We start from the raw sequence: 57671 nt of genomic DNA, 5'->3' as shown, positions 1-57671 counted from the left end.
ATCGCGTCGTTGTAGTCGGCCTTGGCATTGATTTCAGCCATCAGCTCGGCATGCTGGGTATTGGCGTAAGAGAGCAGAGCGGCTTCGAAGTCGACGATCTTGTTCAGCTCGACATCGGAGAGATAGCCTTTCTCGGCGGCGAACAGCACCAGAGACTGGTGAGCCACGCTCAGCGGAGAGTACTGCTTCTGCTTCATCAGCTCGGTCACTTTCACACCGTGATCCAGCTGCTTGCGAGTCGCATCGTCCAGATCGGAAGAGAACTGGGCGAATGCCGCCAGTTCGCGATACTGGGCCAGTGCGGTACGGATACCACCGGACAGCTTCTTGACGATCTTGGTCTGGGCAGCACCACCTACACGGGATACGGAGATACCCGGGTCAACCGCCGGACGAATACCGGAGTTGAACAGCTGTGAAGTCAGGAAGATCTGACCATCGGTGATGGAGATCACGTTGGTCGGAACGAACGCAGAAACGTCACCCGCCTGGGTTTCGATGATTGGCAGCGCGGTCAGAGAACCGGTCTGGCCTTTCACGGCACCATTGGTGAACTTCTCTACGTACTCGGCGTTAACGCGAGCAGCACGCTCCAGCAGACGGGAGTGCAGATAGAAAACGTCACCCGGGTAAGCTTCACGTCCGGGCGGACGGCGCAGCAGCAGGGAGATCTGGCGATAAGCTACGGCCTGTTTGGACAGGTCATCATAGATGATCAGCGCGTCTTCACCGCGGTCACGGAAGTACTCACCCATGGAGCAACCGGCATACGGAGCCAGGTACTGCAGGGCAGCCGCTTCGGAGGCAGAGGCAACGACCACGATGGTGTTAGCCAGGGCACCGTGCTCTTCCAGCTTGCGCACCACGTTGGCGATGGTGGAGGCCTTCTGGCCAATCGCAACGTAGACACACTTAATGCCGGAATCTTTCTGGTTGATGATGGTGTCGATCGCGATGGCGGTCTTACCAACCTGACGGTCACCGATGATCAGCTCACGCTGGCCACGACCAATCGGGATCATGGCATCGATGGCTTTCAGACCGGTCTGGACCGGCTGGTCAACAGACTTACGCTCGATAACGCCCGGTGCGATCACTTCGATCGGCGAGAAGCCGTCGTTGTCGATCGGACCTTTACCGTCGATCGGCTGACCCAGGGTGTTCAACACCCGGCCCAACAGACCACGACCTACCGGCACTTCCAGAATGCGGCCAGTACCTTTTACTTTCATTCCTTCTGACAGACCGTCATAGGAACCCATAATCACCGCACCGACGGAGTCACGCTCCAGGTTCAATGCCAGAGCGTAGCGGTTGCCCGGCAGCTCGATCATCTCACCCTGCATGGCATCAGCCAGGCCGTGAATACGAATGATACCGTCGCTCACAGAGACGATAGTACCTTCGTTACGCGCTTCGCTTTTTACATCAAACTGCGCAATGCGCTGCTTGATCAGCTCGGCGATTTCAGTGGAATTCAGTTGCATGCTCTAATACCCCAATCAAGATTGCAGCGCGTCAGCCATGCGATCCAGCTTACCGCGGACTGTGCCGTCGATTACCAGATCACCGGCCTTGATGAGCACCCCGGCCATCAAGGACGCATCGATGCTGCAATTCAGCTTCACTTTGCGCGCGAGACGTTGTTCCAGAGAAGCCTGAATATTGGCTTTCTGCTGGTCGGTCAGTTCGATCGCCGAAATCACGTCAGCCTGAACCTCTTTATCCAGTTCAGCTTTGAACGCTACAAATTCAGCAACGACCGCCGGCAGCACACCCAAGCGACCATTCTCGGCCATCACCCGGATCAGGTTCTGGCCATGCTCGTCGAGTTGCTCACCACAGATACCGACAAATAGATTTGCAAGCTCTTCGGCAGCCACAGAGCCGTTTACCAGGTTGTGCATGGTCTCGTTTTCCGCTACTTGCGCAGCGAAACCGAGCATACCCAGCCACTGGTCAACCGCCTTGTGCTCAACGGCAAACTCGAAAGCAGCCTTGGCGTAGGGGCGAGCGATTGTAGTCAGTTCAGACATAGCCCCGTTCCCGTTACAGTTCTGCTACCAGTTTGTCGACGATGTCGCTGTTGGCAGCCTGGTCGATTTGACGCGCCAGGATCTTCTCTGCACCAGCAATGGCAAGAGCAGCAACCTGCTTACGCAGTTCTTCTTTGGCACGATGACGTTCAGCTTCGATCTCGGCACGGCCCTGAGCCAGGATTTTTTCCCGCTCGGATTGGGCACCAGCGGCAGCTTCATCAATGATCTGGGCTTTACGTTTGTTAGCCTGTTCAATGATTTCAGCAGCCTGCAGCTTGGCTTCTTTCAGCTGATCGGTGGCGTTGGCCTTGGCCAAATCCAGATCTTTCTTGGCACGTTCGGCAGAAGAGAGACCGTCAGCAATAGCTTTCTGACGGGCTTCGATGGCAGCAATCAGCGGCGGCCATACGTACTTCATGCAAAACACTACGAAGAAGAAAAAAGCAATTGCTTGGCCGAGGAGGGTGGCATTGATATTCACAGCCGATGTCCTCTTAAGTTAGTTAATGGGTTATGCCTGGAGAGTCGTAACGACTTAGCCAGCAACCGCAAACATCACGTACAGACCCAGACCAACGGCGATCATCGGGATCGCATCCACCAGACCCATTACGATGAAGAACTGGGTACGCAGAACAGGGATCAGATCCGGTTGACGAGCAGCACCTTCCAGGAACTTGCCACCCAGGATACCGATACCGATGGAAGCGCCGATAGCAGCCAGACCCATCATCATTGCAGCAGCGATGTACAGCAGGTCCATGTTCAAGTTTTCCATGAGGATCTCCAGTTATTTAGATGTAATTGATTGTATAAAAAGGATTATTTGAGTTTCATCAATTATGGTCTTCCTGCGCCATCGACAGATAGACGATGGTCAGAACCATGAAAATGAATGCCTGCAAAGTGATGATCAGGATGTGGAAAATTGCCCAAGGCACGGACAGGATCCACTGTGACCACCAGGGTAACAAACCCGCAATCAGGATAAAGATCAGTTCGCCAGCATACATGTTGCCGAACAGTCGAAGACCCAGAGAAACAGGTTTGGAAATCAGCGTAACAGTTTCCAGGATGAGGTTAACCGGGATGGCCGCCGGGTGGTTGAAAGGCTGAAGCGTCAGCTCCTTCACAAACCCGCCGATACCCTTGACCTTGATGCTGTAGTACAGGATCAAGAAGAACACGCCCAAAGCCATGGACATGGTGATGTTAACGTCAGCAGAGGGAACCACACGCAGATAGGGAATACCCATCAATTGTGCAGCGTGAGGGATAAAGTCAACGGGGATCAGATCCATGAAGTTCATCAGGAAGATCCACACAAACACGGTCAACCCCAAAGGTGCGATGACCTTGTTGCGACCGTGAAAGATGTCTTTGACGTTACCATTCACAAACTCGACCAGCATCTCCACAAAGCACTGCAGCTTACCCGGCACACCGCTGGTAGCGTTAACGGCTACTTTGCGGAACAACAGGATAAACAGGGCGCCTAGCACGACGGAAAATATCATTGAGTCGATATTGACCGTCCAGAACCCGGACCCGACTTGAAGGTGGGTCAGGTGGTGGGAGATATATCCCTGAGGAGTCAGGACTTCTCCGGTTGCAGACATGAGTTTTCCTAATAGTGGTTGTTAAGCGTGAATGAAACCATCCACTGTACAACGAGGGCGAGGATATAAGTGGCGAAAAACGAGACGGTAACGACCTCGACTCCCGCACCGGACAGCAGGGCAAACAGACCTGCGGTCGAAATGAGCTTAATCCCAGCCCCACCATAAAAGTCCCGCAAAACCAGGCCCACACTCTCGGTTGTCACCTTGCGGCGCAGCACCCAGACAGTAAACAAGGCTTGAGGAACCCAGTACATCCCCCCTCCGTAGAGGGCGGAATAACCGGCGCTGGCACCAGTCAGGTAAAACCAGACGGCACTCATCGCCAGGATCAGGATGAGCTGACAAACGAGCATAACCAAGGCCAGTGTCAAACCTTCCAAGGCTAATTTCTGCTTCACCAACCTACCCCTGAACATTACAGAACTGTAAAAAATCGGGATCCGAAGACCCCATGTTAACAGCTCTTAAAGCCGGTCAAATTATACCCTTGAGGGCAGCTATTGCAATATGACAAAAATCCTTAATTTTTGCGGCTTTCAGCGGCAAATCAAGGTTATGGCCATATCAAAAGGAATGGATGTTTTATTACTACAAAAAGCGTAAAAATCACGATTCCGACACGCCAAAATAGCCCAATATACGGTCCAAATCGGACAAATTCTCGTAACTTATTACTAACTTCCCGCTATCCCGCTTGCCAGGCTGAAGTTGCACCTGATTGCCAATTTTTTCTGCCAGTTGGCGCTCCAGGTAACCGATCTGCGGATCACGGGCAGGTTCGACCCTGGCTTTTGCCGGTTCCAGCGCTTTTTGCACCAGCTTCTCGGTATCGCGCACGGTCAACCCCTTCTGGGCAACCAGCTTGGCCAGTTCGGACTGGGCCTGGCCGCTCAGGGCCAGCAGGGCACGGGCATGACCCATGTCGAGGTCACCATGCTCGACGAAACGCTTCACGTCGTCGTTGAGCTGGTTGAGGCGCAGCAGGTTGGTCACCGTGGTGCGGGACTTGCCCACCGCCTCGGCCACCTGCTGGTGGGTGAGTTCGAATTCGGTCAGCAGTCTTTGTAAAGCGACCGCCTCTTCGATGGCATTGAGGTCTTCCCGCTGAATATTTTCAATCAGCGCGATGGCGACGGCGGCCTCGTCGGGCACATCCTTGACGATGCAGGGCACCACCTCGAGACGGGCCAGCTGGGACGCGCGCCAGCGCCGTTCACCGGCAATGATTTCGAATGATTGTTCGCCGAGAGGGCGTACCACGATGGGCTGGATCACCCCCTGAGCGCGGATGGAGTTTGCCAACTCTTCCAGTGCGTCCTGGGACATGTCCTTGCGGGGCTGGTACTTGCCGGACTGCAACCACTCCACCGGCAGCTTGCGCAGCTCGCCCTGATTGGTAGGGGCCATGGCCTCTTCAGTACGTTGATCGCTCATCACCTGTTTCTGGCGGGCAGCCGTGCTGGTACTGAGCAGGGCATCCAGCCCCTTGCCCAGTCCACGTTTTTTCGGAGTCATATGCTCTCTCGGTCTGCGATGGTCGCCTGACGCTCCTGCTCCTGGCGGCGCAGCATTTCGCCAGCCAGTGCCAGGTAGGCCTTGGCGCCCACCGATGATTTGTCATAGTGCATGGCCGGGGCACCGAAACTCGGCGCCTCCGCCAGTCTAACGTTGCGGGGAATGATGGTGCGGTAGACTTTGTCGCCGAAGTGCTGTTTTAGCTGATCGGACACATCATTGGCCAGCCGGTTGCGGTGATCGAACATGGTGCGCAGCACCCCTTCGATCTTGAGCTCCGGATTGACCACGGCGGCCAGCTTGCTGATGGTATCGACCAGGGCGGTAAGCCCCTCCAGCGCGTAATATTCGCACTGCATGGGCACCAGCACGGAGTCGGCGGCAGCCATGGCGTTTACGGTCAGCATGTTGAGAGAGGGCGGGCAGTCGATGAAGACGTAGTCGTATTTGTCCCGCACCGAGGCCAGCGCATTGCGCAGGCGGATTTCGCGGGCGAAAAATTCCATCAGACGGATTTCGGCCGCGGTCACGTCGGCGTTGGCGGCGATCAGGTGATAGCCCCCGGTAGTTTCGGGGATGATCACTTCGCTGATGGGGGCATCCTCGATCAGCAGCTCATAGGCGGTGCGCTCGACGTCATACTTGTCGACACCGCTGCCCATGGTGGCATTGCCCTGCGGATCCAGATCGATCACCAGCACCTTGCGCCGGGTGGCAGCCAGGGAGGCGGCCAGATTCACACAGGTGGTGGTTTTACCCACTCCACCCTTCTGGTTGGCTATGGCGATGACTTTTCCCACACGATCCCCTAAATGAAACTGCGACCCTATTCGGGCTGGATATGTTTGAATTCCAGCAGATGACGTTCGCCTTCCAGCTCCGGCACCCGCAACTCATGACAGGCTACCAGACGGATATTGGCAGGCAACTGGACCAGCTCCTGCTCGGGATATTGTCCCTTGAGCGCCAGGAAGCAGCCCTGTTCTGACGGCAGGTGGTGACACCAGCTCAGCATGTCCTCCAGCGAGGCAAATGCCCGACTCAGTACACCATCAAATCCCACTTCGGGTTGATACTCTTCAACCCGGGATTTGACCGGCGTCACATTGGTCAGACCCAGCTCCTGGATCACCTGACGGATGAAGTTGATCCGCTTGCCCAAGCTATCGAGCAGGACGAACTGCTTGTCCGGATTGATGATCGCCAGCGGCAATCCCGGCAAGCCGGGACCGGTCCCCACGTCGATGAAGCGCTCACCGTGCAAGTGGGGGCTTACCACCAGGCTATCGAGGATATGCTTGACCAGCATGGCGTCCGGATCTCGCACCGAGGTGAGATTGTAAGCCTTGTTCCACTTGTGCAGCAACTCGACCAACTGCACCAGTTGGCTCTTTTGGGTATCGGTGATAACAATTTCGGCCTGCTTGAGCAGGCCGTTCAATCTTTCCAACATGGGATTCCTCAGGCGGTTTTACGCAGCAGGCCGTGTTTTTTCAGGTGAACCAGCAGGATGGAGATGGCCGCCGGGGTGATGCCGGAGATGCGGGAAGCCTGACCAATGGTCTGCGGCTTGGCATCGTTCAGCTTGGCTTTCACCTCGTTGGAGAGGCCGTTCACCTCGCGATAGTCCAGATCCAGCGGCAGCAGGGTGTTTTCGTTGCGCAGCTGCTTTTCCACCTCATCGTGCTGACGCTCGATGTAACCGGCGTACTTGATCTGGATCTCAACCTGTTCGGCCGCGGCAGGATCGGTCACGGAAGGGCCGACCCCTTCGATGGCCATCAGCGCATCGTAGGTCACCTCGGGGCGACGCAGCAGCTCTTCCAGACTCTGTTCGCGGGTCAGCGGGGTGTTGACCAGGGCGTTGACCGCCTCCAGTGACGGGTGTTGCGGGTGGATCCAGGTTGAACGCATGCGCTGACGCTCCAGCTCGACCTGTTCCATCTTGGCGTTGAATTTGCCCCAGCGCTCGTCATCCACCAGACCCAGCTCGCGACCGATGGCGGTCAGACGGATATCGGCATTGTCTTCCCGCAGCAGCAGGCGATATTCGGCGCGGCTGGTGAACATGCGGTAAGGCTCGCGGGTCCCCAGAGTGGAGAGATCGTCCATCATCACGCCCATGTAGGCCTGATCCCGACGAGGATTCCAGGGATCCTTGTCCTGGGCACGCAGGGCCGCGTTCAGACCCGCCATCAGGCCTTGTGCCGCCGCCTCTTCGTAACCGGTCGTCCCGTTGATCTGGCCGGCGAAGAACAGGTTTGGAATGCACTTGCTCTCCATGTTGGCCTTGAGATCCCGCGGATCGAAGAAATCATATTCGATGGCATAGCCGGGGCGGGTGATGTGGGCGTTCTCGAAGCCGCGTACAGAACGGACGATCTGCACCTGCACGTCAAACGGCAGGCTGGTGGAGATCCCGTTCGGATAGAGTTCGTGGGTGGTCAGGCCTTCCGGCTCGACGAAGATCTGGTGCGCCGTCTTGTCGGCGAAACGGGTGATCTTGTCTTCGATCGACGGGCAGTAGCGCGGGCCGATCCCCTCGATCACCCCGGCGTACATGGGGCTGCGATCCAGATTATTGCGGATCACCTCGTGGGTACGCTCGTTGGTATGGGTGACGTAGCAGGGCACCTGACGGGGATGCTGGCTGGCATCGCCGATAAACGAGAAGACCGGACGCGGATCGTCGCCGTGCTGGGCCTGCATCACAGAGAAATCGACGCTGCGGGCATCGATGCGCGGCGGCGTACCGGTCTTGAGACGATCGATGCGCAGCGGCAGTTCTCGCAGGCGCTGGGCCAAGGCGATCGACGGAGGATCCCCGGCGCGGCCGCCCTTGTAGTTTTCCATCCCGATATGGATCAAACCGTTCAGGAAGGTACCGACCGTCAGCACCACAGTCTTGCCGCTGATGCGGATCCCGCTCTGGGTGACCACACCGGCAACACGATCCCCGTCCATGATCAGATCGTCACAGGCCTGCTGGAAGATCTTCAGGTTCGGGTAGTTCTCCAGCATCTGGCGAACGACGGCCTTGTAGAGCAGGCGATCCGCCTGGGCACGAGTGGCACGCACTGCCGGGCCCTTGGAGGAGTTGAGGGTGCGGAACTGGATCCCGCCAAGATCGATGGCACGCGCCATGATCCCGCCGAGTGCGTCAACTTCCCTGACCAGGTGTCCCTTGCCGATCCCGCCGATCGCCGGATTACAGGACATGTGTCCCAGCGTATCGATATTGTGGGTCAGCAACAGGGTGTTCATGCCCATACGGGCTGCCGCTGTTGCTGCTTCGGTTCCGGCATGACCGCCACCGACGACGATCACATCAAATTGTTCATGGTATTGCATTGGGATCACCTTGATCTGCACGCCTGAAGATCTTTATTTGCCTGGGCTAAAGGGCGGAACATTCTATCTGTTTCGCGTCCTGAGGGGAACGTCTACTTAACGTTCAGTATGAAGGGAGGATCCACTAATTAGATCTTAAGGATCTTTAGATCGATCTTTTACTGGATCTCTTATTAGGATCCGCCCTTTCTGTTGATAAGCACTTTTTGATCATAAAGATCATTAATTTAAGGACGATCCTAGCTTGTGGAAAAGCTTGGATCCTGGCCCGGTGAACGAGGGGATAACCAGGGCTTTTATACACAGAGGTCTATCGGTCTGGATCTAATACATGGATAACTATAGGTTTTGCAGAGCTTTACACCGTAGTTATGCACATTACCCCTGGGCGTTGTGGGTAACCTTGTAGAACAACTCCCCCGGATCAATCTGTTAATAACATGGTGGATAGTTGATCTGGGGATAAGTGGGGAGATCAAGCTTTTTTTCAGGATCTCCCGCACGCTGATCAGGCGATCATCGTCATCCAGTCGCGGATCCACACTTCGGCGGCATCTTCGGGGATCTCGTGTTGGGTCACATCGATGTCGAGCCGTTCGCCGATCCGGCTGGCACCGCACTCGGCCAGCAGCCGATCCAGCGTCTTGCCGCCCTGGCAAAAGGTGTCATAACTGCTGTCGCCAAGAGCGATCACGCCATATTTCAATGAATTAAGATCCGGATGCTGCTCGGCAAGATCCTTGGCGAAGGGTTGCAGGTTGTCGGGCACATCACCGGCACCGTGGGTCGAGGTGACCACCAGCAGGATGGATCCCGCATCATCCAGCACCTCTGCCAGCTTGGCCGGGTTGTGGATCCGGGTCTGGTGGCCAGCCTGTTCCAGCAGGTTGGCGACGTGGTCTGCGACATATTCGGCGGCGCCCAGCATGGAGCCGACGACGAGATTAAGTTTGGCCATGGAATGGATCCTGATTTCAGACAAAGAAAAGGAAAGCCGGATTCTACCGCCAAAGGGTGTGGATAAATATGGATAAAGCTTGGGGATAATGGATCCAGTCAGATAATGCCGTTGGATCCATCCCGTCGATCTTTTTTCTGCTTCTTTGTATTCCTCTCCATTTTCTTCTCCGCGAATGGCTCTCCTGATGACTCCCATCCCCCGTAAAATCCTGCCAACGACGCAGTTAGATAACAATACAGATGCAAATGATTAGCAATTATTGAATCGATTCGATCACGGCTCCTGTAGTAGGATTGCGCTGCTTTATTCGCCCATGGAACAGGGTGATGTCGTTACAAACGACCAAAAATAACAATTAAAACAACATAACTCATTGATAAACGAGACTTTAATATGATTGCGCAAAAATACACTTCAGGACCCGGCAAGAAGGGCACCTTCGGCGTGCTTTCACTCTCCGGTTTGCTCGTCTCCCTGCCGCTGATGGCCGAACAGGCCGCCGCAGAGCTGCCCAAAGCCAGCGAAACCATGGTGGTGACCGGTACTGCCATGAAGGTGGAAGTGCCGATGGCCGAGACGCCTCGCGCCGTCTCCGTGGTTAATCGCGAGGAGCTGGATCAGCACGCCGTGTTGCAGCTGGATGAGGCGCTTCGCTATCGTTCCGGCGTATTGACCGGCCTCTATGGTTCCGATAACAACACCGACTGGTTCAAGGTACGTGGCTTCGATGCTGCTTCCTATCTCGATGGAAGCATCCAGTTTGGCTCTGGTTACTATCTTTGGACGCCGGAACCGTTCGGCCTGGAGAGTGTGGAAGTGCTGAAGGGGCCCGCTTCAATGCTCTATGGCGTAGCGCCTCCGGGCGGGGTGATCAATGCCATCAGCAAGCGACCGACCGCCACGCCGCAAGGGCAGGTGGATCTGCAACTGGGCAGCCGGGATCATCGTCAGGTCGGGGTGGATGTCTCAGACGCGCTCTCCGACAGCAGCCGCTACCGGATGGTGGCTCTCTATAAAGAGCGTGATGGGGTGCTTACCGGTACTTACAACGATCGGGTTTATCTGGCGCCGAGCGTCACCTTCGATCTTTCGGATCGTACCAGCCTGACCCTGCTGGCCAGTTTCCTGCACGACGAAGGGGTCCCGACCAACGGCTTCTTCCCGGTCTATGGCACCCTGAATACTTCAGGTGGCCAGATTGATCCCTCCACCAACCTGAGTCAGCCGGATTACGATCGCAACCGCAACACCCAGATCTCCACCGGTTACGAGCTGGCCCACCAGCTCAACCAGAGCTGGGAGTTCAAGCAGAACGTCCGCTTCAACTACAACGATCTGCTGCTGCGCCAGACTTATATCTTCCCGACCTATGAAGGCACGACGGCCTACCGCGGTCTGGTTTACCGCGATGGCAATACCAAGAGTGCCACCATGGATAACCAGATGGTGGGCTACTGGAACACCGACAGCACCGAGCAGACCCTGTTGCTGGGGGTGGATCTGCAGCGCCATGTCAATGAAGGTGTCGAGGCCGACAACTACGCCATGGGCTCCATCAATACCATGAACCCGGATTACAGCGGCTTCCCCGGTTTTGACGAGTCTACGGCCACTTACCAGAAAACAACCATGGCTCAAGAGGGGATCTATGCTCAGCATCAGATCCGTTGGGACGATCGCTGGCTGCTGACTGCCGGTGGTCGCTTTGACTATGTCGAGACCCATAACATCAGCAAAACATATGATAGAGATGAAAAGCAGTACGATCATGCGCTATCCCTTTCCGGCAGCTTGATGTATCTGGCCGACAACGGCATCTCGCCATATCTTGCTTATTCTGAGTCGTTTTTGATGTTGCCCGGGATCGATCCGAATACCAAAACTTCATATAAATCCCGTGAGGGAAAATTGTATGAAGCAGGCGTCAAATATGCGCCTGCCTTCCTCGACGGTTACATCAATCTGGCGCTGTTCGATCTGGAGCAAAGTAACGCTCTGGTTTCCAGTGGCTCAGGCCAGCAGACCCAGGCTGGCGAGATGACCTCCCAGGGGATTGAGCTGGAAGGGAGCGTGCAGGCGACCGATGCGCTGCGTCTGACCGCTGCTTATACCTACACCGATGCCAAAACCAACGACACCGGCAGTGGCGATCGCCGCGCCAGTCTGATCCCGCGCCACATCGCCTCCTTCTGGGGCAACTACAAGGTGCAGCAAGGGGTGGCTTCCGGTCTGGAGCTGGGTACCGGCGTGCGTTATATCGGTTCCAGCGTCGGCATCGGCGCCGTGAATGCGGACTACACCCCCATCTACGGCTCTGCCGAGGTGCCGGCCCATACCGTCTGGGATGCGATGATCGGGTATGACTTTGCAAAGAACTGGCGTGCCCAGCTCAACGTCAACAACCTGTTGGGTGAAACCTACGTGGCCAGTTGTGACTACTACTGCTACTACGGCGAGCCACGCAGCGTAGTGGGCAGCATCAACTACCGCTGGTAATCGAAGTCGGGCGGGAACCGGGTTCCCGCCCTTCTTTTCACCCGCAGTTGTCCTGATCTCTCTGGAATACCGGTCCGTTATGGAACTCTTGTCTCTGGTTTATCGCCAATATCGTTGGCCCTTTATCGCCATTACCCTGCTCAGTCTGTTCAGTGCCGTCAGCGGGATTGGCGTCATTGCTTTTATTAATCAGTCTCTTATCGAATCTATAGGTGATCCGCTGCCGATCCTCGGTCAGCTGGTCGGCCTGATTGTGTTGCTGCTGGTGATCACTCTCGGATCTCAGCTGGCCCTGACCACTCTCGGTCACCATTTTGTCTACCGGTTGCGCGGCCGTCTGCTCAAGCAACTGCTGGATACCGATGTCGCCCGCATCCGTCAGATTGGTCAGGGGACGCTGCTGGCCTCCCTCTCCAGCGATATCGGCCAGATCACCATCGCCTTCGTGCGCCTGCCGGAGCTGGTACAGGGGCTGGTGCTCACGCTGGGTTCAGCCCTTTACCTCGGCTGGCTCTCTCCTGCGTTGCTCGGGGTGACCGCGCTCTGGGTCACCTTCACCATGGTGGTGGGCTGGTTGCTGGTGAACCGTGTTTATCGCCATCTCTCTCAAATGCGTCAGGCCGAAGATCGGCTCTATCAGAACTATCAGGCCATCATCGCCGGCAGCAAGGAGCTGGCGCTCAACCGCGAGCGGGCTCACTTTGTCTACCACCAGCTCTATGAGCAGAATGCCCGTGACTACCGCCAGCAGATCATCCGCGCCGACACCTATCACCTGAGCGCGGTGAACTGGTCGAATATCATGATGCTGGGGGCCATCGGTCTGGTCTTCTTTCTGGCCAACGGGCTGGGCTGGGCCAATACCAATGTGGCGGCTACCTTTGCGCTGACCTTACTGTTCCTGCGCACCCCGCTGTTGCAGGGGATTGGCGCCCTGCCGACCCTGCTTGCCGCTCAGGTGGCGTTCGACAAGATAGCCGCCCTCAATCTGGCCGAGCCGGATGCTGACTTCCCGCTGCCGCCCGCCATCCGCCCCTGGCAACGCATCCAGCTGGAGCAGGTGATCTTTCACTATCAGGGGGAGGGTGGCTTCGCGGTGGGCCCCATCAATCTCACCCTTGAGAAGGGGGAGCAGATCTTCATCATCGGTGGCAATGGATCCGGCAAGTCGACGCTGGCCATGCTGCTGACCGGTCTTTACCAGCCGGTATCGGGCCGGATCCTGCTGGATGGGGAGCCGATCACCGATCGCAACGGCTATCTGGCACTCTTCTCCGCTATCTTCACCGACTATCACCTGTTCCAGCACCTGCTGGGGCCGGAACCCAAGGATGAGCTGGTAGCCGAGTGGCTGGAGCGGTTGCAGATGGGCAGCAAGCTCGCCATAGAGGACAACTTTATCGCCGATATTGATCTCTCCCAGGGACAGCGCAAGCGGGTCGCTCTGTTGCTGGCGCTGGCCGAGCAGCGCGAGGTGATGCTGTTTGACGAGTGGGCCGCGGATCAGGATCCCCAGTTCCGCCGCATCTTCTATCAGCTGCTGTTGCCGCGCCTCAAGGAGATGGGCAAGACGGTGATCGCCATCAGTCACGACGATCACTACTTCCCGCTGGCCGATCGCCTGCTGGAGATGCGTCAGGGCCAGCTCACTGAACTGACCGGCGCGCGCCGTGCCGCAGTGAGCCGCGATGCGATCGCCCACCTGGATTGCGAGGTGCCGGCTTGATGCCGGCACCGATGAGACTGGCGACAAGCCAGCGCAGGAATTGCTTATGTTCGAGATGAAATCAGCCAGCTTCACGGTCAATGACCGCATGCTGCTGCACCCCACCGACCTGCGTTTCGAGCAGGGACAGGTCTATGGCCTCATCGGCCACAATGGTTCGGGCAAATCGACCCTGCTCAAGCTGCTGGCTCGCCAGCAACCCCTCAGCGACGGCGAGATCCTGTTCGATGGCAAGCCGCTGCCCGACTGGGGCAACCGGGAGTTTGCCCGTCAGGTGGCCTATCTGCCCCAGCATCTGCCGAGCGCCGAGAATCTGCTCGGGCGGGAGCTGGTGGAGATGGGCCGCTACCCCTGGCGCGGTCTGCTGGGCCGGATGGGGGCGGAGGATCACCGTCAGGTCGATCGGGCCATCGCCCTAACCCATACCGAACGCTTTGCCGATCGGCTGGTGGATACCCTCTCCGGTGGCGAGCGGGGGCGGGTCTGGCTGGCGATGCTGCTGGCCCAGGAGAGCCGTTTCATCCTGCTGGACGAGCCGCTGGCCGCGCTGGATGTGGCCCATCAGGTGGAGGTGCTGACGCTGGTCAGGCAGCTCAGCCGTCAGCTCAACCTTGGGGTCATCATCGTCATTCACGACATCAATATGGCCTCCCGCTTCTGCGATCGGCTGGTGGCGCTTCACTCCGGCCGCCTGCTTACTCACGGCGAACCTGAGGGGCTCATGACCAGCGAGACCCTGCACGCCATCTATGGCATCCCGATGGAGGTCATTCGCCACCCGGCTCATGCTCATCCCATTGCCATCGTTTAGATAAGGCTTGTTATCTCGATGTTTTTATTCAAGAAAGTTGGCTGGTTCTGCTGCCTCTTGGCTCCGCTTATGTTGCAGGCCGAGCCAACGATGCCTGCCGCTGCAAAGCTCCCTCAAACCGATGCTGTGAAGTCGCTACCCCGTATCGCTACCGTCGACTGGACCATAGCCGAAACCCTGCTGGCACTCGGGGTGACACCGCTGGCTGTGGGGGATGCTGGCCCCTATCAGGCATGGGTCGGCGAGCCACGGCTGCCCGCCGGGGTGGTGGATATCGGCCTGCGCACCCAGCCCAACCGTGAGCTGCTGGCGGAGCTCAAACCCGATCGCATCCTCATCTCGCCGCTGGCGGCCCCGCTGGCGCCAACTCTTTCCCGCATCGCGCCGGTGAGCACCATCGCCCTCTATGATGGGCAAACCGATCTATGGCAGCGGCTGCACGAGGTGACCCTGACCCTCGCCCGTATGGTGGACAAAACCGCCGAGGGCGAACGGTTGCTGGCCGGGCTGGATCGGGATCTCGCCAGCATGCAGGGCAGATTGCCTGCGGATCTGCCACCCCTGCTGGTGGTGCAGTTTATCGATGAGCGCCATGTGCGGGTGTTTGGTCGCCACAGCCTGTTCGATGCGGTGATGACGCGCCTCGGGCTGCGCAATGGCTGGCAGGAGCAGACCAATGACTGGGGGTTCTCGGTGGTCAGCATCGAGCAGTTTATGACTTTGTCCAATGCGCGGCTGGTGGTGGTCGATCCCATTCCGATCGGGGTGAGCGAACGGCTGCAGGAGCCTGGGCTGTGGCAGCATCTGCCGCTGGTACGGCAGGCGCCCGTGCTGCATCTGCCTGCGGTCTGGAGTTTTGGTGGCGTACTTGCCGCCCGCCGTTTCGCCGGTCTGCTCAGCGATGCATTGCTGCAAGATGCCGAGCGTATGGAGGCTAGCCGATGAAGCGACTGCTCACATCGCCACTGCTGCGGCCGGTCTCGATCCTGCTGGGATTGACCCTCTTGCTCGCGTATTGGGAGCTGGTTCGCCAGCTGCCCGGTGCGCTCTGGTGGCAGAGCCTCTTCGCCCCCAATCTGGATGACGTCAGCCAAGCAGTGGTGCATTTCAGCTGGCTGCCCCGCTTGGCGGTCACCCTGCTGGCCGGAGCGGCGCTCGGGCTGGCGGGCTCCCTGATGCAGCAGGTGCTACGCAACCCGCTCGCGTCACCCACCACTCTTGGGGTGGCCTCCGGCGCCCAACTGGCGTTGATGATGGTGACTCTGTTTGCCCCCTCCTGGTTGCTGCTGGGGCGGGAGTGGATCGCCATGGCTGGCGGCAGCCTTGCGATGGCACTAGTGTTTGCCCTGGCCTGGCGCCGCCAGCTCAATCCGGTGGTCATCGTCTTTGCCGGGCTGGTGATCAACCTCTATCTGGCGGCCATCAGCATGGGGCTCTTGCTGTTCTTTCAGGAGGAGCTGAAAGGCTTGCTGGTGTGGGGCAGTGGCTCGCTAGTGCAGAACAGCTGGAGCGGGGTGAGTTACCTGTTGCCTCGCCTGCTGGCAGCCGCTGTGCTGGCCGCGGTACTGGTGCGCCCGCTGGCGGTGCTGGAGCTGGATGATGCCAGCGCCCGCAGTCTGGGGGTCTCTCTTCAGCATCTGCGTTTTGCCGGACTCGGGCTGGCTGTGTTTGTCACAGCTTGCGTGGTGAGCGTGGTGGGGCTGATCGGCTTTATTGGGCTGGCGGCGCCCGCCATGGTGCGGCTGCTCGGGATCCGCCAGCTCGGCCAGCGGTTGTTGTGGGCTCCGATCCTCGGCGCCCTGCTGCTGGCGGCGACCGATCTGCTGCTGCAAAGTTTGAGCCTCTGCTGGCCGGTATTGATCCCCACCGGCGCCATGACCGCCCTGTTGGGTGCGCCGCTGCTGCTCTGGCTGATCCCGCGTCTTGGCATCAAGTCGGGTACGCCGAAGGCAAACGCCACTCTGCTGGTGGCCCGTCATCTGGCTCCGGCTCGCCTTGTCGGCCTGTTGCTGGTCGGGCTGCTGCTGGCCATGGTCGCCTCCCTGCTGTTTGGTCAGGGAATGACGGGCTGGAGCTGGCCGAGCTGGTTGCGTTGGCAGGCCCAGCTGGAGTGGCGGCTGCCGCGCACTCTGGCTGCGGGAGCGGCTGGCGTGTTGCTGGCGCTGGCGGGCACCCTGTTACAGCGGGTCAGCAACAACCCGATGGCGAGCCCGGAGCTGCTGGGGGTGAGCGGCGGTACCTTTATGGGGGTAATAGCCACGGCGTTGCTGCTGCCTGCGTTGCCCTTGCCGCTGATGCTGGTCGGTGGCCTGCTCGGTGCCTTCGGCTGCCTGTTGCTGCTGGTGGTAGTCAATCGCAAGCACGGCTTCCAGCCGGAGCGGATCCTGCTCTCCGGCATCGCCATCACCGCACTGTTTGAGCCGCTGCAGGCCATCGCGCTGGCCAACGGTGACCTGCGGGTGCAGCAACTGCTCTCCTGGATGTCCGGTTCCACCTATTACGTCACCCTGCCGGTGGCCTATGGGCTGGTGGGGCTGGCGCTGTTGATGCTGGCCGCCAGCCTGCTTGTCAGTCGCTGGCTCGATCTGTTGCCGATGGGGAGTGCAATGGCGACCGCGCTGGGTATTCGCCTCAACCGCGCCCAGCTCGCCATCCTGCTGCTGGTGGCCGTGCTCACCGCCAGCGCCACCCTGGTGGTGGGGCCGCTCTCCTTCGTCGGTCTATTGGCGCCACACATGGCCAAGCTGATGGGGCTGGTGCGGGCCCGCTGGCACCTGCTCGGAGCCGCCGCTTCCGGCGCCTTGTTGATGGTATCGGCTGACTGGGTCGGCCAGCAGATCCTCTTCCCGCAGGAGGTGCCGGTCGGTCTGATCTCCACCCTGTTAGGGGGCGCTTACTTCATGTGGTGCCTGCGTCGCCTCTAGGTTTTCGGATAAAAAATGCACAAAAAAGCCCGGAATAAACCCGGGCTTTTTTGTTGGCAGCATTAAATCCTAATCAACACCCATTTCATCACCGCCAAGCTCTTCATAAAGCAAAAGCTTTAGTTCATCCGGATAATCGTCATCTTCAATTAGAGAGGTTATCAATCTTTGAAGTAAAGGCTTTCCTATCTTGTTATCAGCGACTGCGACCACGATATTTTCCATTTCCGTGACGAATTTAGGTACACAGTAGTCATAGCCGTTGAGTGTGAGAAAATACGCCCCAAGTGTAAGGCTTGAACGCTTGTTCCCATCGTTGAAGGCATGGAATTTGTTGATAGCAAACACCAAATGAGTCAACTTTTCCTCAAAGGTTGGGTAGTAATCATCATTTTGGATGTGTTGCAATGCACTATCCAGCCGTCCTTGATCCAAGATGCCTGGATGACCTCCAGTTTTATCGATGATCCAATCATGTACCGCAACGGCATGCGCAATATCGAAATATAGAGTCAGTAGGGCCATTGCTTAGCGATCCTTTAGTCTCTGCAACACAGCCAACAATTTAGGATCTGACAACCGCTCTTCTAATGCTTGACTGCGTTCACCCAAGAAACGTTCAAAATCAGCTTCAGGCACCGCCTGTACATACGCTTCGAGCTTTTGGTGTAATGCATCGCGAAAGCCCAGATCTCGACTTGCCATCCGGACTCTCGCATCTTCTATCATCGGTTTCAAAAATGGACTATTTGATGCTTCCGCAAGTAGCGCATCCACTTCTGAACCGCGTAGTTTCCTGCCAAGATCCTCAAACTTTTGTCTGATCTGTACTGCCAAGCCACTCTCAAAACTGGCCAGTGTGCGTAGTACCTCGGCATACATGGTGTCACGTGTGCTATGGCCCTCGGCTAGACGCAGAATCTGCTTGTACTCCTTGGCGCACTCGCAAAAAACCGCTTGATAAATTTTGTCTGTATACACCGCGTACTTGTGATTTCCCATTTCCAGGCAATCACGCAACGCATCGGTAAATTGTTTTCGATAGCTATCTTCCTGAAATGCGGCAGGTAGATAGTCTTGGTCACGTTGGTTAATAAAACGAGTGTGCCCACCGGCTTTCTCAGCTACTACATCCAGCACGATATCGAGCATCCGGCTGCGGATCGCCTTAGCCCGCTCACTTTCGGTTACAAGCATGGCTAGATTCAGGACTGAGCGGAAAGTGAACACACCCAGAGATGGTGTTTTTGCTCCAATCAAGTCGACGACATTGATGTCGTCGACTTGAGTCATCTTTATGTTTTTTAAGTGTTTACCTTTTAAAATGCGATAGCCGTTAGCCTTCAACTCTTCTTCGTGACTGGCGAGATAGCGATCGATAGTTCGCTCATCGACATCCAAAATCTCAGCAACGTGGCTCTTAAAAAACATGGTTTCACCATCGATAACCAGTCCACCCAAGGCCAAGTGATCGGCGAGCTTTCCCAGAGCAAAACGGTTATTTAGCACATTCCGTCGAGCAACTGCCGATGTCGTCAAATCATGAGTCATGATTGAATTCCTCATTTATTACAAAGGGGGATAGCGATACTGCAGGCCACCTTTGCACACTGAAGCATTTGCAGATAATCAGTTATTACTTGCCGATGCAGAAGCTGGAGAAGATGCGGCCCAGCAGATCGTCGGAGCTGAATTCGCCGGTGATCTCGGAGAGGGACTCCTGCGCCAGGCGCAGCTCTTCGGCCACCAGCTCGCCAGCAACGAACACTTCCAGCTGCTCTTTGGCCACCAGCAGGCGTTCGGCGGCGCGCTCCAGCGCATCCAGATGGCGGCGGCGGGCCATAAAGCCCCCTTCGGTGTTGCCCTGGAAGCCCATGCACTGTTTAAGGTGCTCGCGCAGGGCAGGCAGCCCCAACTCAGTCTTGGCGGAGATGCGGTAGACGGCGTGGCCCTGCTCCTGACTCGGTGCCAGATCCTCGCCGGTTAGGTCGGCCTTGTTGCGAATGACGGTGAGGCCGATGTTTTTTGGCAACCGATCAACAAATTCCGGCCAGATCTCCCGCGGGTCGATTGCGTCTGTGGTGGTGCCATCCACCATAAACAGCACCCGATCGGCCTGTTCTATCTCGGCCCAGGCGCGTTCGATACCGATCTGCTCCACCTTGTCCTGGGTGTCGCGCAAACCGGCGGTGTCGATGATGTGCAGCGGCATGCCATCGAGATGGATGTGCTCGCGCAGCACGTCGCGGGTAGTACCGGCAATCTCGGTGACGATGGCCGACTCGCGCCCAGCCAGGGCGTTGAGCAGGCTCGATTTGCCGGCGTTGGGACGACCGGCGATCACCACCTTCATCCCTTCCCGCAGCAGGGCTCCCTGTTTGGCTTCCCCGCGCACGTCGTCCAGCTCGGACATGATGGTGTAGAGGTCGCCCGCCACCTTGCCGTCGGAGAGAAAATCGATCTCCTCGTCCGGGAAGTCGATGGCCGCTTCCACATAGATGCGCAGCCGGATCAGGCTCTCTACCAGTTGCTGGATTTTGCTGGAGAACTGCCCCTGCAGGGAGTGCATGGCGCTGCGAGCGGCCTGTTCGCTGGAGGCTTCGATCAGGTCAGCGATGGCTTCTGCCTGCGCCAGATCCAGCTTGTCGTTGATGAAGGCGCGCTCGCTGAACTCGCCGGGGCGGGCAGGGCGGATGCCGTCGATTTTCAGAATGCGGCGGATCAGCATGTCCATGATGACGGGGCCGCCGTGGCCCTGCAGCTCCAGCACATCCTCGCCGGTGAAGCTGTTGGGCGCTTTGAACAGCAGGGCGATGCCCTGATCCAGTACCTGGCCTTGCTCATCCTTGAACGGCAGATATTCTGCGTAGCGCACCCGCGGGAGCTTGCCGAGCACTATCTCGGCGACCTGTTCGGCGGCGGGGCCGGAGACCCGGACTATGCCGACGCCACCACGGCCTGGCGCGGTGGCTTGGGCCACGATCGTATCTGTTGTCATCTTGCTTGGCTCGTTTGTTCGCTGATAGGAAAACGTAGTGGGAGACATTGTAATAAAAAAGGCGGCCCGAAGGCCGCCTCTTTTGTCATCACGGGAAGATTAGCTGCGCATCAGTTGCGAGTGTGCAGGCCTTTCTTCTCCAGCTGACGATAGATGATGGTCTGCTGGGTAATGGAGATGACGTTGCTCACCAGCCAGTACAGAGTCAGGCCAGCCGGGAACCAGAGGAACATGAAAGTGAAGATGATCGGCATGAACTGCATCACTTTCTGCTGCATCGGGTCGGTCACTGTGGTCGGGCTCATCTTCTGCAGATACCACATGGAGGCACCCATGAGGATTGGCAGCACGAAGAAGGGGTCCTTCACTGACAGGTCAGTGATCCACAGGGCAAACGGCGCGTGACGCAGTTCGACGGACTCCATCAGTGCCCAGTAAAGGGCGATGAAGATCGGCATCTGAACCAGGATCGGCAGGCAGCCACCCAGCGGGTTGACCTTCTCCTTCTTGTACAGCTCCATCATGCCCTGAGACATCTTCTGGCGGTCGTCGCCGAAGCGCTCGCGCAGGGCCGCAATCTTGGGTTGCAGCATGCGCATCTTGGCCATGGAGGTGTACTGGGCCTTGGTCAGCGGGAACATGATGCCGCGTACCAGCAGGGTCAGCATGATGATGGCCAGGCCCCAGTTCTGGACGAAACCGTGGAACACGGTCAGCAGCCAGTGCAGCGGTTGGGCGATGAACCACAGCCAGCCGTAGTCGACGGTCAGGTCGAGGTGGTTAGCCACCTTGGCCATCTGGTCTTGCAACTTGGGACCGACCCACAGCTTGCTGGTCACTTCGGCCTGTTGGCCGGCGGCCACGTCTACCAGCGGCGCCTTGTAACCGATGATGGCCTGGCCTTTACCAGGGATCACGCGGCTGTAGAAGCTGTTGGTATCGTCGGCATTCGGTGCCCAGGCAGAGACGAAGTAGTGTTGCAGCATGGCGACCCAACCACCCTTGGTGGTCTTGTTCAGGTCAGCATCTTTCATCTCGTCGAAGGTGTACTTCTTGTAGCGAGTCTCTTCGCTGGAGAAAGCACCACCACGGTAAGCACTGGCTACCATGGCATGACCTTCCTGATCCTTCGGTGTCGCTACGGTCTGCTTCAGCTGACCATAGAACTGCACCTGAACCGGCTCGGCAGATTTGTTGTCGATCTTGTAATCAACGCCAACGGCATAGTCGCCACGCTTGAGGATGAACTCCTTGGTGAAGACCACGCCCTTGCTGTCGGTCCAGGTCATCGGAACGACGACTTGATCCTGACCATCGGCCAGCTGATAGCTGGTCTGGGTGGCTTCATAGGTAGGACGACCTTCGGCCTGACTGTCCGGACCGTTGCGACCCACCAGACCGCTCTGGGCGATATAGAGGTGCTCTGGCTGGCTGGTCAGCAGCACGAACGGTTGGTCCTTGCCCTCTTCCAGTTTGTGAGACAGCAGTTCGGCAGACACGACGTCACCACCCTGGGTATCCAGGGTCAGCTTGAGCACGTCGGAGGAGACGGTGATCAGCTTGCGTGCGGCAGTCGCGTTGGCTTGCTCGGAAACCTGAGGAATATCACCGGTCTGACCGGCTTCAGGTACGAAATGTTCGGTTTGGGCCACGGTAGTCGGGGCCGGCTTCGGAGCCTTGTCGGACTCCCACTGTTGCCAGAGCAGAAAGCTCACGAACAGCAAACCGATCAGGAGTAGATTGCGTTGTGATTCCATAGTCTTCAGTTTCTTCGCTTTGGTTGCGGAACCGGGTCATAACCACCCTCGGATAAGGGATGGCATTTTAATAGACGTTTGCTAGCTAACCAAACGCCTTTTATGAAACCGTGAAGTCGGATGGCTTCTATCGCAAATTGGGAACAAGTTGGAGTAAAACGGCAGCGCGGCCCGAGCAGAGGGCTAATGATTAGCTGATACAGGCGTATCAGTTTGATAGCTACCCATTGCAACGGCGTGACAGAGTGCGCCATAGCTTTTCCAGTAACTTGAACAGTTCCTCGTTATCCATCTCTTTCACACCGGCCTTGGCGATCACCACGATGTCGATAGCGGGCAGCTGATGTTGTTTGAGGCGGAAACTTTCCCGGACCACCCGTTTGACACGGTTACGCCAGACGGCACGCTTGAGTGCTTTTTTGGGCACAGCGAGACCAAGACGAGAGTGTTCGAGTGAATTGGGGCAGGCGAGAAGCGTAATTTGCGGGGAAGCAGCCCGGACAGGCTCGGCGAAAACGCGTTTGAAGTGTTCGGGAGTTAACAGACGTAACTCCCGAGAGAAGGTGTGCTGGGTAGGCATTAAACTACCAGACGGGCACGACCCTTGGCACGACGAGCGGCCAGAACTTTACGACCGTTGGCAGTTGCCATGCGGGCGCGGAAACCGTGAGAGCGCTTGCGCTTCAGGTTGGACGGTTGAAAAGTACGTTTCATGATTCGATTCCGTATTTCTGTACAGTTTTGATTGTCACACTTAGCCGACGCGCCAGCTATAGCGTGTGACGACTAGCAAAAGAGGCCGAATTCTAAACAGAGTTCGGCTTTTAGTCAATCCGCCGTTCCCTCTCATCCTGCCATGGTCTTGAAAAGGCCACTGCCGAGCGTGAGGATCCAGAGGATCAAGGGCTCCGGATTATACTGGCAACCCGGGGTTAAACAAGGGATCCCTCAATAAAAAAGGCGGCCAGGCCGCCAAAGAGAGAGCTATTTAAGGACTTTCCGCAAGAACTCCCGGGTACGGGGATCCTTGGGATCGACCAATATCTGATCCGGCGGGCCCTGTTCGACGATCCGCCCTCCTTCCATGAAGATCACCCGATCGGCAACATCACGAGCAAATTCAATCTCATGGGTCACCACCACCATGGTCTGGTGCTGGCGGGCCAACTCTTTCATCAACCCCAAAACCTCGTCGACCCACTCGGGATCGAGGGCCGAGGTGGGCTCGTCAAACAGGATCACCTTGGAGTGGGCCGCCATGGCGCGGCCAATGCCGACCCGCTGCTGCTGGCCGCCGGAGAGCGACGCCGGATAGGCATCCTGCTTGTCGGCGAGGCCAATGTCCTTGAGGATGCCGAGCGCAGTGGCGCGGGCCTCGGCTTTTGGCTGCTTCCAGACGGTGATCAGCCCTTCGGCGATGTTGTCGAGTGCCGTCTTGTTGGCAAACAGGGCGTAGTTCTGGAACACGAAGGAGGCCCGTTTGCGCAGCTCGATCGCCTGCTGTTCGCTGGCCTTGGCCAGATTGAGCGCAAGATCGTCGATGGCCAGGGTGCCCGCATCCGGGGTCTCCAGCAGGTTCAGGCAGCGCAACAGGGTCGACTTGCCGGTGCCGGAGGGGCCGATGATGACGACAATTTCCCCCTTTTTAACCTCCAGATCGATGCCGTTGAGCACCTGATTGCCGTGATATGCCTTGGAGAGGCCGGTTAGCTTGATCATGAGAACCCTCCTTTAAACAGGCGCAGTGTTAAAACGGACTTCCGGCGTGCATTGCAAGCGGGTCAGTTGCTTTGTCATGGCAAACCCCTAATAGGCACGGTTGAGACGAATTTCCAGCAGGTGCTGCAAGCGGGTGAAGAAGATCACCACCACCCAGTAGACCAGCGCCACCGCCATGAAGCTCTCGAAGAACTTGAAGGAGGAGGAGGCTTCCATCTGCGCCTTGCCCATGATCTCGGCCACTCCCAGGGTGAACGCCAGCGAGGTGCTCTTGATCATGTCGATGAAGTAGTTCATCAGCGACGGGGTGGCAATGCGTGCCGCCTGCGGCAGGATGATCCGCTGCATCGCCTGATAACGGCTCATGCCGATACTGAGCGCCGCTTCCATCTGGCTTTTATGAATGCCGAGGATGGCTGCGCGGATCGACTCTGCCATGTAGGCGGCGAAGTGCAGGGTCAGACCGACGATGGCGGCGGTAAAGGCATCCATCCCCACGAATATCGGGAATAGTTGCGGCAGTCCGTAGTAGAGCAGAAACAGCTGAACGAGCAGCGGTGTACCCCGAAAGAACGAGATATAGAGCATCGCCAGCCAGTGAATCGCGGGGACGCGAAACACCCGTACTATCGCCAGGGCCAGCGAGAGTACGAGTGCCAGTGCGAATCCCCACAGGGCCATCTCCATCGTGGTGCCCAGATATTTGAGCAGGATGGGAAACAGCCCCAGCGTGTATTCGAGGTCAAATTCCATCATTTATTTGTCGGTGATGTCGGAAGCGAACCATTTTTCGGAGATCTGACGCAGGGAGCCATCCTTGCGCATGGCGGTCAGGGCCTCGTCGACCTTCTTCAGCAGCGCCTGTTTCTCCGGGGTCTTCAGGAAGGGCAGGGCGTTCTCGATAGTCTCGAACGGTGCGCCAGCCTGTTGCAGCGGCAGCTTGGACTCCTTGATCAGCTGGGCGGTGGAGACGCGGTCCATCACGAAGGCGTCGATGCGACCCAGGGCGACATCCTGCTCGAAGGCGGAGTCATAGGTGCGGATATCGATCTTCTTGTTCGGGTCGTTCTTGCGCAGCAGCTCTTCGAAGTTGGAACCCAGGTTCACGGCAACGCTCTTGCCTTCCAGATCCTTGATGCCGTGGATGGTGCTGTTGCCCTTGCGGACCACGATCTGGGCGCCGTCATAGACGTAAGGCTGGGAGAAGTCGTACTTCGCCTTGCGCTCGTCGGTGATGGTGATCTGGTTGGAGATGGTGTCGATGCGACCAGTTTCCAGCATGCCGAACAGGCCGGAGAAGCTGGCCGTCACGAACTCGACCTTGTAGCCGGTGCGCTCGCCGATCTGGTTCCACATATCCACCTCAAAGCCTTGCAGCTTGTCTTGCTTGACGAAGGTGAACGGGAAATATTTGCCAGACATGCCGACCTTGATGGTCTCCTGGGCGATGGCCTGACCGGACAGGGTGGCGAGCAGCATGGCAGCGCCGGAAATCAGTTTGATGGATGTTTTCATGGTGTTTCTCTCTCTCAATGTCTTGTATTTGTAGTTGTAATAACTGGTTTGGCCCTGATGTTATTGGAATAAAATTTAAAAAATAAATGACATTTGGTTATATGAAATAACAGGAGAGAGGGACGGGATCCGTTAATTCAGGCAGTGGATCAAGCTGTGGGTAACTTTGGGGATGAAATCCGATCCAAAGGCGCTGGATCCTTGAAAGTCAAGGATCTTATTTGCCGGATCCACCGGGCGACGGCTGGAGATCCGGCGGCTAAAAACGTAGAATAGCCGGTCTTTAGTTAATCAATCGACAGGAGTTTAGAGTGACTGCTTCGCTATGGCAGCAGTGCCTTAACCGGCTGCAAGATGAGTTGCCCTCGGCAGAATTCAGCATGTGGATCCGGCCGCTTCAAGCGGAGTTGAGTGACAATACTCTGACCCTGTATGCACCGAATCGCTTTGTTCTGGACTGGGTACGAGATAAGTATCTCATCCGGGTTAACGGCATCATCAATGAACTCTATGGGGTCGACGGCCCCACCCTGCGTTTTGATATAGGCAATCGTCCCCATCCCGTCGCTGTCGCCAGAGCGCCAGTGCAGGGGGCCACGCCTGTGAATAACTTGCAGAAGAGCTGGGAACGCAAGGCTGAAACCAAGCCAGAGCCGAACCACAAGAGCAACACCAACGTGAACTATACCTTCGAGAATTTCGTCGAGGGTAAGTCCAACCAGTTGGCGCGTGCGGCTGCCCGTCAGGTAGCGGACAATCCGGGTGGTGCTTACAACCCGCTGTTCCTCTATGGCGGCACCGGCCTGGGTAAAACCCACCTGCTGCACGCCGTTGGCAATGCCATCAAGGAGAGTAAAAAAGATGCCAAAGTCATCTATATGCACTCCGAGCGGTTTGTTCAGGACATGGTGAAAGCGCTGCAAAATAACGCCATTGAAGAGTTCAAGCGTTACTACCGCAGCGTCGATGCCCTGCTCATCGATGATATCCAGTTCTTCGCCAACAAGGAGCGCTCCCAGGAGGAGTTCTTCCATACCTTCAATGCCTTGCTGGAAGGTAACCAGCAGATCATCCTGACCTCGGATCGCTATCCGAAGGAGATCAACGGTGTCGAGGATCGTCTCAAGTCCCGCTTCGGCTGGGGTCTGACCGTGGCGATCGAACCGCCGGAGCTCGAAACCCGCGTCGCGATCCTGATGCGCAAGGCCGACGAGAACCAGGTTCATCTGCCGGACGAAGTGGCCTTCTTCATCGCCAAACGTCTGCGATCCAACGTCCGTGAACTGGAAGGCGCCCTCAACCGGGTGATCGCCAACGCCAACTTCACCGGCCGAGCCATCAACATCGATTTCGTGCGCGAAGCGCTGCGCGATCTGTTGGCACTGCAGGAGAAGCTGGTCACCATCGACAATATCCAGAAGACGGTGGCGGAGTACTACAAAATCAAACTGGCGGATCTGCTCTCCAAGCGGCGTTCCCGCTCCGTTGCCCGTCCGCGTCAGCTGGCGATGGCACTGGCCAAGGAGCTGACCAACCACAGTTTGCCGGAGATAGGTGATGCCTTTGGTGGCCGTGACCACACTACCGTTCTTCATGCCTGCCGCAAGATCGAGCAGCTGAAGGAGGAGAGTCACGACATCAAGGAGGACTATTCCAACCTGATCCGTACTCTTTCTTCCTGATAACGGAACGGAGTGGACAGATGCAGCGCGAATATTCCAACCTGATCCGAACCCTTTCCTCCTGATAACAACGGAGAGCACAGATGCAGCTCGAAATTAGCCGTGAGGCCCTGTTACGTCCTCTGCAACTGGTGTCCGGCGCCCTCGGCGGCCGACCGACCCTGCCGATCCTCGGCAACGTGCTGCTTGATGTCAGCAACGGTTTGCTGTCGCTGACCGGTACCGATCTCGAAGTAGAGATGATCGGTCAGGTCTATCTGAACGGGGCCAGTGAAGATGGCCGCACCACAGTACCGGCGCGCAAGCTGCTGGATATCTGCCGTGGTCTGCCGGAAGGCGCCGAGATCCGTCTCAATACCGAAGGCGAGCGCCTGATCATCCGATCCGGTCGCTCCCGCTTCAACCTCTCGACCCTGCCAGCGACCGAGTATCCGAACATCGAGGATTGGGAATCCGTGCTCGAGTTCGATATCAGCCAGCTGGAGCTGAAAAAGCTGATCGATGCGACCCAGTTCTCCATGGCCAGCCAGGACGTGCGCTACTACCTGAACGGCATGCTGTTCGAGAGCGAAGGTCACGGTCTGCGTACCGTGGCGACCGACGGTCACCGTCTGGCCACCTGCCGCCGCGAGGTCGTCGGGGAATCGCTGCCCGATCATCAGGTTATCCTGCCCCGCAAGGGCGTGCTGGAGCTGGTGCGTTTGCTGGAAGCGGAAGACAAGCCGGTGCGGCTGCAGATCGGTCGCAGCAACCTGCGTGCTGCGCTGGACGGCTTCATCTTCACCTCCAAGCTGGTGGATGGCCGCTTCCCGGACTGGCGCCGCGTCATTCCGCGCAACAGCGACAAGGCCCTGATCGCCGGCCGCGAGGATCTGCGTCAGGCGTTTGCCCGTGCCGCCATCCTCTCCAACGAGAAATTCCGTGGGGTGCGTCTCAATCTGCAGGAAAACCTGCTGCGCATCACCGCCAACAACCCGGAACAGGAAGAAGCCGAAGAGCTGCTTGACGTACAATATGCCGCTGGCGAGATGGAGATCGGCTTTAACGTCTCTTATGTGCTCGACGTGCTGAATACGTTAAAATGTGACCAAATTCGGATTAGCCTGAGCGATTCCATCAGCAGTGCCATTATTGAGGATTTTGAACATCAGGATGCTCAGTACGTGGTGATGCCGATGCGGATCTAGTCGTGTCCCTGGTCAAACTCCAGCTCAGCGACTTTCGCAATATCCAGCAAGCCAGTCTCAAGCTGTCGCCCGGCCTCAACATTCTGGTCGGGTGCAATGGCAGCGGCAAGACCAGCGTGCTGGAAGCCATTCACTACCTTGGTCTGGGGCGCTCCTTTCGCACTCATTTGACCGGGCGAGTTATCCGCCAGGGGGAGAGGGCATTTACCCTGTTTGCCCAGTGCGAGCTGGAGGGGCGTCAGGTACCGATCGGTCTTGCCAAAGACAAGAGTGGCGAGACCCAGCTCAAGATTGCCGGGGTGCAGGCCCAGCGGCTGGCCGATTTGGCGGAGCTGTTGCCGGTGCAGTTGATCCATCCCGATGGCTTCAACCTGCTGACGGGTGGGCCTCAGGCTCGCCGGGCCTGGCTCGATTGGGGCGTTTTCCATCAGGAGCCGACCTTCTTTGCCCTGTGGGGGCGAGTGCGTCGGCTGCTGAAACAGCGCAATGCGCTATTGCGCCAGAGCACTCAGTACCGCCAGCTGGCATTCTGGGATCAGGAGCTGGTGCGGCTTGGGGGTGAGCTGGCCGAGTTTCGCGCCAGTTATTGTCAGGCCATTACGCCCCTGATCAAGGAGATGACGGCGGATTTTCTGCCGGAATTCGATATCAGTCTCGGCTTTTACCGGGGCTGGGAGAAAGATACTCCCCTCGGCGATCTGCTGGAGGCGGGGTTTGAGCGGGATCGGGCGCTGGGCTATACCGGTGTCGGTCCACAGAAAGCCGATGTGCGCCTCAAGGCGAACGGGGTACCCGCTCAGGATATTTTGTCCCGGGGTCAGCTGAAGTTGCTGGTCTGCGCCATGCGACTGGCCCAAGGGCTCTATTTGAATCAACATAGCAGCCGTGGCTGTATTTTTTTAATTGACGATTTTGCCTCTGAACTGGATGTCGACAAGCGCCGCTTGCTGGCCGCAAGGCTGAAGCAGTGTGCGTCCCAGGTGTTTATCACCGCCATCGACACCGGTCAGCTCGCAGACATGATGGATGCGAATGACTGCAAGTTGTTCCACGTGGAACAGGGTAAAATCTCCGAAACGTTAGAGAAGGCAGAGAGTAAGCTATGAGTGAAAATACTTACGACTCCTCGAATATCAAGGTGCTGAAGGGCCTGGATGCGGTCCGCAAGCGCCCGGGGATGTATATCGGCGATACGGATGATGGCTCGGGTCTGCACCACATGGTGTTCGAAGTCGTCGATAACTCCATTGACGAGGCGCTCGCTGGCTACTGCTCCGATATTCTGGTCAAGATCCATTCCGACGGTTCTGTCTCTGTGCGTGACAATGGCCGGGGTATCCCGGTAGACATGCACGAGGAGGAGGGCCGCTCCGCCGCAGAGGTCATCATGACCGTGCTGCATGCTGGCGGTAAGTTTGATGACAACTCCTACAAAGTATCCGGCGGCCTGCACGGCGTGGGTGTCTCGGTAGTTAACGCCCTCTCTGACAAGCTGTTGCTGACCATTCGTCGTAACGGCCACGTCTACGAGCAGACCTATCATCTGGGTGAGCCGCAGGCGCCGCTCAAGCAGATTGGCGACAGCACCGGCACCGGTACCGAAGTTCGCTTCTGGCCGAGCCCGACCATCTTTACCGATACCCTGTATCACTACGAGATCCTGGCCAAGCGCCTGCGTGAGCTCTCCTTCCTCAACTCCGGTGTTTCCATTCGTCTGCTGGACGAGCGGGATGGTCGCGAGGCGCATTTCTGCTATGAGGGTGGTATCAAGGCGTTCGTTGAATACCTGAACCAGAACAAGACCCCGATCCACCCGAAGGTGTTCCATTTCACCACCGAGCAGGATGGCATCGGCGTTGAAGTGGCGATGCAGTGGAACGACGCCTATCAGGAAGGGGTCTACTGCTTCACCAACAACATCCCACAGCGGGATGGTGGTACTCACCTCGTTGGCTTCCGTACCGCGCTGACCCGTACTCTGAACTCCTACATGGACAAAGAGGACTACAGCAAGAAGGCCAAGTCTGCCGCCAGTGGCGACGACGTACGTGAAGGTCTGATTGCCGTTATCTCCGTCAAGGTGCCGGATCCCAAGTTCTCCTCCCAGACCAAGGACAAGCTGGTCTCTTCCGAAGTGAAGACTGCCGTTGAACAGGCGATGGGTGAGAAGCTGGCCGACTTCCTGCTGGAAAACCCGGGCGATGCCAAGATCGTGGTCAACAAGATCATCGATGCGGCCCGTGCACGTGAAGCGGCTCGCAAGGCCCGCGAACTGACTCGCCGCAAAGGCGCGCTGGATATTGCCGGTCTGCCCGGCAAGCTGGCTGACTGTCAGGAAAAAGATCCGGCTCTCTCCGAACTCTACATAGTGGAAGGGGACTCTGCTGGCGGTTCCGCCAAGCAGGGTCGCAACCGTAAGAACCAGGCTATCCTGCCGCTCAAGGGCAAGATCCTGAACGTAGAGAAGGCCCGTTTCGACAAGATGATCTCCTCGCAAGAGGTGGGCACCCTGATCACCGCACTGGGTTGCGGTATCGGTCGCGACGAGTACAACCCGGACAAGCTGCGTTACCACAACATCATCATCATGACCGATGCGGACGTCGATGGTGCGCACATCCGAACCCTGCTGCTGACCTTCTTCTATCGTCAGATGCCGGAGATCATCGAACGTGGCTACGTCTACATCGCCCAGCCGCCGCTCTACAAGGTGAAAAAGGGCAAGCAGGAGCAGTATCTGAAAGACGAAGATGCGCTGCTGCAGTACCAGACCGCCATGGCGCTGGATGGTGCAACCCTGCACGTCAACGAATCTGCCCCGGCCATCGGTGGCGAGGCACTGGAGCGTCTGGTCAACCAGCACCGCGCCGTGTCTCACCTGATCACCCGCATGTCCCGCCGTGCGCCGGATGCCGTACTGACCCAGCTGATCTATCAGCCGGAGCTGAACGAAGCGCTGCTTGCCAGCGAGAGCGATCTACTGGCCTGGTGTCAGGGTATGGAAGCCGTGCTCAACGAGAGCAACCACGGTATCCAGTACCAGATCCAGGTTCGTCGTGACGAAGAGCGCAGCCTGTACGTGCCGCATGCCGTGGTACGTCAGCACGGTGTCGACCGCGAATACCCGCTCAGCTACGACTTCCTGCAATCCTCCGAGTACCGTCAACTGGTCTCGCTGGGCAAGGAGATCGCCAACCTGATCGAGGAAGGTGGTTACATCAAGCGTGGCGAGAAGGTCAAACCGGTTGCCAGTTTCGTGGAAGCGGTCGACTGGCTGATGAGCGAAGGCAAGCGCGGCATCTACATCCAGCGCTATAAAGGGCTGGGAGAGATGAACCCGGACCAGCTGTGGGAAACTACTATGGATCCGGAAGCCCGTCGCATGCTGCGCGTCACCATCGACGACGCCGTCGGTGCTGACCAGCTCTTCTCCACCCTGATGGGTGATGCCGTTGAGCCCCGTCGTGACTTTATCGAGACTAACGCCCTGCGCGTGGCCAACCTCGACGTCTAATCGACGCAGTCAGACAGCAAAAAGCCGCTCCTTGTGAGCGGCTTTTTTCGTTTTCAGGGGCGGGAAAATGGCACACGTTCCACGTGAAACATGAAACCGCTTGGTGTTGATGGTTATAACTCAGCTCAGTTCTGGTGCCGGGCAGTAGAGTCGCAGGCGATGGCCATCGGGATCAAGAGCCATGCCGGTATAGCCAAACTCCATCCGGGTTGGCTGCTGGATGATGGTCAGGCCACGAGCTTGCCACTCTGACAAGCCAGAATCGACACTGGTTTCATCAGGCAGCGAGAAGGCCAGTTCCATGGCGCCAGCACTTTGGGTAACGGCTGGCTCGACGGTGGTACTGGACCAGAGCGCCAGTCTGGCGCCTGACTCGAATACGAACATGGCAAAGGTAGGTGACTCTTCCACCGGTTCACGCCCGAACAGCTCGCGGTAGAAGAGCGCACTGTGGGTCGGGTTGGCAACGTAGAGGATGGTGAACTGGGGGACTAACATGGTGATGCTCCTTGCTTATGAGATGGTGCATCGGCGCCGACCCAGTCAGCATGGCGCTACCTGCTGTCAGTTTCTGTCAGCAATGAATTTCGGCTGCGGGATCTGCTGGGTGGCGCGCCACGCTTTCAGCAGGCTCTCTCTGCTTTTGGGATAGCGGCAATCTTCCGGCTGCATCCGGGTGATGCGATCGACCCGAAAGTGGCGAAAGCCCTGACGCAGTTCGCACCACGCCACCAGTACCCGCACCTGATCGAAGTAGCCGAGGGCAAAGGGCCAGACGGTGCGCTCAGAGCTTTCTTCCTTGAGGTCACGATAACTCAGGGTCACCTTGCGTTGCTGGCGGATGGCGCTGCGTAATGGGGCTTCATCGGTGAGGCTATCGCTTCGGGAGGTACCGATCAGCAGGGCATTGCTCTGGAGCTGCTGGCGATAGTCTGCGGGTAGCACAGCTTCTATCTTGGCCAGCGCACTGCTGGCTGATGCACTCAAGGCTTCGTCACCGTGGGCGACTACCCAACGCGACCCCAGCACCAGCGCATCCAGCTCCTCCTCGCCGAACATCAGTGGCGGCAGCATGAAGCCGGGACGCAGCACATAGCCGATACCCGGTTCGCCCTCGATATGGGCACCTTGCGCCTGCAGGGTGGCGATATCCCGATAGAGGGTGCGTAGGCTTATGCCAAGCTGGCTGGCCAGTTCAGCGCCGGTGATGGCGTAGCGGTGACCGCGCAGCAGCTGGAGCAGGGCCAGCAGGCGTTCGGAACGGGACATGGTATGACTCCTCATGATCTCTGGTTAGCCTGCCATAGCGAGGAGAGTGGGTACAGCGGGCATCATCAGGAGTTATGGCCGCGAAAAGAGCGTCGCCACTCGCTGGGGGAGATGGCAAAGCGAGCGCGGAAGTGATTGCGCAGGGAGGTGGCACTCTTGAAGCCGACCAGCTCGGCGATGCGATCGATGGAATGACCGCTCACTTCCAGCAGCTCCTGACTGCGCCTGAGCCGCTCCGCCAACAGCCATTCACCTACCGAGAGGCCGGTAGCCTGATGAAAGCGGCGGGTAAAGGTGCGTCGGCTCATCAGGGTGTGGGCCGCCAGAGAGTCCAGGGTATGGGGCTCTGCCAGATGGGCACGCAGGTGATCGAGCAACTGGTTCATCCGGACATCGCGGGTGGAGGCGGGCACCGGCTGCTCGATAAACTGGGCCTGACCCCCTTCCCGGTGGGGCGGGATCACCAGCCGCCGAGCCACCTTGTTGGCGATAGCCGAGCCGTGGTACTGACGCACCAGATAGAGGCAGCAGTCCAGTCCGGCGGCGGTACCTGCCGAGGTGACCAGCCCATCATCATCGACATAGAGGGCATTGGTATCGAGCTGCACGCAGGGAAAGCGGCGGCAGAAATCCTGTTCGTACTCCCAGTGGGTCGATGCCTTGCGACCATTGAGCAGCCCGGCATAGGCGAGTACATAGGTGCCGAGACAGAGCCCGACCAGCCGGGCACCTCTGGTTCTGGCGGCGATCAGGGCATCGAGCAGCGCCGCGGGTGGTCGTGCAGCCGGGTCGTGCCAGAAGGGGATGACGATGATCTCCGCCTCGGCCAGCACCTCCAGCCCATAGGAGGCCTGAATGGTGAAGCCTTGTGCCGAGTGTGAGGGGCGGTTGCCATCGCCGCAGCAGATCTTGAGCTCGAACAGTGGCTGGCCCGGCAGGATATCGCCGAAGATGAGGCAGGGGACGGCGCAGTGAAAAGGGCTGAAGTGATCAAAGGTCACCACGGCAACGATCGGGGTGGTCATGGTGTTGGCTCCTCTCTGCGCGCAGACTACTCATCATAAGCGTTCGGCAGTGAAAGCCGAAGGGCCATGCGCGCTGTTCGGCATGGCCCAGTCAGTTACAGCGAGAGAGCCTCGCCATCCGCCGGTATCCGCACCCGATCCATCATGCCTCGCTCGGTCAGATAGGTATGAAGTTCCTGACGTGACAGCACGGCGTGGTTGACCGCCTCCATATGGCTGGCGATCAGCGTGGCCTGCGGTGCGGCCTGATATACGGTGGCGACATCCTCCTTGCCCATGATGATGGAACCGAGCCCGGGCACCTGTGCATCGCCGCAGTTGAGGATGACCACCTCGGGTTGGTGCTGTTGCAGGGCTTGCTCGACCGAGGGATGCCAGATGGTATCACCGGCCAGATAGAGGCTCTGCTCATCGGGGTGGGAGAAGACCACGCCGCACACCTCTCCCATGCGCTCGCCCAGTACCGCCATCAGTTGATCGCTGCCGTGCTGGCCACCGGTCTGCTGCAGGCGAATACCGGCAAACTCCGGCTGTTCGCTCAGCAGGCGCACATCCTTAAAACCACAGGCACGAATGGCATCGGCATCTTTTTGATGCTGTACCAAGAGCGGCAGATGTTTGGGGATCAGGGCTCTGGCGGCGTCATCCCAGTGGTCGGGATGGTCGTGGGTGACAATAACGGCGTCCACATCGACCAGCTCATCGATCGACAGCGGCAGCTCGACCAGCGGATTGCGCAGCTGGCTGTTGGCGGTGCCCTCAAAGCCGGGGAAGGCTCCCTTGGCCGAGAGCATGGGGTCGATCAGAAAGCGGGTGCCGGCATAGTCGAGCAGCAGGGTGGCGTTGCGAACCTGGGTAATTTTCATGGGGTGGTTCCATGTTGGCTGGTGGATATGCAACCCATTATGGGGGGCGGAGCGAGTTGCCATCAGTGGCCCACGGGTCGATTATCATCACAATCGGGCCAACAGATTGATGTGCCAAAGGTCGGCGCGGCCATTTAAAAAATTTGAAAAAATCCCCTTGAAAGGAAAAAGTGAGCCCCTATATAGGTAACAAGGCCGGAACGCTCGACAGAGGTTTCGACCAGGCGCCCGTCCATCAGGAGGGAAAATAATCCGTTATCGCTCACAAGAGGGTAATACTATGCGTTCTATCGACTTTTCTCCGCTCTATCGTTCTGCCATCGGTTTCGATCGTCTGGCCAATCTCATCGAATCTGCGGCCAGCAATGGCAATGCCGGTTATCCCCCCTACAACATCGAGCAGCTGGGTGACAACGACTACCGCATCAGCATGGCGGTGGCGGGCTTTACCCAGGAAGAGCTGGAGCTGAGCTTCCAGGAAAATCTGCTGACGGTGAAGGGCAACAAGCAGGCCGATACCGAGCGCAACTATCTCTATCAGGGGATCGCCGAGCGTGGTTTCGAGCGCCGCTTCCAGCTGGCCGACTATGTGCGGGTGAAAGGGGCCGACCTGAAAAACGGCTTGCTGCACATCGAACTGGTGCGTGAAGTGCCCGAGGCGATGAAGCCGCGCAAGATTGAGATCAACGGCTGATAGCCTGAATTCACTGCGATTTTAAAATTTCCCGGGTGCCGATGACGGGCCTGTGGAGAGTTGAACCTGTTGCTTATTAGAAGGATAGGATTATGCGTAACCTCGATTTTTCTCATCTCTATTCCAATGCCGTCGGCTTCGAGCGGATGGCCCGTGAGCTGGAAGGTCTGTTCGAGCAGAAGACCGCCGCTTACCCCCCGTACAACATTGAAAAGCGCGATCAGGATGGCTATCGCATCACGGTCGCCGTGGCTGGCTTCGAGCGCGAAGAGCTGGAGCTGGAGACCGAAAACGGCACCCTTAAGGTGAAGGGGCGCAAAGGGGCTGCGGCCGGTGAGCGTCAGTTCCTCCATCAGGGGATTGCCGAGCGTGACTTCGAGCTGGCCTTCAAGCTGAGCCAGCACGTGGAAGTGCAGGGCGCCAAGCTGGAGCATGGTCTGCTGACCATCGACCTGGCCCGCGAACTGCCGGAGGCGCTCAAGCCCCGCGCCATTCCCATCGGTAAACCCGACCAGCTGGCGTTGCCCGGTTAAGCAAACCGGATCGCGATAAACAACAAAGGCCTGCATCTGCAGGCCTTTCTGTTTTTGCATCGCCGAACTGGATTAGCTGGCGTAGAGGCGGTTGATTTCGTCCGCCAGAATGGCGATACCGCGGCGCACCAGCTCCTCGCTCTGGGAGTAGTTGAGGCGGATGCACTCCTGACTGTGACGCCATTCCGGGTCATCGATGCCGGGGAAGAAGTAGTGACCCGGCACGATCAGCAGGTTCTTCGCTTTCAGTCGCTCGTACAGTTCCTGACAGTGGATCGGCAAGTCTTCGAACCAGAGCCAGAGGAAGAGGGCGCCTTCCGGCTTGTGAATATGGAAGCGCGGGTCGGGGATCGCCTCGCGCAGCAGTTGTACCGCCAGCTCGGCTTTTTGCTGATAGAAGGGTTTCACCACCTGTTCGCTGAGAGTGATGATATCGCCGCTCTCGATCATCGGGATGGTGATGGCGGGGCCCAGACTGCCCGGTGCCAGATTGATGATGCCGCTCAGGTTGGTGATGGCCTGGATGATCTTCTCGTCGGCGATGACGATGCCGCAGCGGGTGCCCGGCAATCCCAGCTTGGAGAGGCTCATGCAAAGGATGGTGTTGGCATTCCAGAACGGCTTGGCCTCGCTGAAGATGATGCCGGGAAAGGGCACACCGTAGGCGTTGTCGATCAGCAGCGGGATCCCCTTGTCGCGGGCGATCTGATCGAGGTGTTCTATCTCTTCGTCGGTCAGCACGTTGCCGGTCGGGTTGGTCGGGCGGGAGACGCAGATCACCCCGATGTCGTCACCCACCTGCAGGCTCTCGAAATCCACGTGGTACTTGAACTGGCCATCGGGCAGCTTCTCGATGGTGGGCTTGTAGGCCACGAAGTAGTCGTCGGCCAGCGCCGAGTCGGCATAGCCGATGTACTCGGGAGCGAGCGGGAACAGCACCTTCTTCTTGCGGCCATCGGCAAACTCACCGGCCAGCAGGTTGAACAGGTAGAAGAAGGCATTCTGGCTGCCGTTGGTCAGGGCGATATTGCGTGCCGAAATATCCCACCCCAGCTCTTTGCTGAGCAGGGCGGCCAGCGCCCTGGTGAACCTGTCTTTGCCCTGCGGGCCATCGTAGTTGGCCATCGCTTTGACCAGCTCGCCGTTGTCGAGCAGGCTCTTGGCCTCGGCCTGAAAGCGTTCCAGCATGGCGGGGATCGGGGCCGGATTGCCGCCACCCAGCATGATGGCGTCCGGATTGGTCAGCCCCTGATTGAGGTCATCCATGAGTTGGGTAATACCGGCGTGGCGAGTGAACTTCTCGCCGAACAAGGAAAATTCCATTCGGTGACAGATCCAGAGTCAGTTACGAAGATGTAGCACCATAGCTCAGTTTAAAAGCGGGTGTCGATCAAAAAGATGGGACGTTCCACGTGGAACATGGTGCAAAAATCAAGCGTGGTTAAAAGCACCAACTGTTGGTTTAAAAATGACCTGGAGGGATGCATTTTGCGACTCTTTTTGCTGTCGCAATATAGTTAATTTAAACAAAATCATCATGTTATGAATTGCGCGAAGATTGGCACAACTATTGGAATAGCTAACTGGTTATCTCAACCATACCGGAGCAAACCAGATGAAAAGCCTGATCGCCACCCTGATTGTGAGTGCCCTGAGCCTGAACGTGATGGCCAACGAGAACCCGCGACCCGAGCTGGAGAGTGCCCGGCTGGAGCAGGATGTGCAGAGCGAGCTGCAGCAGGCATCCCATGTCGTGGTGCAGGATGCGCTGCACAACCTTAAGCCGCTGGCGCTGGATACCCTGGTGGTGGAGGCGAGTCAGGCAGTGGCGACTCACCCCGAGAGCTGAGATAGCGTAAGGGAGTCTGCCCCGTATGTTGTTTGAAGAAGCTGATGAAGGCGCTGTCGCTGGAGAACTCCAGCGCAGCGGCAATCCGGCTGATGGGTTCGCTTTCTGCCAGCAACTCCATGGCGCGCAACAGCCGCCACTGCTGACGCCACGCCTGATAGCTCATGCCGGTCTCCCGCATGAAGATGCGGCCAATGGTCTTGTCACTGGCACCCACCCGTTCGGCCAGCCGGTTGAGCCGATCAGGCAGGGCATTCCCCCGTTTCAACTGCTGTAGCCAGTCGCCCAGTCTGGGATCGGTCGGCAGCGGCAACTGCCACGACTCCCGCGGCGCCAGCCCCAACTCCTCGATAAACAGCGCCACCGTTCGCTGCTGCTGCTCTTGCGGCTTGTCCCACGGCCAGAGCGCCATCCGTTCAATCAGTTCGTGCAGCAGCGGATTGACCGCCAGCACCTCCACCGTGGCGGGCAACTCGGGGTGCGGCTGGAAGTAGAGGGAGCGGTAGGCGACGACACCACGCATCAGTACCCGATGGGCAGTGCCCGCTGGCAGCCAGGCCGCACGGGTTGGCGGCAGCAGGCAGACCCGACCTTCCAGCTCCATGGTCATGCAGCCGGATTGGGCGAACAGCAGCTGATGGCGCTGATGCTGATGCAGGCCAGAGTCGTGCCAGCCGAGCGCGGAGGCAATGCCGATCACGCTGCCGGTCAGCTGGTCGGGGTCAAAAGGGTGATCGGGAAGAATAAAGGCCATATGTCCGATTTTTGATGTTTATAGTCCTGCTTATTGTAATCAGACAAACGGCATCTCTCTAGAATGGCGACCTCTTGTGAAGGAGGTTTGTCATGAACAACAAGTTGCCACCGCTCTGGCTGGTGGTGGGATTGATGATGTTTCCCCAGATTGTGGAGACCATCTACAGCCCGGTACTGACCCACATCGCCAGTCAGTTTCGGGTGAGCGAAGGGCAGGCATCCCAGACCCTGTCGGTCTATTTTCTGGCGTTTGCGGTGGGCGTGGTCTGCTGGGGACGGCTCTGCGATCTGATCGGGCGGCGCGCCGCCATGCTGGCGGGGTTGCTCACCTATGGCGTCGGCACCTTGCTGGCACTGCTGGCCAATCAGTTTGAGACCCTGCTGCTGGCCAGGGTCATCTCGGCCTTTGGCGCCGCCGTGGGCTCCGTAGTGACCCAGACCATGCTGCGCGACAGCTATCAGGGTAGCGATCTGGCGCGGGTCTTCTCGGTGATGGGCATTGCACTCTCCCTGAGCCCGGTGCTGGGGCTGGTGAGTGGCGGCCAGCTGGCGAGCGGGTTCGGCTATCTCGGGGTGTTCAGCGGTCTGCTGATACTGGCGGCTCTCTTGCTGCTGGTGGCCTGCTGGCAACTGCCGGAAACCCGTCCGGCCACCACCTTGCGAGTCGCACTCTGGCCGCTGGCGTGCCGCATGATAAAAGATGGTGGGCTCTGGCGCAGTGCCATGCTGGTCGCCCTGTTCAACACCATGCTGTTTGGTTACTACAGTCTGGCCCCATTCCTGTTTGCCGGGCTGGGATTGAGTACCGGCGAGTTTGGTTACTCGGGGATCTTGCTGGCGCTGGCGACTCTGCTCGGCAGCCTGCTTAACAAGCATCTGCTGGGGAGGGGGTGGCTGCCATCCTCTCTGATCAGACTGGCTTGCGTTCTGGCGCTGGTCGCCGGACTGCTGGTTTGGGCGAGTCAGTCCAGCCTCTGGTTCCTGTTGCCCATGATGGGCGTGGTGGTGGCTTTCGGGCTGGCGATCCCCAATGTGCTGAGTCAGGCGCTGTTGGCTTATCGCGAGGTAGCGGGTAGTGCTGGCGCCCTGTTCGGGCTTGGCTACTACCTGCTGCTTAGTCTGGGGTTGGCGGTGGCGGCCGGATTGCAGGATCTCGGCCTGTTGCTCAGTGGCTGCGGTCTGTTGGCGCTGCTGTGCAGCGGGCACCGTTCCACGTGAAACATCAGTTGCCGATAAAGCGGTAGCCGATACCGGATTCGGTCTCGATAAGTGCTGGTTGCTGGGGGTTATCCCCGAGCTTTTTGCGCAGGCTGGCGATGACGATGCGCAGGTAGTGGGTGTCCTCCTTGTGGCTCGGCCCCCAGATGTCGTTGAGCAGCTGGGTCTGCATCACCAGCTTGCCGGGGTGGCACACCAGCGCCTGCAGCAGGGCGAACTCCTTGCGGGAGAGGGGGATCTCCTCCTCTTTCATGGTCACCTTGTGGCTGCTGATATCCAGCGTCAGGCCACACTGGGGGAAGTGGCGCCGCTCGCCGCTGCTGACGCCAGCCCGCTGGCGCAAGAGCACACGGATACGGGCCATCATCTCGCCGATGCCGAACGGCTTGCTCATGTAGTCGTTGGCTCCGGCATCCAGCAGCCGCACCTTCTCCTGCTCCGAGTCGCGGGCCGATAGCACCAGCACCGGGTTGGGGTGGTGTTCGCGAATGGCCTGCAACACCTGAATGCCATCGCCATCCGGCAGGCCGAGATCGAGAATCACCAGATCGGGATTGAGGTGGCGATACAGCTCCAGCCCTTCATTGACCCCCACCGCCTCACTCACCTGATGCCCCTCGGCAATCAGGCTGATCCGCAGAAAGCGACGGATCGCCGCTTCATCATCTATGACCAGAATGTGCGCCATCGAACCTCCAGAGGCGAATGGTGGGAGGGGCTGATTGACCCGATCTGGCGGTCAGCCATCAGACCTCCGGTGAATTGAGGGCGAGCGGCAGGGAGATGCGCATGCAGGTTCCGTTGCCATTGGGGCCGGAGAAGGCCCAAATCTTGCCGCCGTGGGCCTCTATCATAGCGCGGGAAATGGCGAGGCCAAGCCCGGTGCCACGGCTGCCGCAATCGCCCACCGGCTGGGTGTAGAAGAGGTTGAAGATCTTCTCCCGATCCGACTCGGCGATACCGACCCCGATATCGATGATGTCGATGATGAGATCGGGCTCGGCCAGCATCACCTTGAACTCGATGGGGGTGCCTGCCGGCGAGTAGCGGGAGGCGTTGTCGAGAATATTGACCAGTACCTGCTCGATCAGGGCGCCGTGCACATAGAGCTGGGGCACATGCTGATCGAAATGGACCAGCAGCTTGTGCTGGCGCCAGGAGGAGTCGAGTCGCTTGCGGGCGCTCTCCACCAGATCCGCCAGATCGACCCAGTCCCGTTTCAGCTGGAAGTCAGGGGAACCGATGCGGGTCATATCCAGCAGATTCTGCACATAGCTGTGCAGGCGGCGAGCCTCCTCCTGCACCGAGTGGAGCAGTTCGTCACGGTCTTCGGCGGGGATCCGGTCACCATATTCCAGCAGGGTACTGCCAGCCCCCATGATGGTCGCCAGCGGGGTTTTCAAATCGTGGGAGACCGAAGAGAGCAGGGCGGCCCGCATCCGGTCGGTCTCCGCCTGCAACTGGCTGTCGGCCAGCCGTTCGTTGAGGTCGATCCGGGCCAGTGCGGCGCGAATGTCGGTGAGCAGTGCCTGCAGTTGGTGCTCGGCGGAGGAGGAGAGCGGATTGGTCAGAGTTATGCCGATCACCAGATCGTCGCTGAGGTGGTGATACTGCGCCTCAGCGGCATTGAGGGTTGCGGTGTGGGCCCCAGCGCTCTGTTTCTGGGCCAGACACCAGTCGATGGCCGCCTTGTCGGTCTGTCCCGGTCTGTGCTTCTCGTTGCCGAGCCGGTCGTTGAACTCCTTGTCGATCACCACAGTCGGCTGGCCGAGCGCCAGCGAAATGGCCTGGGCACCTTGTCTGAGCACTTCCTCCGGACTGCTGGCGGTGGCTAGTCCCTGACTGAGGGAGAGCAGGGCATTGCCCAGCAGCTGGGTCTCGCGCAGACCGATCAGCTGTTGCCGCTGGCGGGAGGCGAGCCGTCCCGCCGTCATGCCGACGATAAGCAGCACGAACAGGGTGAGCAGGTCGCTGTGGTTGGCGACGCTCAGGGAGAAGTAGGGGGCGGTAAAGAGCAGATTGTGGGCGATAAAGCCCAGCACCGCCGCCAGCGTGGCGGGCACCAGACTGGTGGTGAGGGCGGTCGCCAGCACCCCCAGCACGAACAGCAGCGGCAGGGCGGCTGGCGGCAGCCAGTAGGAGAGCCCCCAGGCGGCAGCCGAGGTGATCCCCATGATGGCCACCGCCAGCAGGCTGTGGTGGATATCCTTCGGCGTTGCGGAGCGCATCCCCACTCCGGGCTGGCGCTTCCCGGTATCGACCAGGGTGATTTCGAGCCCTTGTGCCTGCTTGAGCAGGTGTTGCACCAGCGAGCGGCGCCATGGCGCCTTGTGGGGTTTGCCGAGCAGCAGCTGGGAGACCTGCTGCTGTTCGGCGGTCTCCAGCAGGGTGTTGGCGACCGCCGGACTGGAGAGGGTCAGCACCTTGGCACCGAGGTGGGAGGCGAGCGCCAGCGCCTGCTCCACATCGGCAGAGCGGCGGCCATTGCTGTCGATATGCACCACCAGCCAAGGCAGTTGGCGGCGCTGGGCAAAGCGGTGGCCATAGCGCACCAGCGCCGAGCCGTGCTGATCGCCGAGGCAGACCATTAGCTTGCCCCGCAGCGGCAAGGTGGTCTTGCCTGCTGCCTGCCACTGCAGTTGCAGATCGCCTTCCACATGGCTGGCGGCGGTCTGCATCGCCAGCTCCCGCAATGCGGTGAGGTTGTTGAGGGAGAAGAAGGATTGCAGCGCAGCCTTGGCCTGATGGGGTACATAGACCTTACCCTCCTTGAGGCGGCCGAGCAGCTCCTTGGGAGGCAGGTCGATCAGCACCAGACTGTCGGCTTCCAGCAGCACCTGATCGGGCAGGGTCTCTTTCACCCTGACCCCGGTCAGCTGCCACACCAGATCGTTGAGGCTCTCCAGATGCTGCACGTTGAGGGTGGTGTAGACGTCGATCCCGGCGTTGAGCAGCTCCTCCACATCCTGCCAGCGCTTCTCGTGGCGGCTGCCGGGGGCATTGCTGTGAGCCAGCTCGTCCACCACGGCGATGGCCGGTTTGCGGGCGAGCAGGCCGTCGAGATCCATCTCCTCCAGCCGTTGCTGGCGGTGCATGTGGATCTTGCGCGGCATGATGGCGAGCTTGTCGAGCAGGGCCAGTGTCTCCTGCCGGCCGTGGGTCTCCACCACACCGATCAGTATGTCGACCTCCTCTTTGGCCTGTTCCCGTACCGCCTGCAGCATGGCGTAGGTCTTGCCCACGCCGGGAGCGGCCCCGAGAAAGACCTTCAGCTTGCCCTTGTGCTCCTGTTCCAGGCTCGCCAGCAGGGCGTCGGCCCTTGCTTCATCACGCATCCCCATGCTCCTGCATCAGACTCGTCAGCAGGGCATCAGCGCTTGCTACATCAGCCATTGTTATCCCTATCGAGCCAACTGCCCGTTTCGAAAATCGAGGTCATCACCAAACCGGAACGGGCGCCATCAGGCGCCCTTTTTATGATCCAGTTGCAGATTCAGCTGGAGAATGTTGACCACCTGAGGGCCAAGGATACCAGCTTGTGTGGCTGACTTGACCTGCTCCGTCAGTTGGGCGGGATCCAGCCCACGTTCTTTGGCGACGCGGTCCACCTGAGCCAGCACCGCATCGAGCGGCAGGTGGGGATCGAGGCCGGAAGCCGAGCGTGTCAGCATGGCGGGGGCGCTGGTTCCAGGCTGTGCCTTGGCTGCTTGTTCGGCAAACTCTGCCCGCAGCGGCGAGCTCATCCCCAGATTACTGGCGCTGCCGCCAATGGTGTTGAAATCGCTGGCGGAGGGGCGGGGATGGAAGTAGTCAGCCCGCTCGAATTTCTGCCCCAGCAGGGCGCTACCGATCAGTTGCTGCTTGCTGTCGGTGAGTTGGCTGCCGTTGGCCTGCCAGGGGAACAGCAGTTGGGCCAGTCCAGTGACCGCCAGTGGATAACCCACTCCCAGCAGCAGGGTCAGGGTCAACAGGGTTCTGATTGCTATCATGATTCTCTTGCTCCAAAAGGATGGCTGGGGATGCGGGTTCGCCCCGCATCCCGGTTATGTCGTTACACCAGACCCAGGCCGGTAATGACCAGGTCGATCAGCTTGATGCCGATAAACGGCACCAGCAGGCCACCGACACCGTAGATCAGCAGGTTGCGGCGCAGCAGGCTGGCGGCCGAGCCTTTCAGGTCGACACCGCGCAGCGCCAGCGGCACCAGCGCCACAATGATCAGGGCGTTGAAGATGATGGCCGACAGGATGGCGCTCTGCGGGCTGCCCAGCTGCATCAAGTTCAGTGCCCCCAGTTGCGGGTAGGCGGCGATGAACAGGGCTGGCAGGATGGCGAAGTACTTGGCCACATCGTTGGCGATGGAGAAGGTGGTCAGGGCGCCACGGGTCACCAGCAGCTGTTTGCCGACCAGCACCACGTCCAGCAGCTTGGTGGGGTTGGAGTCGAGATCAACCAGATTGCCCGCCTCCTTGGCGGCCTGGGTCCCCTCGTTCATGGCCAGCCCCACGTCAGCCTGTGCCAGTGCGGGCGCATCGTTGGCGCCGTCACCGCACATGGCGACCAGACGGCCATCGGCCTGCTCCTGCCGGATATAGGCGAGCTTCTTCTCCGGCGTCGCTTCGGCGATGAAGTCATCCACCCCGGCTTCGGCGGCGATGGCGGCGGCGGTTTTCGGGTTGTCGCCGGTGATCATCACGGTGCGGATCCCCATATGGCGCAGGATCTGGAAGCGAGCCTTGATACCGGGCTTGATGATGTCCTTGAGGTAGACCACTCCCAGCAGTTTTTCCTGAGTGCAGACCAGCAGCGGAGTCCCACCCTGACGGGCGATGCTGTCGACTGACTTGAGCACCAGCTCCGGCACCGCCTTGCGGTCGAGGCTGAGGTAGTTCAGCACGGCATCGACCGCCCCCTTGCGGTATTGATGACCGTTGCGATCCAGTCCGCTCAGGCGGGTCTCGGCGCTGAAGGGGATCACCTTGTCATCATCCAGCTGGCTCGGCTTGGCGATGCTCTTGCTGGCCAGAGTCAGGATGGATTTACCCTCCGGGGTATTGTCACCCAGCGAGGCCAGCATGGCGGCTTGCGCCAGCAGGGAGGGATCGACGCCCGGTGCCGGGATCAGTTCGTCAGCCATCCGGTTGCCGAAGGTGATGGTGCCGGTCTTGTCCAGCAGCAGGGTGCGCACGTCACCGGCCGCCTCGACGGCACGGCCAGACTTGGCGATGACGTTCAGCTTCACCAGTCGATCCATACCGGCAATGCCGATGGCAGAGAGCAGGCCGCCGATGGTGGTCGGGATCAGGGTGATGAAGAGAGCGATCAGGTAGAGGCGCGGTACCTGAGTGCCGTTGTAGTCGAGGAACCAGGGCAGGGTCGCGACCACCAGCAGGAAGATCAGGGTCAGCCCCACCAGCAGGGCGTCGAGCGCCATCTCGTTGGGGGTCTTCTGGCGTTTGGCCCCTTCCACCAGTGCGATCATCCGATCCAGCGTGCTCTCGCCCGGATTGTTGCTGACCCGCACCCAGATCTCGTCGGAGACCACTGTGGTATTGCCAGTCACGCCACTGCGGTCGGTGCCGGATTCGCGGATGACGGGGGCAGATTCCCCCGTGATGGCGGCTTCGTTGACCGAGGCGATACCGGCGACCACTTCACCATCGGCCGGGATCATCTCGCCGCTGCGTACCAGCACCAGATCACCCTTCATCAGGCTGGTGGCGGGCACCCACTCGCCCTGACCATCTTTGGCATCGGTCACTCGACGGGCCTTGAGCTGGCTCATGCCCGCTTTCAGGCTGTCGGCGCGGGCCTTGCCGCGCCCCTCGGCCAGAGTTTCCGCGAAGTTGGCAAACCAGAGGGTCAGCCAGAGCCAGGCTGTCAGCTGCCAGGCCAGCGAGGGAGCCACACCCGAGAAGGGCTGCCCCAACAGGGACTCCACGGTCGCCATCACGGCGGCCAGCCAGAGGGTGAACAGAATAGGGCTGCCAAACAGCGCCTTGGGATTGAAGCGATAGAGGGCCTCAACCATGGCTTGCAGGACCTGTGATTTCTGTTTTTTGCCCTTCACCTTAATGGTGTCGGTGCTCATTGCAGTGGACTTGCTCATTGGAAAGCTCCCAGCATCAGATAGTTGGCCATTGGCATCCGGATGGTGATCGACAGGGTCAGGTTCATCAGAATGCCCCTCCGATCAGGCTCAGATGTTCGGCCACCGGGCCCAGTGCCAGCACCGGCAGGAAGGAGAGGCCACCTATCAGCAGGACGGTGATGATCAGCAGGGTAACGAACAGCGGGCCGCTGATGGGGAAGTCCCCTTCGCTCGTCTCCTGACGGGGCGCGCGGGCCAGCTGACCGGCGATGGCCAGTACCGGAATGATGTAGCCGAAGCGACCGAGCAGCATGGCCAGACCGATGGCGATGCACTGCCAGTTGTCACCGGCGGCAAAACCGGCGAAGGCGGAGCCATTGTTGCCGGCAGCCGAGGCGTAGGCATAGATGAGACGTGACAGACCGTGTGGGCCATCATGGCCGATGATGGTGCTGGCATCCGGCATCAGCAGAGTGACACCACCGATCACCAACACCCCCACCGGCATCACCAGCATGCTGGCGACCACCCACTTCATCTCGGTGATACCGAGGCGTTTGCCCAGATAGGTCGGGGTGCGCCCCACCATCAGGCCGCACAGGAACACGGTCAGCAGCACGAACAGCATCATGCCGTAGATACCGGCACCCACGCCGCCGAACACCACTTCACCCAGCAGCATGTTGATCATGCCAACCATACCGGCGAGGGGGGCAAAGCTGTCGTGCATGGCGTTGACCGAGCCGTTGGAAGCGGCGGTGGTCGCCACTTCCCAGATGCTGGAGAGCACCGGGCCGAAGCGGCTCTCCTTGCCTTCCCAGTTGCCAGCCATATTGCTGGCGTCAGTGGTGAGGTGGGCAAGGGCCGGATCCAGTTTCAGCTCCTGAGTGATGGAGACGAAGAGCCCCAGCACCAGCATGAGGGTCATGGCGCCGAGAATGGCACGGCTGTGGGCCATGTCTTTCACATAGCGGCCCAGAGTAAAGACCATGGCTGCGGCGATGGTGAGCAGGGTGACCATCTCCAGCCAGTTGGAGAGGACCGTCGGGTTCTCGAACGGATGTGCCGAGTTGATACCGAAGAAGCCGCCGCCGTTGGAGCCAAGCTGCTTGATGGCGATCTGCGAGGCCGCCGGGCCGAGGGGCAGCAGTTGCTCCTGACCTTCGATACCGTGGAACGGCAGATAGGCGGAGAGGCTTTGCGGCACCCCTTGCCACACCAGCACCAACGCCATAATCAGCGCGATGGGCAGCAGCACGTAGAGGCAGAAACGCACCAGATCCTGCCAGAAGTTGCCAAGGTTGATGGTCTGCTGGCGGGCGATACCGCGGAACAGGGCAATGGCTACGGCGGCACCCGTCCCTGCGGAGACGAAGTTCTGGGTGGTCAGGCCCACCATCTGGCTGAAGTAGGAGAGGCTGGCCTCACCGGAATAGGCTTGCCAGTTGGTGTTGGTCATAAAGCTGACCGCGGTGTTGAAGGCGAGTTGCCAGCTCAGACCCGGCAGTTGTTGCGGGTTGAGGGGCAGCAGGCCTTGCGCCATCAGGATCAGGAACAGCAGACCAAAACCGGCGCCGTTGAAGGCCAGCAGGCTGAGGGCGTAGGACTTCCAGTCCTGCTCCCGTCCATCGGTGCCGCAACAGGCCAGTGTGGCGCGTTCGACCGGTGCCAGCCAGCGGGTTTTGCCTTCAAATACCCGGTAGATGTAGTTGCCCAGCAGCGGTGCCGGCAGCAGAACCAGCAGCACGAAGGCTACCGGATAGATCACTTCTTGCCACATATCAGATCCCTCACTCGTGACTGCGCGTGAGTGCACGCAGCAGGTAGACCATCAAGGCGAGGACGAGCAGCAGATATAGCCAATTCATATCGACTCCATTGAGATAATTAGCTGCGAGAGTCGATGTAAAACCTATCGACTCTGTTGGTGTCATTGACGCTGAAAGGGTATGTAAAACAGGCGTAAAGGCGCCATAAAGCGCCATGGGGCAGGCGTAAAATCGGCGTAAAGAACGGCGGTTTTGCGAGAGAAATGGCGAGGAGGGATCAAAAAAACCGGCCTGAGCCGGGTTTGGGTGAAAGACGATGCGATTGCCAAATCACCTGTCAGCTTTCATCAGGCATCACCACGCGCAACGGGCGGGTCCCAATTTTTGCCCCGGTCACTTCATCGACCACGATGGCCTTGATTTCTGTGCCGGCCTCCATATCGAAGAAACGGATCATGTTGTCGTCGCCCCGATATTGGCGACCCCACTCACCAATCATGAACAGTATCGGTAGAAAATCGCGACCGGCGGCGGTCAGCAGATACTCCTCACGGGGTGGATGTTCAGAATAAAGCCTTTTTTCCAGCAAACCCTCTTCGGTCAACGTCGCCAGTCGGCGGGTCAACATCGTGGGTGCTATCCCCAGACTTTTCCGGAATTGGTCAAAGCGAGTGAGACCGGCATGGGCATCGCGCAGGATCAATATGCTCCATGCATCACCAGCAATCGCCATGCTGCGCGCGATTGGGCATGGGGTATCGTAACTTTTTTTCATGTTCATACTGTTTTGATAGTGACTTGGTTGTGAATTGATAGTAAGTTGGTATCAATTTGATAGTAACACCGCAACCACAAACAATCCACCCAACACGGAGATCTCGGACATGGTTACAAAGAAGATGGGGATCGCCTCGATAACCGGGAGATCTGCCGGTCACCGCCCGGTGACCACACTACGTCAGACAGGGCATATGGATTGGAAAGATGTTCCGACCCGTACCCTTGATGTGAACGGAACATCTTTTGCCTATCGGGCGTTGGGCCCCGACACCGGTGTGCCGGTGATCTTTTTGCACCATCTGATGGCGGTACTCGATGACTGGGATCCCGGTGTTATCGATGGCATCGCCGCGAAGCGTCGGGTTATCGCTTTCGATAATCGCGGCGTCGGTGCCTCGGGGGGAGCGGTGCCACATACCATTGAGGAGATGGGACGTGATGCCATCGCCTTTATTCGCGCCATGGGATTGCAGCTGGTCGATCTGCTCGGGTTTTCGTTAGGTGGTGGTGTGGCGCAAATGGTGGCTTTGCAGGCGCCGGATCTGGTGCGCCGGATTGTGCTTGCCGGAACCGGGCCGCGGGGCGGTGGCGGTATCGACGAGATCAACAAGATTGCCGCCACCGCCTACCTCAAAGCGGCATTGACGCTGAACGATCCGCGGCACTTCCTGTTTTTTCCCCGCACACCGGATGGCAAGCGCGCGGCAAAAGAGTACTTTTCTCGCCTGAAAGCGCGCACGACTGACCGTGACCAGCCCATCTCCCTGCAGGCCAGATATGCCCAGCTCAAGGCGATCCGGAGTGCGGGATTGAGTGCGCCGGATGATCTCTCGGTCATCACGCAACCGGTGTTCGTGGCCAATGGTGACCATGATCTGATGGTCGATAGCCGACTGTCAGCGGATATGGCTCGCCGGCTGCCGAATGCCCGACTGACGATTTACCCCGACTCGGGGCACGGTGGCATTTTTCAGCACTATCGGGCCTTTGTGCCCGAGGTGCTGGCCTTCCTCGCGGATGACTCAGACCTGACCCCGATGCACAGCCAAGGATGAATGACCGAACCATGAAAGCACTCACATTCAAACGCTACGGCAAGTCGCCGGAGATTGGGCTCACGGATATCCCGCGTCCCGCACTGAAGGCGGACGAAATGCTGGTTCAGGTTTATGCCGCCGGCGTGAATCCGATCGACAACATGATTCCGACCGGCATGTTCAAACCGGTGCTCCATTTTCAGCTTCCCGCCACATTGGGCAGCGATCTGGCCGGTGTCGTGACCGAGGTTGGCAGTCAGGTGACCCGTTTCAAGCCGGGCGATGCCGTCTTCGCCAGTATTTTCGATCGCGGTAGCGGATCGCTGGCCGAATTTGCGGTGGTGCCTGAGCGCGCTGCGGCGTTGAAACCAGCCAATCTGGATTTCGTGCAAGCCGCCTCGATCCCGATGGTCGGGCTCACCTCATGGCAAGCGCTGAAGGAGCGCGCCAATCTGCAGGCTGGCCAAAAGGTGTTTATCCCTGCCGGATCCGGTGGCATCGGCACCTTTGCTATCCAGCTGGCCAAGCTGCTGGGGGCCAAGGTGGGCACCACCGTCAGCACCGGTAACATCGAACTGGTGCGCGAGCTGGGGGCCGATGAGGTGGTCGATTACAAGCAGCAGGCATTCGAGCACCAACTGCACGGCTACGACGCCGTGCTGGGGACCGTCAGGGGCGATGCGATCGAAAAAGCCATCGATATCCTCAAACCGGGCAGCAAGATTATCTCCCTCACCGGCCCGCTGGATGCGGCCTTCGCGCGGGCCCGGGGGCTGAACGCATTGCTCCGCCTCCTGTTCGGGCTGATGAGCCGAAAAATCAGGTCGCGGGCGAACAAGCGGAACGTTGCCTACTCGTTCCTGTTTGTGCGTCCCGATGGCGACCAACTCACCGAAATCGGCGAGCTGCTCGACGCACAACGCATCAAGCCGGTCATCGACAAGGTATTCCCGTTCGACCAGGCCAAAGAAGCGCTGGAGTACCTCGCCAAGGGCCACGCCAGGGGCAAGGTCGTCGTCAGCATCAAGCCGTGATCACGGCCGCATTGGCTCGTTCACCCACGCCATCCATATCAAGGAAATAACATGACCACACTACCGACCATCTTTATCACCGGCGCCTCCAGCGGTATCGGTGCCACCTATGCCGAACGTTTTGCTCGCCGTGGCCACGATCTTGTTCTGGTTGCGCGCAACAAGTCGCGCCTAGATGCACTGGCCATGCGCCTGCGTGAGCAACACCAGATAGCCGTTGAGGTGCTGCAGGCTGACCTGACCAACTCGGCAGAGCTGCCGGCACTGGAAACTCGCCTGCGGCATGACGCACGTATCGGCATCCTCATTAACAATGCAGGCATGCCGCAATCCGGGCATTTTCTGGAGCAATCTCCCGAGGCCATCGAATCCCAGATCGCGCTGAACATAACCGCATTGACGCGGCTCGCCGCAGCGATCGCACCGCGCCTTGCGCAATCCGGCTCGGGGAGCATCGTCAACATTGGTTCGGTGGTGGGATTTTCGCCCGAGTTCGGTATCTATCTCTACGGTGCGACCAAAGCCTACGTGCTGTTTTTGTCGCAGGGGCTGGCTCATGAACTGTCACCCCAAGGGGTCTACGTGCAAGCCGTGTTGCCGGCCACAACCCGCACCGAAATCTGGGCGCATGCAGGTGTGGATGTCAACACTCTCCCCGAGGTGATGGAAGTGGGCGAGCTGGTTGATGCCGCACTGGTCGGGTTCGATCGCCGCGAGTTGGTGACGATTCCGCCGCTTCATGTCGCCGAACGCTGGACCGCTCTGGATGAGGCACGTCAAGGGCTGATGTCGGATCTTCGCCAAGCCCATGCGGCCGAACGATATCAGCCGCAAGCCTGAACACCTCAATCCGCCAGATTGGACTTGAATGCGATGCGAGGAGATACGCTCGTCATGCCATCCAACCTGACAGCCACTGCATAAGAACCGCAGCGTGATGGCGGTACTGATGCGCAGACCGAGGTCGAATCTCGCTCTGTGGTGATAGCGCTGCTACAGGAAGTAGTTGGCGTGTGGTGGCCCACTCTTTCATGCAGTCGTGAGGAGGGAAGGAAAGCGGAGCTGAGTTGTCGAAGCCGGCCTGATGGTGATCAGGCCGGCTTCGACGTGCTTATCGCATGGTGACGAACTCTTCCGCACTGGTCGGATGGATAGCGACACAGTTGTCAAAGTCTGCCTTGGTGGCACCCATCTTCATGGCAACACCGAAACCTTGCAGGATCTCGTCCATCGCAAAACCGATGCCGTGCAGGCCGACCACCTTCTCCTCCGGCCCGACACAGACCAGCTTCATCCGGGTGGGCTGGCGATGCTGGGTCAGAGCCGAATACATGGCGGTGAACTGGCTGCGGTAGACCTTCACCTGGCTCTCGCCATATTCGGCGATGGCTTCCGGCTCGGTCAGCCCTATGGTGCCGATGGGCGGGTGGCTGAACACCACGGTTGGCACCAGATCGTAGTTGAGGTGCTCGTTCGGCTTGTTGTTGAACAGGCGCTCCGAGAGGCGACGACCGGCCGCGACGGCCACCGGGGTGAGCTGGATGCGGCCGGTGTTGTCACCCACCGCATAGATGTTGGTGACGGCGGTGTTCTGGAACTTGTCGGTCGGGATAAAGCCCTTCTCGTCCAGCGCGATGCCTGCGGCAGCCAGATTGAGGTTGTCGGTGGCGGGCACGCGGCCGATGGCCCAGATCAGGCAGTCGACGGTGAGGTGGCGGCCATCTTCCAGTTGCAGGGTCAGGCTGTTGTCAGCGTTCTTGAGCACGGCTTTGGGAATGGCGTGGGTGTGCAGCTTGGGCCCTTCCTGCGCCATGATTTCCACCAGTGTCTCGTGGATCATGGGGTCGAAGTTGCGCAGCGGCGCGTGCTTGCGCACCACCAGATGGGTTTCGGATCCAAGCGCCTGCATCACGCCAGCGATCTCGACTGCAATATAGCCCGCACCCACTACGGCTACCCGCTTGGGTTGGCTCTGCAGATCGAAGAAACCGTCGGAGTCGATACCCAGCTCGGCGCCCGGAATGGCAGGTACTTCGGGACGGCCACCGGTGGCGATCAGGATATGATCGGCCGTGTAGTGCTCGCCATTGACCTCGATGGTGTTGCTGCTGACGAAGCGGGCGAAGCCCTTGATGACGGTGATCTGGTTCTTGCCCAGCACGTTCTGATAGGACTGGTGGATGCGGCCGATGTAGGCCTGGCGGGACTCGACCAGCTTGGCCCAGCTGAAGTGGTTGAGGGTGGTGTCGAAACCGTAGTCGGCGCCATATTTCAGGGCATCGGCGATCTGGCCGGCATACCACATGGCCTTCTTCGGTACGCAGCCGACGTTGACGCAGGTTCCACCCAACTCTTTGGCTTCAATCAGGGCGACTTTCTTGCCATACATGGCAGCCCGGTTGGCCGAGGCGATGCCGCCGCTGCCGCCACCGATGGCGATATAGTCAAAATGCTGTGCCATTGCGAGGTTCTCCGCTCATTAAGAATGCAATCACAGCATGATGGGGATAAAGCGGCTGGCTCACAAGAGCCAGCGCTCAGTTATGTTGGATCGGCAGGCGAATATGGAACTGGGCACCGTTGCCCGGTTCGCTGGCACAGCTGATACGGCCTTTCAGCAGTTGCACCACCAGGTTGTAGATGATGTGAGTGCCGAGCCCGCTGCCACCCTGGCCCCGCTTGGAGGTGACGAAGGGGTCGAAGATGCGCGGCAATATTTCTGGCGGGATGCCGCGACCGTTGTCCGAGTAGTCGATAAACAGCTCCTCTCCCTGCTGTTCCACCTTGATAGTGATCTTCTTCGGCTTGTCCCAGTTGTCGAAACCGTGGTTGATGGAGTTGAGGATCAGGTTCGAGTAGATCTGGGTAAAGCTGCCCGGGAAGGAGAAGATCGACAGCTTGGGATCGCATTGGATATCCACTTCGCACTGGCTCTTCTTCAGTTTGTGACCGAGGGAGACCACCACCTGATGCAGGTTGTCGGCGAGGCTGAAGTTGTAACGCGCTTCCGATGACTGATCGACCGCCACCTGCTTGAAGCTGGCGATAAGCTCGGAAGCGCGGCGCAGGTTGCTCTGCAGCAGCTGCATCGATTCGTCGAGGTTGACGGTGAACTCGTTGAGATAGGAGCGCGACAGCTGCTTGGAGTCGATATGGGACTTGAAGTCGGCGACCCGCTCCTGCAGATAGGAGGAGGCGGTCACGCTGATGCCGATGGGGGTGTTGATCTCGTGTGCCACCCCGGCTACCAGTGAGCCGAGGGAGGCCATCTTCTCCGACTCCACCAGAGTCTGTTGGGCCTGTTTCAGATCATCATACGCCTTGCCCAGCTGGTTGTTCGCTTCGCTCAGGCTGCGGGTACGCTCCTCCACCTTGCCCTCCAGCTGTTCGTTGAGCTGGATGATCTCCCGCTCGACTTTTTTCAGCTGGGTGATGTCGTAGCCAAACCCGATCTGGTACTTGAGGTTGGGGCCATCGTAGAAGGGAACGAAGGTCCACTGCAGCACTAGCTCGTGGGCCTGCTGGTCATGCATGATGACCTCCTGATCTGCCAGCGAACCCTCTGCGGCCAGGATGTTGTTCAGCTCTTCCCGCTGGGTCGGGCTGACAAACAGATCCAGCCAGTTGTGCTGCAGCAGCTCCTGCTGGTGGTAGCCGGTCAGCAGGATGGCCGCCGGGTTGATGCTGGCAATGGTCAGATCCGGCTCCATGCAGCAGATGACCATGTTGGCCGAGTTGATCAGGGTGGCGGAGAAGTCCCGCTCCTGCTGCAACTGTTCAGCCGCCTGATGGCGGGCAACCAGTTCATCACGCAGTCGGGTGCGCATCTGGTTGAGGGTGGCGACCAGGGTATCCAGCTCATCGGGTTTCTTGCGCGGTTGCGGGCGCCCCTCCAGCTCCAGCTCCATGTCGAGCCGATCCAGATTGAACTTCTGGGCGTAGCTGGCGATGCGATTGAGGTGCCGCACCACCAGATAGTAAATGATGATCAGGATACAAAATGAGACCACCAGCGTCTTGATGGTCTGGCTGACCATGATCAGCACCGATTTTTCGATCAGGCGCTGGTAGATCTGCTCGAGAGAGGCGGCAACGAACAGCTTGCCGACGATTTCACCCTGATAGGTGAGGTTGAATTCGCGGGAGATATCGTAGCTTTCCCGTTCGGTCCCCTGGGTCAACAGCGGGACTTCGGAGTTGCCGAGCATCTCCTTGACCATCACGAACTGCATGTTGGGCAGGTTCATGATCCCTTCGATCTGCACCTTGACCTGCTCTTCATCGAGGTTCCACAAACTGGCGGCGATGGGTTGCAGGAAAGAGGCCTCGATCTGGCCGATGCTGTCTTCGATAACGGCCACATCCTTGCGGTAATCCCAGGCGAGTTGCAACACCGTAATGATCATCGCCAATACGGTACTGCACACCAGAATGTAGGAGAGCAGGCGGTATGAGAGTCCGTTGCGGCCTACGGCCTCGGCGGTCTTGGAGATAAGTCCTGACATGGCGTCCTTGCGGTCTGGATGTGATGTTTTTTAGTTTAACTGCTTCATGCACTTATGTCGTCTTTCCTGCGAAGCATAAAAAAGGCCCCGTGTCGGGGCCTTGGCGTGTCGTGATGATCAGTGTCCGCTGTTTGCCTTGGGCGGAATGGTTTCATCGAATACCGGCAACGGTTTGTGCTCGGACGCCAGATAGGTGTAGATCACCGGCAGCACGAACAGAGTGAACAGGGTACCGATGGCGAGACCGGCCACGATGACGATACCGATGCTGAAACGCTGGGCTGCACCGGCGCCAGTGGCGTAGAGCAGCGGGATCAGACCGGCAATCATGGCGGCGGTGGTCATCAGGATCGGACGCAGACGCACCTTGGCGGCTTGCATCACGGCTTCCATCCGGTTCATGCCGCGCAGCAGTTGCTCTTCCTTCGCCACTTCACAGATCAGGATGCCGTGCTTGGTAATCAAGCCAACGAGCGTGATCAGGCCCACCTGGGAGTAGATGTTCATGGTCGCCAGTCCCCATGCCAGGGCAATCAGCGCCCCACTGATGGCGAGTGGTACAGAGACCATGATGACCAGCGGGTCACGCACCGACTCGAACTGGATGGCCAGCACCAGGAAGATGATCGCCAGTGCCAGCGCGAAGGTGGCATAGAGTGCATTGCCTTCGGTGACGAACTGACGGGCTTCCCCCATGAAGTCGTAACGATAGCCTTGTGGCAGCTTCTCGTCGGCGACGGTCTGGAACCAGTTGATCGCATCACCCATGGCCACGCCCGGAGCCGGAACGGCGCCGATGGTGGCGGAGTTCAGCTGGTTGAAGTGGGGCAGGGCGCGGGGCTCGCCAACCACTTCAATGGTGATCAGGCTGCCGAGCGGGATCGACTTGCCGTCTGCGGCCCGCACGTAATAGCCCTTGATGGACTCCGGATTGAGACGGTATTTGCGCTCGACCTGGGGGATCACCTCGTAGGAGCGGCCATCCAGGTCGATACGGTTGACGTAACCGTCCGCCATCATGGTGCCCATGGTGATACCGATGTCCTGCATGGTGATGCCGTAGGCACCCGCCTTGTCCTTGTCGATGCGGATCTTCATGGTGGCAGAGTCGTAGTTCAGATCGAGATCCGAATAGACGAACTGACCGTTACCCTGAGCGGCAGCCAGAATTTCACCGGCCACCAGGAACAGACTTTCGAAGCTGTTCGGGGTGGTGATGACGAACTGGATCGGCAGACCACTGGAGGCACCCGGCAGTTCCGGGAACTGGAAGGTGGTGATGGCCATACCCGGAATGTCTTTCACCAGATTGGCGACCCGATCCAGCACCTCTTTCTGGCTCGCTTCACGCTGACTCCAGGGCACCATGGAGGCGATACCGAACGCCTGGTTGGCATTGAATACCCCGGAGAAGACCTGGGAGAAGGCGATTTCCGGCTGCTCATCCAGGATCTTGTTCACATCCGCCATGGTGTTTTCGATGTAGTCCAGGTTGGCGTTGGACGGTGCAGTACCCAGCACCGCCATGACCCCCTTGTCCTCTGACGGGGCCAGTTCGCTCGGGATGAACTTGAACAGCAGCGGCAGGCTGCCGAACACGATGACGGCGAACGCAACGATGACGATGCGCTTCTTCATCACCGCATGCAGCATGCTGTCGTAGCGATCGGTCATCCGTTCCAGCAGATGGTGGACAGTGCTTTCGAATTTGCCCGGCGTTTCATTGGCCTTGAGCATCTTGGAACACATCATCGGCGACAGGGTCAGGGCGATGATGCCCGAGACGAACACGGCGCCTGCCAGCGTCAGGGCAAACTCCTTGAACAGGGAGCCGGTGATGCCGCCCATCAGGGCGATAGGGGCGTATACCGCGGCCAGGGTGACCGTCATGGCGATGACCGGCACCGCGATTTCACGAGTACCGATAATGGCGGCCCGGAACGGCTCTTCCCCCTCCTTGATATGGCGGTCGACGTTCTCCAGCACCACGATGGCGTCATCCACCACCAGACCGATCGCCAGCACCATCGCCAGCAGGGTCATCAGGTTTATCGAGAAGCCGAACATATCCATCATCATCACCACGCCGATAAGGCTGAGCGGAATGGTAATGATCGGGATGATGACCGCGCGGAATGAACCGAGGAACAGGGTGATGACCACCAGTACGATGGCGGCCGCCTCCAGGATGGTCTTGATAACCTCGTGAATGGACTCGTTGATCGCCACGGTGGAGTCATACATCACGTTGAGATGCATGGTGCTCGGCATGTTGCGCTCAAGGCTTGGCAGCAGATCCAGCACATCGCGGGCGATGTTGATGGGGTTGGCTGTCGGTGCGGCGTTGACCGCCATGACTACCGCTTCGCGGCCGTTGGCGCTGGCACGATAGATGTCGTGGCTCTTCTCCAGGCTCACCTTGGCAATG

52 protein-coding genes (2 of these 52 running past the window's edge) are annotated in these 57671 nt (G+C 58.9%); 16 read left to right on the top strand and 36 right to left on the bottom strand.

Annotated features, from left to right (window positions below; genetic code table 11):
- The 11 genes from atpA to mioC all read right to left on the bottom strand — a co-directional run.
- Nucleotides 1-1487, bottom strand: partial view of a F0F1 ATP synthase subunit alpha gene (gene atpA / locus BN1115_RS09080; protein ID WP_033138551.1) — the 5' portion only. The gene continues 55 nt to the left of window position 1, outside the view; 1487 of the gene's 1542 nt are visible here — the first part of the coding sequence; it begins with the start codon at nt 1485-1487; its stop codon lies off the left edge, out of view.
- Nucleotides 1488-1502: 15 nt separating this feature from the next.
- Nucleotides 1503-2036 (bottom strand): F0F1 ATP synthase subunit delta, encoded by a 534-nt coding sequence (gene atpH / locus BN1115_RS09075; RefSeq protein ID WP_005342351.1) that lies wholly within the window; start codon nt 2034-2036, stop codon nt 1503-1505.
- Nucleotides 2037-2049: 13 nt separating this feature from the next.
- Complete coding sequence (atpF, locus tag BN1115_RS09070; RefSeq protein WP_005339336.1) at nt 2050-2520, bottom strand: F0F1 ATP synthase subunit B; 471 nt, start codon at nt 2518-2520, stop codon at nt 2050-2052.
- Nucleotides 2521-2574: 54 nt separating this feature from the next.
- Nucleotides 2575-2817 carry a F0F1 ATP synthase subunit C gene (gene atpE / locus BN1115_RS09065; RefSeq protein WP_005307205.1) on the bottom strand — a complete coding sequence of 81 codons (243 nt, stop codon included), beginning with the start codon at nt 2815-2817 and terminating at the stop codon, nt 2575-2577.
- Nucleotides 2818-2875: 58 nt separating this feature from the next.
- Nucleotides 2876-3658: a F0F1 ATP synthase subunit A gene (atpB, locus tag BN1115_RS09060; RefSeq protein WP_042063276.1), complete on the bottom strand. Its 783-nt coding sequence runs from the start codon at nt 3656-3658 to the stop codon at nt 2876-2878.
- A gap of 8 nt (nt 3659-3666) precedes the next feature.
- Nucleotides 3667-4077, bottom strand: coding sequence for an ATP synthase subunit I (locus BN1115_RS09055; protein ID WP_042063277.1), 411 nt, complete (start codon nt 4075-4077; stop codon nt 3667-3669).
- 190 nt (nt 4078-4267) lie between these two features.
- Nucleotides 4268-5176: a ParB/RepB/Spo0J family partition protein gene (locus BN1115_RS09050; RefSeq protein WP_005342343.1), complete on the bottom strand. Its 909-nt coding sequence runs from the start codon at nt 5174-5176 to the stop codon at nt 4268-4270.
- Nucleotides 5173-5976 (bottom strand): ParA family protein, encoded by an 804-nt coding sequence (locus BN1115_RS09045; RefSeq protein ID WP_042656888.1) that lies wholly within the window; start codon nt 5974-5976, stop codon nt 5173-5175. Before BN1115_RS09045 ends, BN1115_RS09050 begins: the two co-directional genes overlap by 4 nt.
- 26 nt (nt 5977-6002) lie before the next feature.
- Entirely contained in the window at nt 6003-6629 is a 627-nt protein-coding gene (gene rsmG / locus BN1115_RS09040; RefSeq protein WP_042656887.1) for a 16S rRNA (guanine(527)-N(7))-methyltransferase RsmG, read from the bottom strand.
- Nucleotides 6630-6637: 8 nt separating this feature from the next.
- A complete protein-coding gene (gene mnmG, locus BN1115_RS09035; protein WP_042656905.1) occupies nt 6638-8527 on the bottom strand; it encodes a tRNA uridine-5-carboxymethylaminomethyl(34) synthesis enzyme MnmG in 1890 nt (629 codons plus the stop codon).
- Between the two features lie 508 nt (nt 8528-9035).
- Complete coding sequence (mioC, locus tag BN1115_RS09030) at nt 9036-9485, bottom strand: FMN-binding protein MioC (protein WP_033138545.1); 450 nt, start codon at nt 9483-9485, stop codon at nt 9036-9038.
- 396 nt (nt 9486-9881) lie between these two features.
- Between mioC and BN1115_RS09025 the strand changes: the two genes are divergently transcribed.
- The 5 genes from BN1115_RS09025 (at nt 9882) to fhuB (ending at nt 17445) form a co-directional block, all read left to right on the top strand.
- Nucleotides 9882-11984 (top strand): TonB-dependent siderophore receptor, encoded by a 2103-nt coding sequence (locus BN1115_RS09025; protein WP_042656886.1) that lies wholly within the window; start codon nt 9882-9884, stop codon nt 11982-11984.
- 79 nt (nt 11985-12063) lie between these two features.
- Nucleotides 12064-13710 carry a multidrug ABC transporter permease/ATP-binding protein gene (locus BN1115_RS09020; protein ID WP_042656885.1) on the top strand — a complete coding sequence of 549 codons (1647 nt, stop codon included), beginning with the start codon at nt 12064-12066 and terminating at the stop codon, nt 13708-13710.
- Between the two features lie 46 nt (nt 13711-13756).
- Nucleotides 13757-14521 carry an ATP-binding cassette domain-containing protein gene (locus tag BN1115_RS09015; protein ID WP_042656884.1) on the top strand — a complete coding sequence of 255 codons (765 nt, stop codon included), beginning with the start codon at nt 13757-13759 and terminating at the stop codon, nt 14519-14521.
- A gap of 18 nt (nt 14522-14539) precedes the next feature.
- A complete protein-coding gene (locus tag BN1115_RS09010) occupies nt 14540-15466 on the top strand; it encodes an ABC transporter substrate-binding protein (protein ID WP_042656883.1) in 927 nt (308 codons plus the stop codon).
- Nucleotides 15463-17445 (top strand): Fe(3+)-hydroxamate ABC transporter permease FhuB, encoded by a 1983-nt coding sequence (gene fhuB, locus BN1115_RS09005; RefSeq protein ID WP_042656882.1) that lies wholly within the window; start codon nt 15463-15465, stop codon nt 17443-17445. Before BN1115_RS09010 ends, fhuB begins: the two co-directional genes overlap by 4 nt.
- A gap of 69 nt (nt 17446-17514) precedes the next feature.
- Here fhuB and BN1115_RS09000 read toward each other — a convergent pair whose 3' ends face one another.
- From BN1115_RS09000 to BN1115_RS08960, 10 genes are all read right to left on the bottom strand, one after another.
- The gene (locus BN1115_RS09000; RefSeq protein WP_042656881.1) at nt 17515-17970 is read right to left on the bottom strand and encodes a type II toxin-antitoxin system death-on-curing family toxin; all 456 of its coding nucleotides are present in this window, start codon (nt 17968-17970) and stop codon (nt 17515-17517) included.
- A gap of 3 nt (nt 17971-17973) precedes the next feature.
- Entirely contained in the window at nt 17974-18996 is a 1023-nt protein-coding gene (locus BN1115_RS08995) for a hypothetical protein (RefSeq protein ID WP_042013338.1), read from the bottom strand.
- An 85-nt stretch (nt 18997-19081) separates the two neighbouring features.
- Nucleotides 19082-20443 (bottom strand): tRNA uridine-5-carboxymethylaminomethyl(34) synthesis GTPase MnmE, encoded by a 1362-nt coding sequence (gene mnmE / locus BN1115_RS08990; RefSeq protein WP_042656880.1) that lies wholly within the window; start codon nt 20441-20443, stop codon nt 19082-19084.
- 110 nt (nt 20444-20553) lie between these two features.
- Nucleotides 20554-22200, bottom strand: a complete 1647-nt coding sequence (yidC, locus tag BN1115_RS08985) for a membrane protein insertase YidC (RefSeq protein WP_042656879.1) — start codon at nt 22198-22200, stop codon at nt 20554-20556.
- 5 nt (nt 22201-22205) lie between these two features.
- Entirely contained in the window at nt 22206-22454 is a 249-nt protein-coding gene (gene yidD, locus BN1115_RS21615; RefSeq protein ID WP_010672280.1) for a membrane protein insertion efficiency factor YidD, read from the bottom strand.
- Nucleotides 22421-22780, bottom strand: coding sequence for a ribonuclease P protein component (gene rnpA, locus BN1115_RS08980; protein ID WP_005339313.1), 360 nt, complete (start codon nt 22778-22780; stop codon nt 22421-22423). Before rnpA ends, yidD begins: the two co-directional genes overlap by 34 nt.
- Nucleotides 22780-22914: a 50S ribosomal protein L34 gene (gene rpmH / locus BN1115_RS08975; protein WP_005307156.1), complete on the bottom strand. Its 135-nt coding sequence runs from the start codon at nt 22912-22914 to the stop codon at nt 22780-22782. The genes rnpA and rpmH overlap by 1 nt, the downstream gene beginning before the upstream one ends.
- Before the next feature lie 270 nt (nt 22915-23184).
- On the bottom strand, nt 23185-23919 hold the full coding sequence (locus tag BN1115_RS08970; protein ID WP_042063288.1) for an amino acid ABC transporter ATP-binding protein: 735 nt from the start codon (nt 23917-23919) through the stop codon (nt 23185-23187).
- An 87-nt stretch (nt 23920-24006) separates the two neighbouring features.
- Nucleotides 24007-24675 carry an amino acid ABC transporter permease gene (locus BN1115_RS08965; RefSeq protein WP_128821564.1) on the bottom strand — a complete coding sequence of 223 codons (669 nt, stop codon included), beginning with the start codon at nt 24673-24675 and terminating at the stop codon, nt 24007-24009.
- A complete protein-coding gene (locus tag BN1115_RS08960; protein WP_042656878.1) occupies nt 24676-25434 on the bottom strand; it encodes an amino acid ABC transporter substrate-binding protein in 759 nt (252 codons plus the stop codon).
- Between the two features lie 311 nt (nt 25435-25745).
- On the opposite strand from BN1115_RS08960, the gene dnaA reads away from it, so the two are divergent.
- The 4 genes from dnaA (at nt 25746) to gyrB (ending at nt 31817) form a co-directional block, all read left to right on the top strand.
- Nucleotides 25746-27116, top strand: coding sequence for a chromosomal replication initiator protein DnaA (gene dnaA / locus BN1115_RS08955; RefSeq protein WP_042656877.1), 1371 nt, complete (start codon nt 25746-25748; stop codon nt 27114-27116).
- An 83-nt stretch (nt 27117-27199) separates the two neighbouring features.
- A complete protein-coding gene (dnaN, locus tag BN1115_RS08950; protein WP_005339306.1) occupies nt 27200-28303 on the top strand; it encodes a DNA polymerase III subunit beta in 1104 nt (367 codons plus the stop codon).
- A 2-nt stretch (nt 28304-28305) separates the two neighbouring features.
- On the top strand, nt 28306-29409 hold the full coding sequence (recF, locus tag BN1115_RS08945) for a DNA replication/repair protein RecF (RefSeq protein WP_042656876.1): 1104 nt from the start codon (nt 28306-28308) through the stop codon (nt 29407-29409).
- Nucleotides 29406-31817: a DNA topoisomerase (ATP-hydrolyzing) subunit B gene (gyrB, locus tag BN1115_RS08940; RefSeq protein ID WP_042063292.1), complete on the top strand. Its 2412-nt coding sequence runs from the start codon at nt 29406-29408 to the stop codon at nt 31815-31817. Before recF ends, gyrB begins: the two co-directional genes overlap by 4 nt.
- Before the next feature lie 120 nt (nt 31818-31937).
- On the opposite strand, the gene BN1115_RS08935 is transcribed toward gyrB, so the two are convergent.
- The 4 genes from BN1115_RS08935 to BN1115_RS08920 form a co-directional block, all read right to left on the bottom strand.
- Nucleotides 31938-32315, bottom strand: coding sequence for a VOC family protein (locus BN1115_RS08935; RefSeq protein WP_042656875.1), 378 nt, complete (start codon nt 32313-32315; stop codon nt 31938-31940).
- A 66-nt stretch (nt 32316-32381) separates the two neighbouring features.
- Entirely contained in the window at nt 32382-33086 is a 705-nt protein-coding gene (locus BN1115_RS08930; protein ID WP_042656874.1) for a helix-turn-helix transcriptional regulator, read from the bottom strand.
- A gap of 65 nt (nt 33087-33151) precedes the next feature.
- On the bottom strand, nt 33152-34111 hold the full coding sequence (locus tag BN1115_RS08925; RefSeq protein ID WP_042656873.1) for a helix-turn-helix domain-containing protein: 960 nt from the start codon (nt 34109-34111) through the stop codon (nt 33152-33154).
- Nucleotides 34112-34206: 95 nt separating this feature from the next.
- Nucleotides 34207-34977 carry an MBL fold metallo-hydrolase gene (locus tag BN1115_RS08920; protein ID WP_042656872.1) on the bottom strand — a complete coding sequence of 257 codons (771 nt, stop codon included), beginning with the start codon at nt 34975-34977 and terminating at the stop codon, nt 34207-34209.
- A gap of 280 nt (nt 34978-35257) precedes the next feature.
- On the opposite strand from BN1115_RS08920, the gene BN1115_RS08915 reads away from it, so the two are divergent.
- Both BN1115_RS08915 and BN1115_RS08910 read left to right on the top strand, forming a co-directional pair.
- A complete protein-coding gene (locus BN1115_RS08915) occupies nt 35258-35671 on the top strand; it encodes an Hsp20 family protein (protein ID WP_041210487.1) in 414 nt (137 codons plus the stop codon).
- Between the two features lie 92 nt (nt 35672-35763).
- Complete coding sequence (locus BN1115_RS08910; RefSeq protein ID WP_042656871.1) at nt 35764-36204, top strand: Hsp20 family protein; 441 nt, start codon at nt 35764-35766, stop codon at nt 36202-36204.
- Nucleotides 36205-36276: 72 nt separating this feature from the next.
- On the opposite strand, the gene BN1115_RS08905 is transcribed toward BN1115_RS08910, so the two are convergent.
- On the bottom strand, nt 36277-37527 hold the full coding sequence (locus BN1115_RS08905) for a valine--pyruvate transaminase (protein ID WP_042656870.1): 1251 nt from the start codon (nt 37525-37527) through the stop codon (nt 36277-36279).
- Nucleotides 37528-37819: 292 nt separating this feature from the next.
- Here BN1115_RS08905 and BN1115_RS08900 point away from each other — a divergent pair, with 292 nt between their 5' ends.
- Entirely contained in the window at nt 37820-38053 is a 234-nt protein-coding gene (locus BN1115_RS08900; protein WP_042656869.1) for a hypothetical protein, read from the top strand.
- Here BN1115_RS08900 and BN1115_RS08895 read toward each other — a convergent pair.
- On the bottom strand, nt 37983-38807 hold the full coding sequence (locus BN1115_RS08895; protein ID WP_042656868.1) for an AraC family transcriptional regulator: 825 nt from the start codon (nt 38805-38807) through the stop codon (nt 37983-37985). The two genes, BN1115_RS08900 and BN1115_RS08895, sit on opposite strands and share 71 nt — an antisense overlap.
- A gap of 92 nt (nt 38808-38899) precedes the next feature.
- Between BN1115_RS08895 and BN1115_RS08890 the strand changes: the two genes are divergently transcribed.
- Complete coding sequence (locus BN1115_RS08890) at nt 38900-40027, top strand: multidrug effflux MFS transporter (protein WP_042656867.1); 1128 nt, start codon at nt 38900-38902, stop codon at nt 40025-40027.
- Nucleotides 40028-40031: 4 nt separating this feature from the next.
- Here BN1115_RS08890 and BN1115_RS08885 read toward each other — a convergent pair whose 3' ends face one another.
- The 6 genes from BN1115_RS08885 to BN1115_RS08860 form a co-directional block, all read right to left on the bottom strand.
- Complete coding sequence (locus BN1115_RS08885) at nt 40032-40715, bottom strand: response regulator (RefSeq protein WP_042656866.1); 684 nt, start codon at nt 40713-40715, stop codon at nt 40032-40034.
- A gap of 58 nt (nt 40716-40773) precedes the next feature.
- Nucleotides 40774-43362, bottom strand: coding sequence for a sensor histidine kinase (locus BN1115_RS08880; protein ID WP_042656865.1), 2589 nt, complete (start codon nt 43360-43362; stop codon nt 40774-40776).
- Nucleotides 43363-43488: 126 nt separating this feature from the next.
- Nucleotides 43489-44016, bottom strand: coding sequence for a potassium-transporting ATPase subunit C (locus BN1115_RS08875; protein WP_042656864.1), 528 nt, complete (start codon nt 44014-44016; stop codon nt 43489-43491).
- Nucleotides 44017-44078: 62 nt separating this feature from the next.
- On the bottom strand, nt 44079-46136 hold the full coding sequence (gene kdpB / locus BN1115_RS08870; RefSeq protein WP_050070502.1) for a potassium-transporting ATPase subunit KdpB: 2058 nt from the start codon (nt 46134-46136) through the stop codon (nt 44079-44081).
- A gap of 67 nt (nt 46137-46203) precedes the next feature.
- Nucleotides 46204-47898 carry a potassium-transporting ATPase subunit KdpA gene (gene kdpA / locus BN1115_RS08865; RefSeq protein ID WP_042656862.1) on the bottom strand — a complete coding sequence of 565 codons (1695 nt, stop codon included), beginning with the start codon at nt 47896-47898 and terminating at the stop codon, nt 46204-46206.
- A gap of 326 nt (nt 47899-48224) precedes the next feature.
- Nucleotides 48225-48662 carry a winged helix-turn-helix transcriptional regulator gene (locus tag BN1115_RS08860; protein WP_204375550.1) on the bottom strand — a complete coding sequence of 146 codons (438 nt, stop codon included), beginning with the start codon at nt 48660-48662 and terminating at the stop codon, nt 48225-48227.
- Between the two features lie 196 nt (nt 48663-48858).
- Between BN1115_RS08860 and BN1115_RS08855 the strand changes: the two genes are divergently transcribed.
- From BN1115_RS08855 to BN1115_RS08845, 3 genes are read left to right on the top strand one after another with little or no spacing between them, the layout of a single operon-like run.
- Nucleotides 48859-49722, top strand: coding sequence for an alpha/beta fold hydrolase (locus BN1115_RS08855; protein WP_042656860.1), 864 nt, complete (start codon nt 48859-48861; stop codon nt 49720-49722).
- A gap of 11 nt (nt 49723-49733) precedes the next feature.
- Complete coding sequence (locus BN1115_RS08850) at nt 49734-50738, top strand: NADP-dependent oxidoreductase (RefSeq protein WP_042656859.1); 1005 nt, start codon at nt 49734-49736, stop codon at nt 50736-50738.
- 51 nt (nt 50739-50789) lie between these two features.
- The gene (locus tag BN1115_RS08845) at nt 50790-51578 is read left to right on the top strand and encodes an SDR family NAD(P)-dependent oxidoreductase (RefSeq protein ID WP_042656858.1); all 789 of its coding nucleotides are present in this window, start codon (nt 50790-50792) and stop codon (nt 51576-51578) included.
- A 271-nt stretch (nt 51579-51849) separates the two neighbouring features.
- Here the strand turns inward: BN1115_RS08845 and gorA are convergent, their stop codons facing one another.
- From gorA to BN1115_RS08830, 3 genes are all read right to left on the bottom strand, one after another.
- On the bottom strand, nt 51850-53199 hold the full coding sequence (gorA, locus tag BN1115_RS08840; protein ID WP_042656857.1) for a glutathione-disulfide reductase: 1350 nt from the start codon (nt 53197-53199) through the stop codon (nt 51850-51852).
- Between the two features lie 76 nt (nt 53200-53275).
- Nucleotides 53276-55243: an ATP-binding protein gene (locus BN1115_RS08835; protein ID WP_042656856.1), complete on the bottom strand. Its 1968-nt coding sequence runs from the start codon at nt 55241-55243 to the stop codon at nt 53276-53278.
- A 117-nt stretch (nt 55244-55360) separates the two neighbouring features.
- Nucleotides 55361-57671, bottom strand: partial view of a multidrug efflux RND transporter permease subunit gene (locus BN1115_RS08830; protein WP_042656855.1) — the 3' portion only. The gene runs 770 nt beyond the window's last position; the window shows 2311 of its 3081 coding nt (coding positions 771-3081); its start codon lies beyond the right edge, outside the window — the gene reads right to left on this strand; it ends in the stop codon at nt 55361-55363.

Origin of the sequence: Aeromonas allosaccharophila (genome assembly GCF_000819685.1) — a bacterium.
Taxonomy (GTDB): Bacteria; Pseudomonadota; Gammaproteobacteria; order Enterobacterales; family Aeromonadaceae; genus Aeromonas; species Aeromonas allosaccharophila.
Note: the sequence above shows the minus strand (reverse complement) of the source record. Positions and strands in the feature narration are given on the sequence as shown.

Excerpts from the sequence above, each read along its gene's own strand:
- BN1115_RS08835 (WP_042656856.1), bottom strand. The coding sequence starts at position 55,243 with ATGTCAGGACTTATCTCCAAGACCGCCGAGGCCGTAGGCCGCAACGGA.
- BN1115_RS08845 (WP_042656858.1), top strand. The coding sequence starts at position 50,790 with ATGACCACACTACCGACCATCTTTATCACCGGCGCCTCCAGCGGTATC.
- BN1115_RS08885 (WP_042656866.1), bottom strand. The coding sequence starts at position 40,715 with ATGGCGCACATTCTGGTCATAGATGATGAAGCGGCGATCCGTCGCTTT.
- BN1115_RS08880 (WP_042656865.1), bottom strand. The coding sequence starts at position 43,362 with ATGCGTGATGAAGCAAGGGCCGACGCCCTGCTGGCGAGCCTGGAACAG.
- gyrB (WP_042063292.1), top strand. The coding sequence starts at position 29,406 with ATGAGTGAAAATACTTACGACTCCTCGAATATCAAGGTGCTGAAGGGC.
- BN1115_RS09015 (WP_042656884.1), top strand. The coding sequence starts at position 13,757 with ATGTTCGAGATGAAATCAGCCAGCTTCACGGTCAATGACCGCATGCTG.
- rpmH (WP_005307156.1), bottom strand. The coding sequence starts at position 22,914 with ATGAAACGTACTTTTCAACCGTCCAACCTGAAGCGCAAGCGCTCTCAC.
- BN1115_RS08875 (WP_042656864.1), bottom strand. The coding sequence starts at position 44,016 with ATGATAGCAATCAGAACCCTGTTGACCCTGACCCTGCTGCTGGGAGTG.
- BN1115_RS08905 (WP_042656870.1), bottom strand. The coding sequence starts at position 37,527 with ATGGAATTTTCCTTGTTCGGCGAGAAGTTCACTCGCCACGCCGGTATT.
- mnmE (WP_042656880.1), bottom strand. The coding sequence starts at position 20,443 with ATGACAACAGATACGATCGTGGCCCAAGCCACCGCGCCAGGCCGTGGT.
- atpH (WP_005342351.1), bottom strand. The coding sequence starts at position 2,036 with ATGTCTGAACTGACTACAATCGCTCGCCCCTACGCCAAGGCTGCTTTC.
- BN1115_RS08915 (WP_041210487.1), top strand. The coding sequence starts at position 35,258 with ATGCGTTCTATCGACTTTTCTCCGCTCTATCGTTCTGCCATCGGTTTC.
- mioC (WP_033138545.1), bottom strand. The coding sequence starts at position 9,485 with ATGGCCAAACTTAATCTCGTCGTCGGCTCCATGCTGGGCGCCGCCGAA.
- BN1115_RS08995 (WP_042013338.1), bottom strand. The coding sequence starts at position 18,996 with ATGACTCATGATTTGACGACATCGGCAGTTGCTCGACGGAATGTGCTA.
- rsmG (WP_042656887.1), bottom strand. The coding sequence starts at position 6,629 with ATGTTGGAAAGATTGAACGGCCTGCTCAAGCAGGCCGAAATTGTTATC.
- yidC (WP_042656879.1), bottom strand. The coding sequence starts at position 22,200 with ATGGAATCACAACGCAATCTACTCCTGATCGGTTTGCTGTTCGTGAGC.
- rnpA (WP_005339313.1), bottom strand. The coding sequence starts at position 22,780 with ATGCCTACCCAGCACACCTTCTCTCGGGAGTTACGTCTGTTAACTCCC.
- BN1115_RS08900 (WP_042656869.1), top strand. The coding sequence starts at position 37,820 with ATGAAAAGCCTGATCGCCACCCTGATTGTGAGTGCCCTGAGCCTGAAC.
- BN1115_RS09055 (WP_042063277.1), bottom strand. The coding sequence starts at position 4,077 with ATGTTCAGGGGTAGGTTGGTGAAGCAGAAATTAGCCTTGGAAGGTTTG.
- BN1115_RS08970 (WP_042063288.1), bottom strand. The coding sequence starts at position 23,919 with ATGATCAAGCTAACCGGCCTCTCCAAGGCATATCACGGCAATCAGGTG.
- BN1115_RS08960 (WP_042656878.1), bottom strand. The coding sequence starts at position 25,434 with ATGAAAACATCCATCAAACTGATTTCCGGCGCTGCCATGCTGCTCGCC.
- BN1115_RS09025 (WP_042656886.1), top strand. The coding sequence starts at position 9,882 with ATGATTGCGCAAAAATACACTTCAGGACCCGGCAAGAAGGGCACCTTC.
- BN1115_RS09010 (WP_042656883.1), top strand. The coding sequence starts at position 14,540 with ATGTTTTTATTCAAGAAAGTTGGCTGGTTCTGCTGCCTCTTGGCTCCG.
- BN1115_RS08965 (WP_128821564.1), bottom strand. The coding sequence starts at position 24,675 with ATGATGGAATTTGACCTCGAATACACGCTGGGGCTGTTTCCCATCCTG.
- mnmG (WP_042656905.1), bottom strand. The coding sequence starts at position 8,527 with ATGCAATACCATGAACAATTTGATGTGATCGTCGTCGGTGGCGGTCAT.
- kdpA (WP_042656862.1), bottom strand. The coding sequence starts at position 47,898 with ATGTGGCAAGAAGTGATCTATCCGGTAGCCTTCGTGCTGCTGGTTCTG.
- atpB (WP_042063276.1), bottom strand. The coding sequence starts at position 3,658 with ATGTCTGCAACCGGAGAAGTCCTGACTCCTCAGGGATATATCTCCCAC.
- fhuB (WP_042656882.1), top strand. The coding sequence starts at position 15,463 with ATGAAGCGACTGCTCACATCGCCACTGCTGCGGCCGGTCTCGATCCTG.
- BN1115_RS08855 (WP_042656860.1), top strand. The coding sequence starts at position 48,859 with ATGGATTGGAAAGATGTTCCGACCCGTACCCTTGATGTGAACGGAACA.
- kdpB (WP_050070502.1), bottom strand. The coding sequence starts at position 46,136 with ATGAGCAAGTCCACTGCAATGAGCACCGACACCATTAAGGTGAAGGGC.
- BN1115_RS08890 (WP_042656867.1), top strand. The coding sequence starts at position 38,900 with ATGAACAACAAGTTGCCACCGCTCTGGCTGGTGGTGGGATTGATGATG.
- BN1115_RS08910 (WP_042656871.1), top strand. The coding sequence starts at position 35,764 with ATGCGTAACCTCGATTTTTCTCATCTCTATTCCAATGCCGTCGGCTTC.
- BN1115_RS08930 (WP_042656874.1), bottom strand. The coding sequence starts at position 33,086 with ATGTCCCGTTCCGAACGCCTGCTGGCCCTGCTCCAGCTGCTGCGCGGT.
- BN1115_RS09050 (WP_005342343.1), bottom strand. The coding sequence starts at position 5,176 with ATGACTCCGAAAAAACGTGGACTGGGCAAGGGGCTGGATGCCCTGCTC.
- BN1115_RS08925 (WP_042656873.1), bottom strand. The coding sequence starts at position 34,111 with ATGACCACCCCGATCGTTGCCGTGGTGACCTTTGATCACTTCAGCCCT.
- BN1115_RS08935 (WP_042656875.1), bottom strand. The coding sequence starts at position 32,315 with ATGTTAGTCCCCCAGTTCACCATCCTCTACGTTGCCAACCCGACCCAC.
- BN1115_RS08860 (WP_204375550.1), bottom strand. The coding sequence starts at position 48,662 with ATGAAAAAAAGTTACGATACCCCATGCCCAATCGCGCGCAGCATGGCG.
- BN1115_RS09000 (WP_042656881.1), bottom strand. The coding sequence starts at position 17,970 with ATGGCCCTACTGACTCTATATTTCGATATTGCGCATGCCGTTGCGGTA.
- BN1115_RS08920 (WP_042656872.1), bottom strand. The coding sequence starts at position 34,977 with ATGAAAATTACCCAGGTTCGCAACGCCACCCTGCTGCTCGACTATGCC.
- gorA (WP_042656857.1), bottom strand. The coding sequence starts at position 53,199 with ATGGCACAGCATTTTGACTATATCGCCATCGGTGGCGGCAGCGGCGGC.
- BN1115_RS09020 (WP_042656885.1), top strand. The coding sequence starts at position 12,064 with ATGGAACTCTTGTCTCTGGTTTATCGCCAATATCGTTGGCCCTTTATC.
- atpE (WP_005307205.1), bottom strand. The coding sequence starts at position 2,817 with ATGGAAAACTTGAACATGGACCTGCTGTACATCGCTGCTGCAATGATG.
- yidD (WP_010672280.1), bottom strand. The coding sequence starts at position 22,454 with ATGGCGCACTCTGTCACGCCGTTGCAATGGGTAGCTATCAAACTGATA.
- dnaN (WP_005339306.1), top strand. The coding sequence starts at position 27,200 with ATGCAGCTCGAAATTAGCCGTGAGGCCCTGTTACGTCCTCTGCAACTG.
- BN1115_RS08850 (WP_042656859.1), top strand. The coding sequence starts at position 49,734 with ATGAAAGCACTCACATTCAAACGCTACGGCAAGTCGCCGGAGATTGGG.
- BN1115_RS08895 (WP_042656868.1), bottom strand. The coding sequence starts at position 38,807 with ATGGCCTTTATTCTTCCCGATCACCCTTTTGACCCCGACCAGCTGACC.